62 protein-coding genes (2 of these 62 running past the window's edge) are annotated in these 56,377 nt (G+C 68.1%); 45 read left to right on the forward strand and 17 right to left on the reverse strand.

Going from position 1 to position 56,377, the window contains the following annotated elements; translation table 11 throughout:
• From rplE to rplQ, 17 genes are all read left to right on the forward strand, one after another.
• Positions 1-350, forward strand: the 3' portion of a protein-coding gene (gene rplE / locus ACWIBS_RS13075; RefSeq protein WP_376129487.1) for a 50S ribosomal protein L5. It extends 241 nt beyond the left edge of the window; 350 of the gene's 591 nt are visible here — the last part of the coding sequence; its start codon lies beyond the left edge, outside the window; it ends in the stop codon at positions 348-350.
• Positions 351-491: 141 nt separating this feature from the next.
• Positions 492-890 carry a 30S ribosomal protein S8 gene (gene rpsH, locus ACWIBS_RS13080; RefSeq protein WP_376129485.1) on the forward strand — a complete coding sequence of 133 codons (399 nt, stop codon included), beginning with the start codon at positions 492-494 and terminating at the stop codon, positions 888-890.
• Positions 891-896: 6 nt separating this feature from the next.
• Positions 897-1,433: a 50S ribosomal protein L6 gene (gene rplF, locus ACWIBS_RS13085; protein ID WP_376129482.1), complete on the forward strand. Its 537-nt coding sequence runs from the start codon at positions 897-899 to the stop codon at positions 1,431-1,433.
• Between the two features lie 2 nt (positions 1,434-1,435).
• Positions 1,436-1,795: a 50S ribosomal protein L18 gene (rplR, locus tag ACWIBS_RS13090; protein ID WP_376129479.1), complete on the forward strand. Its 360-nt coding sequence runs from the start codon at positions 1,436-1,438 to the stop codon at positions 1,793-1,795.
• On the forward strand, positions 1,792-2,484 hold the full coding sequence (gene rpsE, locus ACWIBS_RS13095; RefSeq protein WP_376129476.1) for a 30S ribosomal protein S5: 693 nt from the start codon (positions 1,792-1,794) through the stop codon (positions 2,482-2,484). The genes rplR and rpsE overlap by 4 nt, the downstream gene beginning before the upstream one ends.
• Positions 2,484-2,669 (forward strand): 50S ribosomal protein L30, encoded by a 186-nt coding sequence (gene rpmD, locus ACWIBS_RS13100; protein ID WP_045275468.1) that lies wholly within the window; start codon positions 2,484-2,486, stop codon positions 2,667-2,669. Before rpsE ends, rpmD begins: the two co-directional genes overlap by 1 nt.
• The gene (rplO, locus tag ACWIBS_RS13105; protein WP_376129474.1) at positions 2,669-3,223 is read left to right on the forward strand and encodes a 50S ribosomal protein L15; all 555 of its coding nucleotides are present in this window, start codon (positions 2,669-2,671) and stop codon (positions 3,221-3,223) included. Before rpmD ends, rplO begins: the two co-directional genes overlap by 1 nt.
• A 102-nt stretch (positions 3,224-3,325) precedes the next feature.
• Entirely contained in the window at positions 3,326-4,648 is a 1,323-nt protein-coding gene (gene secY, locus ACWIBS_RS13110; RefSeq protein ID WP_376129471.1) for a preprotein translocase subunit SecY, read from the forward strand.
• 104 nt (positions 4,649-4,752) lie between these two features.
• Entirely contained in the window at positions 4,753-5,355 is a 603-nt protein-coding gene (locus ACWIBS_RS13115; protein WP_376129567.1) for an adenylate kinase, read from the forward strand.
• Between the two features lies 1 nt (position 5,356).
• Positions 5,357-6,193: a type I methionyl aminopeptidase gene (map, locus tag ACWIBS_RS13120; RefSeq protein ID WP_376129468.1), complete on the forward strand. Its 837-nt coding sequence runs from the start codon at positions 5,357-5,359 to the stop codon at positions 6,191-6,193.
• Positions 6,194-6,209: 16 nt separating this feature from the next.
• Positions 6,210-6,881 (forward strand): DsbA family protein, encoded by a 672-nt coding sequence (locus ACWIBS_RS13125; RefSeq protein WP_376129465.1) that lies wholly within the window; start codon positions 6,210-6,212, stop codon positions 6,879-6,881.
• 148 nt (positions 6,882-7,029) lie between these two features.
• On the forward strand, positions 7,030-7,251 hold the full coding sequence (infA, locus tag ACWIBS_RS13130; protein WP_017201569.1) for a translation initiation factor IF-1: 222 nt from the start codon (positions 7,030-7,032) through the stop codon (positions 7,249-7,251).
• A gap of 79 nt (positions 7,252-7,330) precedes the next feature.
• Entirely contained in the window at positions 7,331-7,447 is a 117-nt protein-coding gene (gene rpmJ / locus ACWIBS_RS13135) for a 50S ribosomal protein L36 (RefSeq protein ID WP_376129462.1), read from the forward strand.
• Positions 7,448-7,661: 214 nt separating this feature from the next.
• Positions 7,662-8,036, forward strand: a complete 375-nt coding sequence (gene rpsM / locus ACWIBS_RS13140) for a 30S ribosomal protein S13 (RefSeq protein WP_376129460.1) — start codon at positions 7,662-7,664, stop codon at positions 8,034-8,036.
• 32 nt (positions 8,037-8,068) lie between these two features.
• Positions 8,069-8,467: a 30S ribosomal protein S11 gene (gene rpsK / locus ACWIBS_RS13145; RefSeq protein ID WP_376129457.1), complete on the forward strand. Its 399-nt coding sequence runs from the start codon at positions 8,069-8,071 to the stop codon at positions 8,465-8,467.
• Positions 8,468-8,640: 173 nt separating this feature from the next.
• Positions 8,641-9,630, forward strand: coding sequence for a DNA-directed RNA polymerase subunit alpha (locus ACWIBS_RS13150; protein WP_376129455.1), 990 nt, complete (start codon positions 8,641-8,643; stop codon positions 9,628-9,630).
• 31 nt (positions 9,631-9,661) lie between these two features.
• Positions 9,662-10,216, forward strand: a complete 555-nt coding sequence (gene rplQ / locus ACWIBS_RS13155) for a 50S ribosomal protein L17 (protein WP_376129453.1) — start codon at positions 9,662-9,664, stop codon at positions 10,214-10,216.
• Between the two features lie 97 nt (positions 10,217-10,313).
• Here the strand turns inward: rplQ and ACWIBS_RS13160 are convergent, their stop codons facing one another.
• Positions 10,314-12,335, reverse strand: coding sequence for an acyltransferase family protein (locus tag ACWIBS_RS13160; protein ID WP_376130391.1), 2,022 nt, complete (start codon positions 12,333-12,335; stop codon positions 10,314-10,316).
• An 85-nt stretch (positions 12,336-12,420) separates the two neighbouring features.
• Here ACWIBS_RS13160 and truA point away from each other — a divergent pair, with 85 nt between their 5' ends.
• Together truA and ACWIBS_RS13170 are read left to right on the forward strand one after the other, a co-directional pair.
• Positions 12,421-13,257: a tRNA pseudouridine(38-40) synthase TruA gene (truA, locus tag ACWIBS_RS13165; RefSeq protein WP_376130388.1), complete on the forward strand. Its 837-nt coding sequence runs from the start codon at positions 12,421-12,423 to the stop codon at positions 13,255-13,257.
• Between the two features lie 58 nt (positions 13,258-13,315).
• Positions 13,316-14,011 carry an endonuclease/exonuclease/phosphatase family protein gene (locus tag ACWIBS_RS13170; RefSeq protein WP_376130385.1) on the forward strand — a complete coding sequence of 232 codons (696 nt, stop codon included), beginning with the start codon at positions 13,316-13,318 and terminating at the stop codon, positions 14,009-14,011.
• A 13-nt stretch (positions 14,012-14,024) separates the two neighbouring features.
• Here the strand turns inward: ACWIBS_RS13170 and ACWIBS_RS13175 are convergent, their stop codons facing one another.
• The 10 genes from ACWIBS_RS13175 to ACWIBS_RS13220 form a co-directional block, all read right to left on the reverse strand.
• Positions 14,025-14,576, reverse strand: a complete 552-nt coding sequence (locus ACWIBS_RS13175; RefSeq protein ID WP_376130382.1) for a cell wall protein — start codon at positions 14,574-14,576, stop codon at positions 14,025-14,027.
• Between the two features lie 54 nt (positions 14,577-14,630).
• Complete coding sequence (locus tag ACWIBS_RS13180; protein ID WP_376130379.1) at positions 14,631-16,085, reverse strand: DUF4012 domain-containing protein; 1,455 nt, start codon at positions 16,083-16,085, stop codon at positions 14,631-14,633.
• 441 nt (positions 16,086-16,526) lie between these two features.
• Entirely contained in the window at positions 16,527-18,035 is a 1,509-nt protein-coding gene (locus ACWIBS_RS13185; protein WP_376130376.1) for an O-antigen polymerase, read from the reverse strand.
• Positions 18,036-18,236: 201 nt separating this feature from the next.
• A complete protein-coding gene (locus tag ACWIBS_RS13190; RefSeq protein ID WP_376130373.1) occupies positions 18,237-19,277 on the reverse strand; it encodes a polysaccharide pyruvyl transferase family protein in 1,041 nt (346 codons plus the stop codon).
• A gap of 9 nt (positions 19,278-19,286) precedes the next feature.
• Positions 19,287-20,405, reverse strand: coding sequence for a polysaccharide biosynthesis protein (locus ACWIBS_RS13195; RefSeq protein ID WP_376130370.1), 1,119 nt, complete (start codon positions 20,403-20,405; stop codon positions 19,287-19,289).
• Positions 20,406-20,446: 41 nt separating this feature from the next.
• Entirely contained in the window at positions 20,447-21,532 is a 1,086-nt protein-coding gene (locus ACWIBS_RS13200; protein ID WP_376130367.1) for a glycosyltransferase, read from the reverse strand.
• The gene (locus ACWIBS_RS13205) at positions 21,517-22,344 is read right to left on the reverse strand and encodes a glycosyltransferase (protein WP_376130364.1); all 828 of its coding nucleotides are present in this window, start codon (positions 22,342-22,344) and stop codon (positions 21,517-21,519) included. The genes ACWIBS_RS13200 and ACWIBS_RS13205 overlap by 16 nt, the downstream gene beginning before the upstream one ends.
• Entirely contained in the window at positions 22,344-23,858 is a 1,515-nt protein-coding gene (locus ACWIBS_RS13210; protein ID WP_376130363.1) for a sugar transferase, read from the reverse strand. The genes ACWIBS_RS13205 and ACWIBS_RS13210 overlap by 1 nt, the downstream gene beginning before the upstream one ends.
• 249 nt (positions 23,859-24,107) lie before the next feature.
• Positions 24,108-25,688: a polysaccharide biosynthesis tyrosine autokinase gene (locus tag ACWIBS_RS13215; RefSeq protein ID WP_376130361.1), complete on the reverse strand. Its 1,581-nt coding sequence runs from the start codon at positions 25,686-25,688 to the stop codon at positions 24,108-24,110.
• A 71-nt stretch (positions 25,689-25,759) separates the two neighbouring features.
• Positions 25,760-26,356, reverse strand: coding sequence for an arsenate reductase/protein-tyrosine-phosphatase family protein (locus tag ACWIBS_RS13220; RefSeq protein WP_376130358.1), 597 nt, complete (start codon positions 26,354-26,356; stop codon positions 25,760-25,762).
• Positions 26,357-26,390: 34 nt separating this feature from the next.
• On the opposite strand from ACWIBS_RS13220, the gene ACWIBS_RS13225 reads away from it, so the two are divergent.
• From ACWIBS_RS13225 to glmM, 6 genes are all read left to right on the forward strand, one after another.
• On the forward strand, positions 26,391-27,176 hold the full coding sequence (locus ACWIBS_RS13225) for a CPBP family intramembrane glutamic endopeptidase (RefSeq protein ID WP_376130355.1): 786 nt from the start codon (positions 26,391-26,393) through the stop codon (positions 27,174-27,176).
• Between the two features lie 348 nt (positions 27,177-27,524).
• Positions 27,525-28,064, forward strand: a complete 540-nt coding sequence (locus ACWIBS_RS13230; protein ID WP_376130353.1) for a hypothetical protein — start codon at positions 27,525-27,527, stop codon at positions 28,062-28,064.
• Between the two features lie 95 nt (positions 28,065-28,159).
• The gene (locus ACWIBS_RS13235) at positions 28,160-28,792 is read left to right on the forward strand and encodes a CPBP family glutamic-type intramembrane protease (protein WP_376130350.1); all 633 of its coding nucleotides are present in this window, start codon (positions 28,160-28,162) and stop codon (positions 28,790-28,792) included.
• 203 nt (positions 28,793-28,995) lie between these two features.
• The gene (gene rplM / locus ACWIBS_RS13240; RefSeq protein ID WP_376130348.1) at positions 28,996-29,442 is read left to right on the forward strand and encodes a 50S ribosomal protein L13; all 447 of its coding nucleotides are present in this window, start codon (positions 28,996-28,998) and stop codon (positions 29,440-29,442) included.
• A gap of 29 nt (positions 29,443-29,471) precedes the next feature.
• Entirely contained in the window at positions 29,472-29,948 is a 477-nt protein-coding gene (gene rpsI / locus ACWIBS_RS13245) for a 30S ribosomal protein S9 (protein ID WP_376130345.1), read from the forward strand.
• 14 nt (positions 29,949-29,962) lie between these two features.
• Complete coding sequence (glmM, locus tag ACWIBS_RS13250; RefSeq protein ID WP_376130343.1) at positions 29,963-31,321, forward strand: phosphoglucosamine mutase; 1,359 nt, start codon at positions 29,963-29,965, stop codon at positions 31,319-31,321.
• A 6-nt stretch (positions 31,322-31,327) separates the two neighbouring features.
• Here the strand turns inward: glmM and ACWIBS_RS13255 are convergent, their stop codons facing one another.
• On the reverse strand, positions 31,328-32,272 hold the full coding sequence (locus tag ACWIBS_RS13255) for a Ppx/GppA phosphatase family protein (RefSeq protein WP_376130340.1): 945 nt from the start codon (positions 32,270-32,272) through the stop codon (positions 31,328-31,330).
• Positions 32,273-32,363: 91 nt separating this feature from the next.
• On the opposite strand from ACWIBS_RS13255, the gene coaA reads away from it, so the two are divergent.
• From coaA to ACWIBS_RS13300, 9 genes are all read left to right on the forward strand, one after another.
• Complete coding sequence (coaA, locus tag ACWIBS_RS13260; RefSeq protein WP_376130337.1) at positions 32,364-33,317, forward strand: type I pantothenate kinase; 954 nt, start codon at positions 32,364-32,366, stop codon at positions 33,315-33,317.
• A 51-nt stretch (positions 33,318-33,368) separates the two neighbouring features.
• Positions 33,369-35,219 carry a glutamine--fructose-6-phosphate transaminase (isomerizing) gene (gene glmS / locus ACWIBS_RS13265; RefSeq protein WP_376130335.1) on the forward strand — a complete coding sequence of 617 codons (1,851 nt, stop codon included), beginning with the start codon at positions 33,369-33,371 and terminating at the stop codon, positions 35,217-35,219.
• Between the two features lie 11 nt (positions 35,220-35,230).
• Positions 35,231-35,605, forward strand: a complete 375-nt coding sequence (locus ACWIBS_RS13270) for a holo-ACP synthase (protein ID WP_376130333.1) — start codon at positions 35,231-35,233, stop codon at positions 35,603-35,605.
• Positions 35,602-36,726, forward strand: coding sequence for an alanine racemase (alr, locus tag ACWIBS_RS13275; RefSeq protein ID WP_376130331.1), 1,125 nt, complete (start codon positions 35,602-35,604; stop codon positions 36,724-36,726). The genes ACWIBS_RS13270 and alr overlap by 4 nt, the downstream gene beginning before the upstream one ends.
• The gene (gene tsaE / locus ACWIBS_RS13280; RefSeq protein WP_376130328.1) at positions 36,723-37,193 is read left to right on the forward strand and encodes a tRNA (adenosine(37)-N6)-threonylcarbamoyltransferase complex ATPase subunit type 1 TsaE; all 471 of its coding nucleotides are present in this window, start codon (positions 36,723-36,725) and stop codon (positions 37,191-37,193) included. Before alr ends, tsaE begins: the two co-directional genes overlap by 4 nt.
• A 141-nt stretch (positions 37,194-37,334) precedes the next feature.
• The gene (gene tsaB, locus ACWIBS_RS13285; RefSeq protein WP_376130325.1) at positions 37,335-38,003 is read left to right on the forward strand and encodes a tRNA (adenosine(37)-N6)-threonylcarbamoyltransferase complex dimerization subunit type 1 TsaB; all 669 of its coding nucleotides are present in this window, start codon (positions 37,335-37,337) and stop codon (positions 38,001-38,003) included.
• A complete protein-coding gene (rimI, locus tag ACWIBS_RS13290; protein ID WP_376130322.1) occupies positions 38,000-38,497 on the forward strand; it encodes a ribosomal protein S18-alanine N-acetyltransferase in 498 nt (165 codons plus the stop codon). Before tsaB ends, rimI begins: the two co-directional genes overlap by 4 nt.
• On the forward strand, positions 38,494-39,558 hold the full coding sequence (gene tsaD, locus ACWIBS_RS13295) for a tRNA (adenosine(37)-N6)-threonylcarbamoyltransferase complex transferase subunit TsaD (RefSeq protein ID WP_376130319.1): 1,065 nt from the start codon (positions 38,494-38,496) through the stop codon (positions 39,556-39,558). Before rimI ends, tsaD begins: the two co-directional genes overlap by 4 nt.
• Positions 39,555-40,010, forward strand: coding sequence for a hypothetical protein (locus tag ACWIBS_RS13300; RefSeq protein ID WP_376130316.1), 456 nt, complete (start codon positions 39,555-39,557; stop codon positions 40,008-40,010). Before tsaD ends, ACWIBS_RS13300 begins: the two co-directional genes overlap by 4 nt.
• A 151-nt stretch (positions 40,011-40,161) precedes the next feature.
• Here the strand turns inward: ACWIBS_RS13300 and ACWIBS_RS13305 are convergent, their stop codons facing one another.
• Positions 40,162-41,349: a class I SAM-dependent methyltransferase gene (locus tag ACWIBS_RS13305; protein ID WP_376129282.1), complete on the reverse strand. Its 1,188-nt coding sequence runs from the start codon at positions 41,347-41,349 to the stop codon at positions 40,162-40,164.
• A 135-nt stretch (positions 41,350-41,484) separates the two neighbouring features.
• Here ACWIBS_RS13305 and groES point away from each other — a divergent pair, with 135 nt between their 5' ends.
• From groES to ACWIBS_RS13320, 3 genes are all read left to right on the forward strand, one after another.
• On the forward strand, positions 41,485-41,781 hold the full coding sequence (groES, locus tag ACWIBS_RS13310; protein ID WP_376129280.1) for a co-chaperone GroES: 297 nt from the start codon (positions 41,485-41,487) through the stop codon (positions 41,779-41,781).
• A gap of 215 nt (positions 41,782-41,996) precedes the next feature.
• Positions 41,997-42,941 (forward strand): EamA family transporter RarD, encoded by a 945-nt coding sequence (gene rarD, locus ACWIBS_RS13315; protein ID WP_376129289.1) that lies wholly within the window; start codon positions 41,997-41,999, stop codon positions 42,939-42,941.
• Between the two features lie 183 nt (positions 42,942-43,124).
• Positions 43,125-44,390: an ABC transporter substrate-binding protein gene (locus ACWIBS_RS13320; protein ID WP_376129278.1), complete on the forward strand. Its 1,266-nt coding sequence runs from the start codon at positions 43,125-43,127 to the stop codon at positions 44,388-44,390.
• Between the two features lie 482 nt (positions 44,391-44,872).
• Here the strand turns inward: ACWIBS_RS13320 and ACWIBS_RS13325 are convergent, their stop codons facing one another.
• From ACWIBS_RS13325 to ACWIBS_RS13340, 4 genes are read right to left on the reverse strand one after another with little or no spacing between them, the layout of a single operon-like run.
• The gene (locus ACWIBS_RS13325; RefSeq protein WP_376129287.1) at positions 44,873-45,637 is read right to left on the reverse strand and encodes an ABC transporter ATP-binding protein; all 765 of its coding nucleotides are present in this window, start codon (positions 45,635-45,637) and stop codon (positions 44,873-44,875) included.
• A gap of 5 nt (positions 45,638-45,642) precedes the next feature.
• Positions 45,643-46,641 (reverse strand): ABC transporter ATP-binding protein, encoded by a 999-nt coding sequence (locus ACWIBS_RS13330; RefSeq protein WP_376129276.1) that lies wholly within the window; start codon positions 46,639-46,641, stop codon positions 45,643-45,645.
• The gene (locus ACWIBS_RS13335) at positions 46,631-47,608 is read right to left on the reverse strand and encodes a branched-chain amino acid ABC transporter permease (RefSeq protein ID WP_376129274.1); all 978 of its coding nucleotides are present in this window, start codon (positions 47,606-47,608) and stop codon (positions 46,631-46,633) included. Before ACWIBS_RS13335 ends, ACWIBS_RS13330 begins: the two co-directional genes overlap by 11 nt.
• A gap of 9 nt (positions 47,609-47,617) precedes the next feature.
• Positions 47,618-48,901: a branched-chain amino acid ABC transporter permease gene (locus tag ACWIBS_RS13340; protein WP_376129272.1), complete on the reverse strand. Its 1,284-nt coding sequence runs from the start codon at positions 48,899-48,901 to the stop codon at positions 47,618-47,620.
• Between the two features lie 359 nt (positions 48,902-49,260).
• Here ACWIBS_RS13340 and guaB point away from each other — a divergent pair, with 359 nt between their 5' ends.
• From guaB to guaA, 8 genes are all read left to right on the forward strand, one after another.
• Complete coding sequence (gene guaB / locus ACWIBS_RS13345; RefSeq protein ID WP_376129270.1) at positions 49,261-50,763, forward strand: IMP dehydrogenase; 1,503 nt, start codon at positions 49,261-49,263, stop codon at positions 50,761-50,763.
• A gap of 398 nt (positions 50,764-51,161) precedes the next feature.
• Positions 51,162-52,010: an endonuclease domain-containing protein gene (locus ACWIBS_RS13350; protein ID WP_376129269.1), complete on the forward strand. Its 849-nt coding sequence runs from the start codon at positions 51,162-51,164 to the stop codon at positions 52,008-52,010.
• A gap of 515 nt (positions 52,011-52,525) precedes the next feature.
• Positions 52,526-53,143, forward strand: coding sequence for a TMEM175 family protein (locus ACWIBS_RS13355; protein WP_376129268.1), 618 nt, complete (start codon positions 52,526-52,528; stop codon positions 53,141-53,143).
• Between the two features lie 40 nt (positions 53,144-53,183).
• Positions 53,184-53,462: a DUF2277 domain-containing protein gene (locus ACWIBS_RS13360; RefSeq protein WP_376129266.1), complete on the forward strand. Its 279-nt coding sequence runs from the start codon at positions 53,184-53,186 to the stop codon at positions 53,460-53,462.
• 47 nt (positions 53,463-53,509) lie between these two features.
• The gene (locus ACWIBS_RS13365; protein WP_376129285.1) at positions 53,510-54,628 is read left to right on the forward strand and encodes a GuaB3 family IMP dehydrogenase-related protein; all 1,119 of its coding nucleotides are present in this window, start codon (positions 53,510-53,512) and stop codon (positions 54,626-54,628) included.
• Positions 54,625-55,623 (forward strand): SURF1 family protein, encoded by a 999-nt coding sequence (locus ACWIBS_RS13370; RefSeq protein WP_376129264.1) that lies wholly within the window; start codon positions 54,625-54,627, stop codon positions 55,621-55,623. Before ACWIBS_RS13365 ends, ACWIBS_RS13370 begins: the two co-directional genes overlap by 4 nt.
• Before the next feature lie 10 nt (positions 55,624-55,633).
• Positions 55,634-56,158 (forward strand): DUF3817 domain-containing protein, encoded by a 525-nt coding sequence (locus ACWIBS_RS13375; protein WP_376129262.1) that lies wholly within the window; start codon positions 55,634-55,636, stop codon positions 56,156-56,158.
• Positions 56,155-56,377 carry the beginning of a glutamine-hydrolyzing GMP synthase gene (gene guaA, locus ACWIBS_RS13380; RefSeq protein ID WP_376129260.1) on the forward strand. The gene runs 1,361 nt beyond the window's last position, so only the first 223 of its 1,584 coding nucleotides appear in the window; the start codon lies at positions 56,155-56,157; its stop codon lies beyond the right edge, outside the window. The genes ACWIBS_RS13375 and guaA overlap by 4 nt, the downstream gene beginning before the upstream one ends.

Genomic DNA, 56,377 nt, shown 5'->3' on the forward strand with positions numbered 1-56,377 from the left:
AGGCACGCAAGTCGATCGCTCAGTTCAAGCTGCGCGAGGGCCAGCCCATCGGCGCACACGTCACCCTCCGCGGTGACCGTGCGTGGGAGTTCCTCGACCGCCTCGTGAACCTCGCGCTGCCGCGTATCCGCGACTTCCGCGGGCTTTCGCCCCAGCAGTTCGACGGTCACGGCAACTACACGTTCGGTCTCCAGGAGCAGTCCGTGTTCCACGAGATCGACCAGGACCGGATCGATCGCGTGCGCGGCTTCGACATCACGATCGTCACCGATGCGAAGACGGACGACGAGGGCCGCGCACTCCTGCGCCACCTCGGCTTCCCGTTCCGCACCGAGAACGCACAGGCCTGATCTTCGGATGCCGCGGGTTCGGCGCACGGCGCACGGCGCCTGCCCGCGGCATCCGTTCCCACAACTGAATACTGCTGAATCATCGAAGGTCGGCCGGCGTGTAACGGTGTGTCGAAACCTCATGAACAAAGGAAAACAACCATGACGATGACAGACCCGGTCGCAGACATGCTGACCCGTCTGCGCAACGCGAACTCGGCACACCACGACTCCGTGGCCATGCCCAACTCGAAGCTCAAGACGAACATCGCCGAGATCCTCACGAAAGAGGGCTACATCGCGGGGTGGGAGATCAGCGACGCACGCGTCGGCCAGACCCTCACCATCTCGCTGAAGTACGGCCCCAACCGCGAGCGGTCGATCGCCGGCATCAAGCGCGTCTCCAAGCCCGGTCTGCGCGTGTACGCACGCTCGACCGAGCTGCCCACCGTGCTCGGTGGTCTCGGCGTCGCGATCCTGTCCACCTCCTCCGGTCTTCTCACGGACCGTCAGGCCGAGCAGAAGGGCGTGGGCGGGGAAGTTCTCGCCTACGTGTGGTGATCTGACATGTCGCGTATCGGACGCCTTCCCATCGACATCCCCGCCGGCGTGACCGTCTCGGTCTCCGGTCAGGACGTCACCGTCAAGGGCCCCAAGGGCGAGCTGACGCTCGCCGTGGCTCGCCCCCTCGAGGTCAAGGTCGAGGAGAACCAGGTCATCGTGACCCGGCCCGACGACGAGCGCGAATCGCGCTCGCTGCACGGCCTGACCCGCACCCTGATCAACAACAACATCATCGGTGTCACGCAGGGCTACTCGAAGGGCCTCGAAGTCGTCGGCACGGGCTACCGCGTCGCGCAGAAGGGCAGCTCGCTCGAGTTCGCACTCGGCTTCTCGCACCCCGTGCTCGTCGACCCGCCCACCGGGATCACGTTCTCGGTCGAGGGCAACAACAAGGTCACCGTGACCGGCATCGACAAGCAGGCCGTCGGTGAGGCGGCTGCGAACATCCGCAAGATCCGCAAGCCCGAGCCCTACAAGGGCAAGGGTGTGCGTTACGCGGGCGAGGTCGTCCGCCGCAAGGCCGGAAAGGCTGGTAAGTAAGCATGGCTGTGAAGTCGAAGTCCGACGCCCGCGCGCGTCGTCACGCCCGCCTTCGCAAGAAGGTCGTCGGCACTGCCGAGCGTCCCCGCCTCGTGGTCACGCGTTCCTCGCGTCACGTGTTCGTCCAGCTCGTCGACGACAGCCAGGGTCACACCGTGGCCTCGGCGTCGACGCTGGAGACCGATCTGCGTTCGTTCGACGGTGACAAGACCGCCAAGGCGCGCAAGGTCGGCGAGCTCGTCGCCGAGCGTGCGAAGGCCGCCGGCGTCGAAGACGTCGTGTTCGACCGCGGTGGCAACCGCTACGCGGGCCGGGTCGCGGCGATCGCCGACGGCGCCCGCGAGGGAGGTCTGAACCTGTGAGTGAGAACAAGGAGAACGAAGTGACCACGACCGCTGAGCCGGCTGCGGCCACCGAGGCACCCGCCACGGAGGCGCCCGCCGAGCGCGAGCGCGAGCCGCGCCGCGGCGGACGTGAGCGCAACCAGAACCAGCGCGACCGTGGTCGCGACCGCAACGAGAGCCAGTTCCTCGAGCGCGTCGTCACCATCAACCGCGTGTCGAAGGTCGTCAAGGGCGGCCGTCGCTTCAGCTTCACGGCGCTCGTCGTCGTGGGTGACGGCAACGGTCTCGTGGGCGTCGGCTACGGCAAGGCCCGCGAAGTGCCCCTGGCCATCTCGAAGGGTGTCGAAGAGGCCAAGCGCAACTTCTTCCGCGTGCCCCGCGTCGGCAAGACCATCCCGCACCCCGTGCAGGGTGAGACCGCCGCAGGCGTCGTGCTGCTTCGCCCCGCCGCCGCGGGTACCGGTGTCATCGCCGGTGGTCCCGTCCGCGCCGTGCTCGAGTGCGCCGGCATCCACGATGTCCTCTCGAAGTCGCTCGGCTCGTCGAACACGATCAACATCGTGCACGCGACGGTCACGGCGCTGAAGATGCTCGAGGAGCCCCGTGCGGTCGCCGCGCGCCGTGGCCTGGACTACGACCAGGTTGCACCGGCGATCCTGCTCCGCAACGAGGCCAAGGCCGCTGAGGCAGCGAAGGCAGGTTCATGATGGCCGAACGTCTGAAGGTCACACAGGTCAAGTCCAAGGTGAGCGAGAAGCAGAACCAGCGCGACACGCTGCGTTCGCTCGGTCTCAAGCGGATCGGCGACTCGGTCGTCCGTCCGGACGACGCGCAGACGCGCGGTTACGTCAAGACCGTCGCCCACCTCGTGAAGGTTGAGGAGATCGACTAATGGCTGAGAAGGCCGAGAAGAAGGACGAGGCCGTCACGGCCGCGCCCAAGAAGGCTGCCGCCAAGAAGCCGGCCGCCACCAAGGCCGCGCCGAAGAAGGATGCCCCGGCATCCCGGCCCGGCGTCCTCAAGGTGCACCACCTGCGTCCCGTCCCGGGCGCCCACACCGCCAAGACCCGTGTCGGTCGCGGTGAGGGCTCGAAGGGCAAGACGGCCGGTCGCGGCACCAAGGGCACGAAGGCCCGCAACACCGTGCGGGTCGGCTTCGAGGGCGGCCAGATGCCGCTGCACATGCGTACGCCGAAGCTGCGCGGGTTCAAGAACCCGTTCCGCGTCGAGTACCAGGTCGTGAACCTCGAGAAGCTCGCCGAACTCTACCCGTCCGGTGGAGACGTCACCGTGAGCGACCTCGTCGCAAAGGGAGCCGTCCGCAAGAACGAGAAGGTCAAGGTGCTCGGCACCGGCGACATCTCGGTCAAGCTCACCGTGTCCGTCGACAAGGTCTCGGGTTCCGCCGAGCAGAAGATCGTCGCGGCAGGCGGCACCGTCAAGTAACACGCACGGAGAGGGCCGGAGGACATCCTCCGGCCCTCTCTGGGCTAACCTGGGTTTCGTGTGCGCTGCGAGCGCACCGGCATCCCCCCTGGAGGCATCGTCTTGTTCAGCGCCATTGCGCGGATCTTCCGTACACCCGACCTGCGGCGGAAGATCGCCTTCACGCTCGCGATCATCGCCATCTATCGGCTCGGCGCGCACGTGCCGACTCCGTTCGTGGACTTCCCGAACGTGCAGTCCTGCCTGAGAGATTCGGCGGGGACCGAGGGCCTCCTCTCGCTCGTGAACCTGTTCTCGGGCGGCGCCCTGCTGCAGCTGTCGATCTTCGCGCTGGGCGTCATGCCCTACATCACCGCGACGATCATCACGCAGCTCCTGCGCGTCGTCATCCCGCACTTCGAGGCGCTCCACAAGGAGGGCCAGGCGGGCCAGGCGAAGCTCACGCAGTACACCCGCTACCTCACGATCGCCCTCGCGCTGCTGCAGTCGACGACTCTCGTCACCGTGGCTCGCAGCGGTCAGCTGTTCGGGTTCACCGGCATCCCCGAGTGCGAGCAGCTGCTGACGAACGACGTGTGGTGGGCCCAGCTGCTCATGATCATCACGATGACCGCCGGCACCGGCCTCATCATGTGGTTCGCCGAGCTCGTCACCGAGCGCGGCATCGGCAACGGCATGTCGCTGCTCATCTTCGTCTCGATCGCGGCGACCTTCCCCGGTTCGCTGTGGGCCATCGCACAGGCGCGTGGCTTCGAGGTCTTCCTGCTCGTGCTGGCCGTCGGCATCCTCGTCATGGCGCTCGTCGTCTACGTCGAGCAGTCGCAGCGCCGCATCCCCGTCCAGTACGCCAAGCGCATGGTCGGGCGCCGCACGTACGGCGGCACGAACACGTACATCCCGATCAAGGTCAACCAGGCCGGCGTCGTGCCGGTCATCTTCGCCTCGTCGCTGCTGTACATCCCCGCGCTCATCGCGCAGTTCAACCAGCCGCAGCCGGGCGAAGAGGTTCCGGCATGGGTGACCTGGATCCAGCAGTACCTCGTCACGGGCGACCACCCGCTCTACATGGCGCTGTACTTCCTGCTCATCGTCGGCTTCACGTACTTCTACGTCGCGATCACGTTCAACCCCGTCGAGGTCGCCGACAACATGAAGAAGTACGGCGGGTTCATCCCCGGCATCCGTGCCGGGCGTCCGACCGCCGAATACCTGGACTACGTGCTCACGCGCATCACCGCGCCCGGCTCGATGTACCTCGGTCTCATCGCCCTCATTCCGCTTGTCGCCCTGTCGACGGTCGGCGCGAACCAGAACTTCCCGTTCGGCGGCGCATCGATCCTCATCATCGTCGGCGTCGGACTGGCGACGGTGAAGGACATCGATGCTCAGCTCCAGCAGCGTCACTACGAAGGGCTCCTCCGTTGACGAACACGCCTCAGCACCCCCACCACGACCGCCACGAGGGACACCTCGCGTTCGGCGAGCACGAGCAGCACCGCGAAGGCGCGGCGCACCGCCGCGGCGAAGAGGTGCCGCTTCAGCCGGCGCGACTCGTGCTGGTGGGTCCGCAGGGCTCGGGAAAGGGCACGCAGGCCGCGCGCATCGCTGAGCTGTTCGGCATCGCCGCGATCTCGACCGGTGACGTCTTCCGTCAGAACATCAAGGACGAGACCGACCTCGGTCGCCAGGTGAAGGCCGTCATCGAGGCGGGGGATCTGGTGTCCGACGCGCTGACCTTCGAGGTCGTGCGCGATCGTCTGGGTGAGCCCGACGCGGCGACCGGCTTCCTGCTCGACGGATTTCCGCGCAACCTCGGCCAGCTCGGCATGCTCGACGAGTACCTCGTCACGCGTGACGAGCCGCTGACCGCCGTGCTCGAACTGGGCGTGGCGCGCGCCGTGAGCGTCGATCGCCTGCGCCGTCGCGCGCTCGAACAGGGCCGCACGGATGACACGGAAGAGGTCATCGAGAACCGCCTGGCGATCTATGAGCGCGAGACGGCACCGATCCTCGAGGTCTACCGCGACCGGGGCATCGTCGACTCGATCGACGGCGTCGGCTCGCTCGACGAGGTGACGGCACGCGTCATCGGCGCGCTCCGCGCCCGCGGGATCGTCCCGACCGCTTCCTGACGTGCTGCGCCGCTCCATCTACAAGACGCCCGCCCAGCTGCGGGCGATGATCGAGCCCGGTCGCATCACGGCGGCTGCGCTCGACGCCGTTCGCGCGCTCGTGGCACCCGGTGTCACGACCGCCGAGCTGGATGCCGCGGCATCCGCTGCGATCACCGAGCGCGGCGCGGAATCGAACTTCCAGCTCGTGCGGGGCTATCGCCACACGATCTGCGCCTCGGTCAACGAAGAGGTCGTGCACGGCATCCCGGGCGAGCGCGTTCTGCAGCCCGGTGACATCCTGTCCGTCGACGCGGGCGCGCAGTTCCGCGGTTGGAACGGCGACTCCGCATTCAGCGTCGTGCTGCCCGACCCCTCGCGACCCGACGTCGTCGCCGCGCGGCAGCGGCTGTCCGACGTCACGCAGGGGTCGCTGTGGGCCGGCATCGCCGCGCTCGCGGGAGCGAAGCACCTCGGTGAGATCGGCGCCGCGATCGAGGACCACATCGAGGCGAACGCTCCCGAGGGCGGGTACGGCATCCTGCGCGATTACGTCGGGCACGGCATCGGCCGGAAGATGCACGAGTCGCCGTCGGTGTTCAACTACCGGGTCTCCGACCCCGGGCCCGAAGTCCGCCCCGGACTCGTGCTCGCGATCGAGCCCATGGTCGTCATCGGCGACCAGGAGACCTTCATCGAAGATGACGGCTGGACGGTGTCGACCCTCGACGGAACCGCCGGTTCGCACTGGGAGCACAGCGTCGCGGTGCACGACGACGGCATCTGGGTGCTGACGGCACCCGACGGCGGCGCGGAGGGACTCGCGCCATTCGGCATCACCCCCCGACCCATCGGCTGAGGCCGGAGAGGAAGTCATGGCACAGGCACGCAAGGTCAACCCGTTCGCGATCTGGATCAGCATCGGCGTCGTCGTGGCGCTCATCCTCGTGACGGTGCTGGTCGTCTGGATGAACAACACCGCGAACGCCCCGGGTCCCCGGCCGGAGAGCTCGGGCATCAACTCCGAGACCGGCGCCATCCAGGTCGGCACCGGATCCGACGAGCTCGATGTGTGGTTCGACTTCTACTGCTCGCACTGCCAGAACTTCGAGAAGACGTACGGCCCGACGGTCGACGATCTGCTCGACGAGGGCACGATCACCGCGAACCTCTTCCCGGTCGCGCTCGCGAACCTCAACGCCGCATCGGGAACGGACTTCTCGGAGCGTTCGGCGAACGCCATGTACTGCGTCGCCGAGGCCGCACCGGACGCGTCCTACCCCTTCATGCAGGCCGTCTTCGGCGCAGGCCCCACGGGTGGAGGGCTCACCGACGAGCAGCTGATCTCCGAAGCCGAGAAGGCCGGAGCGACGGGCATCGACACGTGCGTCGAAGAGCGCGAGTACGTCGACTTCGTGCGGAAGCAGACCAACTCGATCCCCGAGGGCCCCGGCGGAGGCGCCGGCACCCCGACGATCGTCCTCAACGGCGATTTCGTCACCCTGACGGGCGACCCCGCGGCCGACCTCCTCGCGCCGCTGCGCTGATCGCGGGGGCCGCGGCACCGCGGTTTGCCGCCGGCCCCACTATCACGTATGCTTGAGTGTTGGTGCCTTGCGCCTTTATTGGCGTGTCGGGAACCGCAATCCCATCCATCCGCAGACCGACCGGTCTGCCGCGAGTGTTAGCGAGCGTATGGCGAAGAAAGACGGTGTCATCGAGATCGAGGGCGTGATCTCCGAGGCTCTGCCCAACGCGATGTTCCGCGTCGAGCTCAGCAACGGACACAAGGTCCTCGCCACGATCTCGGGCAAGATGCGACAGAACTACATCCGCATCATCCCCGAGGACCGCGTCGTCGTAGAGCTTTCGCCCTACGACCTCACGCGCGGCCGCATCGTCTACCGCTACCGCTAGACCGGTCGAGAAGTAACGCCCGCTCGTCCCTGAGCTCGTCGAAGGGTCGCGCGCGGCGAAGACAGCGAAACAGGAAATCATGAAGGTCAATCCCTCCGTCAAGCCCATCTGCGACCACTGCAAGGTCATCCGTCGCCACGGTCGCGTCATGGTGATCTGCAAGTCGAACGCACGTCACAAGCAGCGCCAGGGCTGAGTCGAGTCGGGTGACTTTCGCGAAGCGGAACTCACGCGATTCGACTCAAGATCGAGTAGCGCCGCCGCAGGCGACGCGTATCGAGATCTGACACACAACTGAACACATCACACAGGCAGGTTCGGAACCGGCGCTTCGGCGCAGGGGACACCTCGGGCGGAGGCCCGAGCACAGATCCTGCTCCATACCTCCACCTACTCCTTAGGAGAGCCGCATGGCACGTCTTGCCGGCGTCGACATCCCGCGCGATAAGCGCGTGGTGATCGCCCTTACCTACATCTACGGCGTTGGCCGTACCCGCTCGAGCGAGATCCTCACCGCGACGGGCATCGACGAGAACGTCCGCGTCAAGGACCTCAGCGACGACCAGCTCATCGCCCTCCGCGACCACATCGAGGGCACCTACAAGGTCGAGGGTGACCTCCGCCGCGAGGTGGCCGCCGACATCCGCCGCAAGGTCGAGATCGGCTCCTACGAGGGTCTGCGTCACCGCCGCGGCCTCCCGGTGCGCGGGCAGCGCACGAAGACGAACGCGCGTACCCGCAAGGGTCCGAAGCGCACGGTCGCCGGCAAGAAGAAGGCGCGCTAAGCGCGGCCCCGAAGGTTCAGGAGAACACGCACATGGCACAGGCCAAGTCCGCCGCGCGCAAGCCGCGCCGCAAGGAGAAGAAGAACATCGCGCTGGGCCACGCCCACATCAAGTCGACGTTCAACAACACGATCGTCTCGATCACCGACCCGTCGGGCGCCGTCATCAGCTGGGCGTCGTCGGGTGGCGTGGGCTTCAAGGGCTCGCGCAAGTCGACGCCGTACGCCGCCGGCATGGCGGCCGAGGCTGCTGCCCGTCAGGCGCAGGAGCACGGCGTCAAGAAGGTCGACGTCTTCGTGAAGGGCCCGGGCTCGGGTCGCGAGACGGCGATCCGTTCGCTCACCGCCGCTGGTCTCGAGGTCGGTTCGATCCAGGACGTCACTCCGCAGGCGCACAACGGGTGCCGCCCGCCCAAGCGCCGCCGCGTCTGATCCCACTCACGCGCCGCGCGTGGCCTGCTCGCACCGTGCCGGTTGTCGAGTAGGCCGCGCGTCGGCCGCTTCGAGACATCGGATGCCTGGGCCCAGGCATCCCCCGAGTAGAACTCAACACCTCACACACCGCACGTGTCATATAGCGGGCACGTGATCGAAAGGAACACATAGTGCTCATTGCACAGCGTCCCACCCTGACCGAGGAGAAGATCGGGGAGTTCCGCAGCCGCTTCATCATCGAGCCGCTGGAGCCCGGCTTCGGCTACACGATCGGCAACGCGCTGCGTCGCAGCCTTCTCTCGTCGATCCCCGGCGCCGCCGTCACGTCGATCCGCATCGACGGAGTGCTGCACGAGTTCAGCACCATCCCCGGGGTCAAGGAGGATGTCACCGAGATCATCCTCAACATCAAGCAGCTCGTCGTCTCGAGCGAGCGCGACGAGCCCATCACCGCCTACCTGCGCAAGACCGGCGCCGGTGAGGTCACGGCCGCCGACATCTCCGCGCCCGCCGGTGTCGAGGTGCACAACCCCGAGCTGGTCATCGCGACGCTGAACGACACCGCGAAGTTCGAGCTCGAGCTGACGATCGAGCGCGGTCGCGGCTACGTCTCGGCGACCCAGAACCGCAACGAGTACGCCGAGGCCGGCCAGATCCCGGTCGACTCGATCTACTCGCCCGTGCTGAAGGTCTCGTACCGCGTCGACGCGACGCGTGCCGGGGAGCGCACCGACTTCGACAAGCTCGTCCTGGACGTCGAGGCGAAGCCGTCGATCGCTCCGCGTGACGCGGTGGCATCGGCCGGTCGCACGCTGACCGAGCTGTTCGGGCTCGCCCGCGAGCTGAACGTCGAGGCCGAGGGCATCGAGATCGGCCCCGCGCCGGTCGAGACGGTCCTCTCGAACGAGCTGTCCATGCCGATCGAGGACCTGGATCTGTCGGTCCGCTCGTACAACTGCCTCAAGCGCGAGGGAATCAACACGGTGTCCGAGCTGGTCGCCCTGTCGGAGACCCAGCTCATGAACATCCGCAACTTCGGCCAGAAGTCGGTCGACGAGGTGCGCGACAAGCTCGTCTCGCTCGGACTGTCGCTCAAGGACTCGGTTCCCGGGTTCGACGGCGCGCACTTCTACGGCGGCTACGAAGACGAAACCGTCTGATCGATCGACACTCACCCTGGAGTAACTGAGAATGCCTAAGCCCACGAAGGGTCCCCGCCTCGGAGGCGGCCCCGCACACGAGCGTCTGCTGCTTGCGAACCTCGCCGCCGCGCTCTTCACGCACAAGTCGATCAAGACGACCGAGACCAAGGCCAAGCGCCTGCGTCCGCTCGCGGAGCGCCTCATCACGTTCGCCAAGCGCGGCGACCTGCACGCGCGCCGTCGTGTGCTGTCGGTCATCGGCGACAAAGAGGTCGTGCACGTCCTCTTCGCCGAGATCGCACCGCTCGTCGCCGATCGTGAGGGTGGCTACACCCGCATCACGAAGGTCGGCAACCGCAAGGGCGACAACGCACCCATGGCCGTGATCGAGCTCGTCCTCGAGCCCGTGACCAAGAAGCCGAAGTCGGCGAAGAAGTCCGCTGCCGCCGAGGCCCCCGCCGCTGAGGCGCCCGCCGCCGAGGCCGAGGTCGCCGAGGAGGCTCCCGCCGAGGACGCCGCGGCCGACGCCGGAGCGGAGTCGCCCGAAGAGGGCGCCGCCGCCGAAGCTGCTGCCGAAGACGCCGTCGAGGCCGACAAGGCCTGACGCGACCGAGTCGCATCACGAGACCCGCACACCCCCTGGGGTGTGCGGGTCTCGGCGTTTCTACAGCGGATGCCGGTGGTCGCGGCATCCGCTGTCGTCAGTCCGTGCGGACGCGGGGCGACGGCGGAGGGGTGAGGTCGTCATACAGGCGCTGCTTCATCGAGTAGCGGCGCTCGGCGCGCTCCTGCAGCACCCGCTCGATCGTGCCGGCGGCGACGTCGGCGAAGATCCGGCTGCCCTCGGTTCCGGGGTGCACGTGGTCGCCCGCGAGCAGGTCCGTGCGGTCGGCGATCGCGGCCGACCAGTCGGCGACGACGACGTTGGGCCGCCCCTGGGCGAACGCGGCGAGGTCGGCGTTCACGCCGGGGATCCAGTCGCGTGGAGCATAGGCGTTCACGAGCACGACGAGCCTGTCGTCGCCGGCGGCAGCGGCCATCCCCTCGAGCGAGGACGGATCGACGGGGCCGTTGGTGCCGAGCGCGATGACGACGTACGGCCGCAGCGTGCCGCTCGCCGCGAGGGTCTCGAGGATGCCGGGCCCCGCCCACGCCGAGCGCGATACGGCCGCGTCGATGTGGATGCCCGGCAGCCGCTCGAGCAGCGCGGGTGCGGAGGCGAGCATGACGGAGTCGCCGACGGCGGTCACCTGGTCGCCGGTCACCACGACCGGTGCGACGGTGGGCTGCGGCTCCGCGGTGAGCGGGGCGACGGGTCGGGGAGTGGCGGGGGGCGTGGGGGTCGGCGCGTCTGTGGCCGCAGGAGCGGGCGTCTCCTTGGCTCGCTCGAGGGCCGCGGCTCCGGCCGCGACGACGTCTTCGCCGGTGGCGGTCAGAGGCGACATGGCGATCGCCGCCGACGTGCCGCCCACCACGAGCGTCCCCGCGACGATCGTCGCGAGTGCCCCGAGCCGGGCAGCGGGCGTGCCGCGCAGTCTGGTGAGCAGCATCCGGAATGATCCGAGGAATCCGTGGCGACGTACCGGCGTCTCGACGAAGCGGTACGACAATTCGGCTGAGGCCAGGGTGAGGGCGAGCACGCCCACGCCGATCCAGGGCGAGAAGCCGGCGTCGGGGGCCGTGCCCTGCACGCCGGCGACGACGAGGACGAGCAGCGGCCAGTGCCAGAGGTAGATGCCGTACGACCGGTCGCCGATCCAGCGCAGCACCGGCTGGTCGAGCGCGGGACCGAAGACCGAGCCCGGCCAGATCCCCGCCGCGATGGCGATGACGCTCAGCAGGCTCGCCGCCAGCACGGCGCCGGGGAAGGTTGCCGCGGTCATGGTCGGAGGCACGAGCGCGAGCGCTGCGATTGCGATGAGTGACGCACCGCCCAGGACGGCGGTGACGACGGCGGCGCGGCTCGGCATCCGACGGCCGGCGATCCGGGGCTGCACGACGGTCCAGCCGTCCGCGAGCGTCACGTCGGCCGGCGTGGGCCTCGCTCGGTGCACGACGCCGAACAGCGCGAAGGCGAGGGCGACGCCGAGCAGGATGCCGAACGCGTGCGTGTCGGTCCCGAAGTAGCCGCGGGTGATGCCGCCGGTCGATGCGACGACGCCCATCCACACGGCCGAGGCCGCGGCGAGGGCGAGGACGGCGGCGATCCGCCCCCACGCCCGCGGGATCAGCAGGAACAGGGGCAGCAGGATCGGCCACAGGACGTAGAACTGCTCTTCGACGGCGAGCGACCAGAAGTTGCGGAAGAGTTCGGGCGCCGCGGCGCTGAAGTAGCCGTCGCCTCCCGCGATCGACAGCCAGTTGTAGCTGAAGGTGAACGCTCCGAGGACCTGGGCGCCCAGACGCACGAGCACATCGCCGCCGATGACCCAGGCGGCGGTCGCGCAGACCGTCACGACGAGGGCGAGGGCGGGGAGCAGGCGTCTGGCGCGACGCCGCCAGAAGGCCCGCAGGCGGATGCGACCGGCGGCCGCGTGCTCGCGCAGCAGCAGCGTCGTGATGAGAAAGCCGCTGATGACGAAGAACACGTCGACGCCGATGAATCCACCGGGCAGCTGTGGCGGGAAGAGGTGGTACACCACGACGAGCCCCACCGCGATCGCACGGAGTCCATCCAGTCCCGCATAGCGGGTGGTGGCGGTTGCGGGCGCAGTGAACGTCATGACTTCTTCCGGGCGAGACGGACAGTCTACGTCCGGCCTCCGACAGCAGGCCGGGAGAACGCCGGGCGTCAGTAGGCTGATTCCCGTGCGGATACGTCTCGACATCGCCTACGACGGCACCCACTTCCGCGGGTGGGCGCGGCAGCCGGGTCTGCGTACCGTTCAGGGCACGCTCGAAGACGCCCTCGCCCGAATCCTGGGCGGCGAGCCGCGGCTCGTCGTCGCCGGTCGCACCGACGCCGGCGTCCACGCCGCGGGCCAGGTCGCGCACCTCGATCTCGACGACGCACAGCGCGCGCGACTCGAGGCGAGACGCGCGTCGACGACACCCGTCGACGCCCTCGCGGCGAGGATCACCGGTGTCACGGGGGCCTACTCCGACGTCGCCGTGCACCGCTCGACGCTCGCTCCCGTGGGCTTCGACGCCCGCTTCTCGGCCGTGTGGCGACGCTACGAGTACCGCATCGCCGATCGGACGGCCGGCTACGACCCCCTCGACCGATTGCGCACGACGACCGTGCGGTCCGCGCTCGACGAGCAGCAGATGGATGCCGCGGCCCGGTCTCTCGTGGGGCTGCACGACTTCGCCGCCTACTGCAAGCCCCGTGACGAGGCCACCACGATCCGCACGCTGCTCGAGTTCGGATGGCATCGAGATGACCGCGGCGTGCTCATCGCGCACGTTCGCGCGGACGCCTTCTGCCACAGCATGGTGCGCGCCCTCGTGGGGGCGTGCGTCGCGGTCGGCGAGGGCAGGCTCGATGTCGAGGACGTGGCGGACATCCGCGACGCCCGAGAGCGCGTGCCCGAGGTGAAGGTGCTCGCCGCGCGCGGGCTGACCCTGACCGAGGTCGGATACCCCGCCGATGACCTGCTCGCGACGCGTGCCGCGCAGACCCGGGCCCGCCGTGACCGCGAATGACGCGGAAGTCCTCGTCGCTCACGTGCTGTTCAGGTGCCGGGCCTAGGGTGGAGCAGTCATGAAGGTGATCTCGTACAACCTGCGCAAGCATCGCGCCGCGAGTGAGCTCGTGCAGCTCGTCGAGCACCACGGCGCCGACGTCCTCTGCCTGCAGGAAGCCGACACGACCGACATCCCCGACGCGATCGGCGGCCTGCGTCTGGCCGACGCGACGGCGCGCAACCGCCTGGGGCTCGCCGTCTACTACCGCGAGAACACCTATCGCGCGATCGAGGTGCGCTCGCTGGCGCTGAAGAAGTCGCTGCACGACCGCGTGCTCAAGCCCGCCGAAGAGCGGATGCTGGGGGTCAGGCTGCATGACATCGACGACGGCCGCGAGATCATCGTGGCGTCGTTCCACGCGGCGCCGCTCACGGCGCTCAACTCGCTGCGCCGGCATCAGATCCGCACGGCCCTGACCGAGCTGGGGCAGTTGGGTGCGGGACTTCCCGCACTCATGGTGGGCGACTACAACTACCCGGTGTTCAAGGAGAACCTCGGCCAGCAGGTGCGCGAGCAGGGGTACGAACTGAGCCTGAGCGACTCACGCACCTACACGCGCTATCGCTTCTTCCGCGGCCACTACGATTTCGCGACGTCGATCGGATTCGAGATCGAGCACGTGCGCACACTGCCGCAGGGTCTCAGCGACCATCTGCCCATCCTCGTGACGGCGCGCGTCGCCGAGCAGCAGCGCCGCGTCGACGTCGCGTGATGCAGCGATCGCGTCAGTCGGCGAGCTGACGCCGGCGCACGACGGCGGCGGTCGCGAGCGTCGCACCGGCCGCGACGAGCGCGCCACCCCCGACCCAGAGGCCCACCACAGCGCCGCTGTTCGGTCCGGTGCCGGCCAGTTCTCCTCCGGCCGTCGACGCGATCGAGACGGCCGCGGTGCCGCCCGCCGAGGATTCAGAGATCGCCGCGACGCTGTAGATGCCCGACGCGTTCGTCGGCAGGGTGATGGTGACGGGCTTCAGCGACCCGTCAGCGTCGGACTGAGCGGATCCGCTCGCCGTCGACACACCGAGACGGACCATACCGACTCGCGCTGCGCCTCCGTTCGCGCCGCTCACGGTCACCGTGACTCGCTCGTCGCTCGAGAACGTCGCCGCCGCGCAACTGATCTCGACCTCGGATCCCGCTGGGGCTGTCGCCGGCGATGCCGTGCAGGAATCGGAAGGTGGGTAGATCGTTCCGGCGTACGCGCTCACGGGGAAGCCGACGACGAGCGCTCCCGCCGCAGCGGCGATCAAGCTCGTCCGCAGGCCGCGGTGCTTCATCGTGCTCCCTCCGTGGCAGAGGGCAGCACTGTGGTGGCCCCTGCACGCTGCAGTCTATGGTGCCAGGCACGCAGCGACCACCTTCGATGGCGGGCTCAGGGTCGGCGTCGACTGCACCATGAGGTTCGGGGCAGACGGCGTCGCGGACCGCGCACGCACCGTGAGGGTCGCTGATTGGCCAGGGGCGAGGTCGACGGTGAAGCTGACGACGCGTCGCCCTTCGTGGGTTCCGCCGCCGAACCCGCCACCGGTCGAGGACTGCGCGTCGATGAGCTCGAAACCCTCGGGCAGGTATGCATAGCCGAGTGTGCGCGCCGTCCCCGGCGGCACACCGTAAATGCCGCGTCCGGTGATGTAGCCGGGAAGTGAGGCCGCGTCGGCGGGTGCCTCGCTATACAACTGGATGGTCAACGCCGCTTCACCGCTTGCACCGTCGGCGCTCATCGCGCAGGATTCCCACACGACATCGGTGCTCGACGTCAGGTAGTAGTCCATTTTCGATCCGGTGCCGTCGTTGAGGTAGACGCCGAAGCGAGCGGTGTGTTCGTCATTGACCGGCAGGCCTCCCGCGAGCGTGGTGCCCTCGAGCAGCGTTTGGTCTTCTTCGTGCGCGCTCCACAGCATGAGCCGGCGTTCGTCCGCTGCGCGCGTGAGCGCGGCCATGAGCGCTGGCGGGTCGGCGGTATCGCTCAAAAGAGCAGTGAAGACCGCAGCCGCGGCTTCGGCGAAAAACGCATCCTGCGCAGCGGGGTCTTCGAAGCGCACATAGACCTCGTTGAGCAGGATGCTCACGGCGTTCGCGGAGTTAAGTACATCGCCAGAGGCGAGTGTGACGGGCCCGGTGGCTTTGAGCAGATAGGACAGCGCGACCGGATCGACCGACAGGACGCCATCGACCTCAAGCCCGTGCTGTCGCGACCACATCTCCCGAGCGAGTGCGCCGGCGACGCTGAAGTCTGGCACCTGCGTGACGTTCTGCATCCATCGACCGGGGCGCTCGCCGTAGATCGCGATGATCTCATCGTCGAGTGGGAGGACCGGTGCGTCGTAGCGAGGGAATCCGCTCGTCGTCTCTTGTGCAGCCAACGCGATGGCGCCACCCTCGGTCTGGATCACGGCCATCGCTCCGGGGATGCCGCCGAGCGAACGCCACTCCGCGTTGTTCTGAAAGAGCACGAGGTAGTTGCGCGGTCCGTCGGTGCCCAGCATCGCAGGCAGGAGAGTGGCGGCGCGCGTGATCGCATCAGCTGAGCCTCGGGCCTCGCGGAGCATCTCGCCGACCTGGTCGACCGCCTGCTGCAGTGGTCCGACGAGCACCGAGCGATCGAGGTCATCGATGGCTATCGCGGAGCGATCGAGCACTGCTGCTGCGTCGGACGCCGCACCGCTAATCTCGCTGATCGCCGAGAAGTCGAACTGCCCGTCGCTCGGCCGGAAAGCGGTGAGCGTGAGTCCGTCGGCGGCATCCGCAATGGGGACGAGCGTCGAGTTAACGACGTCCTCCGCCACGGCGGAGATCGTGGAGAACGCCGTCAGCTGTGGTCCAACCCACGGTAGTCCTTCAGCAAGTCGCCAAATCGGGTCGCCGGTAAGCGACCGGGCGGCTGATGCATCGACAGAGAGGCCCTCGATGGCAGCAGCCGCGGCTTCGGGATCTCCTATCTGCCCGACTGCCGTGCTTGCCGATTCTTGCGCCGCGCGAAGGTGTTGGTACGCGAGCGTCCCGCGAGCAACGATCCACAAGGCGGCAGCGCAAAGGGCGATGAGAAACGCGGCGAGCGTCCAGCGAAATGCGACCCCTGCGATGCGCGTGGGTCGGGTCGTCGTGGGCTCCGTCACCCGTCCACCCTAGATCTTCGCGCTCGGGAGCCAGGCGGCATGAGGACGGTTTAAGCTCCAGTCGCCCCGCGACGTAGCGATCCGCCAGGACCGATTACTCACGGTGGTGGTCTAGCGATACGTCGTCGACAGCGACCACGGTTGGTGGTGGCCGGACGGCTTTGTCGAGCTCGGTCGTCCCGCACCCGTCAGCCCAGAGAACAGAGCGACGCACAAGAGCATGAGAATCACGGTCGAAAGATTCTGAAATGCATCTCCCCGGATAAATGAGAAGAACAGCGGCGTGAGAATCGTGGCGAGCAGAGTCTTCGTGTACCCGTTGCCTTCTCTGCGCAGAGCCAGTCTCGCTGCGGCTATGGCCACGAGCACACCGACGACGACGATCCCCGCCCACCGGAAGTTGGCGAAGGCCTCTCCGATAGCCGAGACGCTCGTCTCGATCTGGTCTGGGTAATAGAACCGTGGGACGTACGTGCGAGTGAACCACGTGTTGGCCCCCCCATCTTTCCAAGGGGCGATGTCTCCCGGGATGAACCATGACGGGACGGCCGCGTAGGTCGAACCGAGTAGCCACGGGACGTGGCCTGCGGCATCTTGTTCGTTGAGAAGGATGAGGCTGTCGAAAGGTCTCGTTTCTGCTCCCGAAGTGAGGCGTTGCAGGAGGGTGCCGACCGGGTCGTCTTGAAGAGCGCGGATTGACGCGCCCTCGTCATAGTTGCCTTCTCGCAAAAATAGCGACATCACCATGGCGCCGACCAGTAGCGCCAGGCCGGTCAGTGCGAGTGCACGGGGGGAGAACCGTGAAGGCCCAGTCTGTTTCAAGATCAGGATCGGAATGATGACACCGAGGAGCAAGGGGCCGCGTCCCCCAGTGGCGAATCCGACAGCGCAGAGAAGCAAGGCCGCTGAGATGCCGCTCCCGGTCCACTCTTTGAGACCTGCGTGACGTCGGGCAAGGATGTAGAGCGCGAGGGCAACCGTGAAGGGGATATAGCTCAACGTGAGGTAGTACCGGCCAGCGAGGAAGCTGGATCGAACAGAAACCCCGCTGAAATGGGCTTCGAACCCCCCTGACGTCTGAATAAGGAGTAGCGCGCACGCGACCGCGAAGAGAGCAACGAATACAAGGAGCACCCCCGACCTGCGTACGACATCAACGCCTATCAGGCGGGAGGGTACGGGTGCGGTTGGCCTGCCGAGCATGGCAAAGTACATCGCTCCGAAGCACCCGTAGAACACGGTCACTTGCCAAAGCGAGGTCGATCCCGCGGCAATAGCTGCTCCAGCAAACTCGCGGGTGTCGAGCAACGCGCCAGGGGTTGTCGTCCCGCTCGAGGCGATGGTGAGGGGGCGGAACGCGAAGATTAGGATTCCGCCCAGTGCAGCTATGCCCGCCGCCGTCAGAGGATGGCCAACTCGACGCATCTCGAAGACGACCAAGGCCGCTAGCGCGACTCCGAGGTTTACTGCGAGTGGAGAGTACGCTCGGCTGCCCAGGACGACGATGAGCAGTGGTGCGACGATCCACAGGAGAATCAGGTACAGCGCGACAAGAGGGGCGCCTCCTTGTCGCACTTCGCTCAGGCGTGCACCTCTGGCTAGACGCGTCATCGCGGCCATGGTATCGCCGTCGTTCTCTCACAACGTGCGTTGGTGACGCTCACTGGCGCGTCACCGAACCGAAACCGCGAAGCGTCGTACGGTGCACGTGGTCCTCGCCGTGCGCGATCGTCGCGCCGCATGCCAACTCTTGCCTCTGGCGACGCGTGCAGAAGGAAGCTAGGCGCAACGTTAGTGCTGCTTGGGCGCTCCAAGCTCGCCTCACGTAGTGACAAGAGACTCCAGAGCAAACGACAACCCAAGATTCACGCGCTCGCGTGCCCGCTGGATACGTTCTTCGTCGGCGCGGGCTGCGCGGGCAGACACGGAGACGTCCAGGTCTGAGCTCCGGGGGACTCCGAACTCGTGAGCGAAGGCCGTGACCTTTTCGCTGTCGCCGATCGCGACCATCGGCACCGATGTGAGGAGCGCAAGGTACAACGCGTGCATACGAGAGGCGTGCACTGCGCGGGCATGGGCGATCGTCTCCAGGGCGGCTGGCCACCCAATGGGGTGGGGCGTGAAATCCGCTCGCCCGCCGACTCGTTCGCGCAATTTCGGCGTCGCGTCCGCGAAGCTCTCTGATTGCGACATCGCCAGGAACAGCGGTGACGGTGCGGTGCCTGGGTTCGGCCTGGCGAAGTAGCTTTCTTTCAGGCGGTCGGTGTGTTTGTAGCTCAGCGCGACGACGTCGCGTGGGGTCTTTGCGTCACTCGAAGGGACGCCACTGATGAGGCTGTCAGCGGCAGCGAGCAAAACGGCATCCGCGGCGAGTTCGGCGTTGCCTCGCAGCTGCTCTCGAACGCGCTCGAGTGAGGCAGTGTCTCTCACCCAAACGGTCCTGCCACGAACCGCAAGTCGGAGGAGGAGCCGTGGGATTTTGCGGGTGACTGTGTCGCTTCCAACTGCAAAGAACACAAGTGGCCGACGCGCGGCCCAGGCGAGGGCCGAGACGGCCGCGCACAGCCGTGGCAGACCGCCCCAAGATCGACCGCCGTCATCCTGCAGGAGTGTTCCTCCTCCGACGATGACAGCGTCTGATTGGCGAATGGCGCGGAACAGTTCCTTGACACCGCTGAGGTGTCGGCGCGGTCCGGAGCCGAAAAGTCTAGGTCCTCCGAAGTCCACAGCCTCGGCACGATGTCCGCGCTCCACTAATTCGGCCAGGAGAACGTCGGTGAGGAACGCGTCGCCCAAGTTGATCGGAGCGCCGCCCGCATCGGAACGATCCGCTGAAACGACGAGGATTCTGAGAGCGGTCATTATTCTCCTCTAATGCTGCTGCCGATGACGGATGAGGGTGGCAAGGATGATGCCCAGGATCACTTCGGCCCCGACCATGGTGAGGACGGCCGCTGTCGTTCCCCAGAGGGGAACGGAGAGTAGGGAACCGACGACAGCGAGGACACCGACGATCAGCGACGCGAGTGTCTTGTGATTCACCTGGCCGCGCGCTAGGAGGAACGCGGTGAGCATGTAGTTCCCGAACTTCAAAGGAACGGTCAAGCAGAGCAGACCGACTATGAAGCTGGGTTCGAACTGCGTATCGAAGACGAACTGAAGCAACGGTGTTGCCGCCCACACGATGGGTGCCAGTAGCCCACCGGTGGCAACGGCCGCGATCCAAATCGGACGAGCGCGCAGCGGCCTGGCCCGAATCCGGGGCATCAGTTGTTGGCTAGCAGTGGCAGGCAAAATCTCGAGCGGCTGGATAACTCGCAACGCGATCGCCAGCGATGCAACCGCAGCCACTGGTGCGACCGCCGTGGCGATCAGGAATGGGACCTGTGTATAGATGCCGCTCACGGCGCCGGAGATCCCGAACTGGATCAGCGCTCCCACGGATACCCCCGGCCCTTCACTCGAAGTCGAGCGCCAGGCGAGAAAGAACATCGTGGTCAACACCACGAGGGACGCGGCGGGCAGCGCCAACACGAATGCCATCGACCCCAGCAGAAGACCGACTAGCGCGAGGATCAACTTGGTCGCGCCCAGCGCGCCATCGCCGAACGCATATGCGAGGTCGCGGCCAGCTTGAAGTTGAACGGCTCGTACGGCACGGGTGGCGGAGTCGAGCGCCTGCGACAGTGCGTAGCATCCCACATACAACAGTGCGAACGCCGCGTCTTCCCACGGCAGGGTGATCATCGAAAAAGCTGTGGCCAGCACTGCACCCGCAAACGCGATGGTGCCCTGGACGGTAGCCGCGCCGATCATCATCCTTCGACTGACTTGGTCTCGGGTCAGAAGATACGATGAACCCCCGGCATCAGAGAAGACCGCAAAGGCCGCCACGACGCCGAAGGACGCCAGCACCGCGGCTCGATCGTTGACCGGGGCTGTCTGGGCGACAGCGGCCAGCACGAGTAGCTGCGCGAGTCGCACGCCCACAGACGCGACTAAAGGCGCCCCCAGGTGGAACAGCCTCACGTTCACCGTGGTTTGCGGCTGGTTTCGCGTGCCTGCAGCTCGGAACGCACCTGGGAAACGACATGAGCCCATGTCTGCGACTCCTTGACACCTGCCGATAAGCGCACACGGCTGGCGAGCGCCTCCTGAATGGCAGCGCCGAGTGACGACGGCTCCGGTGACGCGACCACCGAATGATCAGGGAACAGCTCCGTGATTCCGCTGTCCGCGGTGATGACGGCAGGAACTCCGAGGAACTGGGCTTCAGCGACGGGGAGGCCGAAGCCTTCGTCGCTGGAAGCGAGGATGATCGCGCTGGCTGAGGCCACGGTCGACTGGTATTCCTCCTCGGTGACGAATCCCGGCAGTTGCAGACGGTGTTCGAGGCCCAACCTTGCTGCGCGAGCCGCGAGTTCATCCGCGTATGCTCCACGTGCACCCAAGATCACGAGGTCGTAGTCCCGCAATGCGTTTCCCGCGGATGCCAAAGCATCGAGGACGAGCTCCGGTCGCTTGTTGTTGTGGTGGCCGAACGTCACGAGGTGGTTGCTCCCCTCTCGCCCGACCGGCGAGGTCACCCAGCGGCGGGCGTGGTCTCTTCCGTTCTCGACAAGCGTCGTGCGAGGCCGATGGGAGTAGGCGTGTGTCTCCGCGACCGCTTTGGCTGAGATGCAGAAGTTCATCCCGGCGTAACTCGCGGATGCCTGCCAGAGGACTCGGTAGATCCGCTGCGCGAGGGGAAACTCGCTCGGGTTCTTTTTGTGACGCCAATCGTGCTGAAAGCACGAAGACCTAGCTCGAGGTACAAATGGGGACACGATCGGGCTCAGCGAGATCACGTGGTCTGCGCGTCGTCTTCTAGCGACCCACGGGGTGATCAGCATCTGACCGGCGGCCCGGCGGAGTGAGCGTTCGTTGTTCACGACGGTGACTTCGAGCCCGAGCGGCTCGAAGTCAGTGCGTGCCCATTCTCCGCCGACTACAACAAGCTCATCTGCGGGGAAGATCTCGGTCCAGGTCGTGATGATCTCCGTGCCGTGAAGGCGCATGCCGCCGGACCGTTCGGGGGCGCCGAGGATGTCGAAGACGATTCTCATCGGCGCGGCCACCCCTTCTCCGACAGGTTTCGTGCCGAGCGAGTCGGCCAAGGCGAGAGAAGTCGTGGATATCGCGAGTAGAACTTCATCATCGACGGCAGCTCTCGTCTCCACGCAGCGAGATCGAGGGTCGTTGTTTCGCGCGCCCAACCGTGCACCCACCGCGCATGGCCCGAAACGATACGGCGGATGCCTCTCCGCGCTGCACGCAGCCCGAGATCTGAATCTTCGTAATAGACGAAGAACCGCTCGTCCCATGGGCCCAGCGCGTCGAACGTGGTCCTGCTGCCCAGCACCGCAGCGCCCATGAACCATACGACGTCGATGTCGGCACCCGGTGGGGCAAAGCGGCGATAGTCAGAGGGGCGGTCCTCGGCTTCAACGCGGTTCAGCACCTTGTTCGCGAGGAACGGGTATCCACGGCCGTTCGGCTGCGGTCGTCCGTCAGGATAGAGGAGCTGCGGGCTCACGATCGCACCTGTGCGCTCGATCAGTTCTCTAAGTCGATCGAGCGACCCCAAGTTCACGGTGATGTCCGGGTTCACGAACGCGACGAAGGGCGCCGCGCTCGCTTCGAAACCGACGTTGTTGGCTCCACCGAACCCACGATTCCGGTCAAGCGGTACGACGCGTGCGCCTAGAGACCGTGCGACCTCGACCGAGTCATCCTGAGACGCGTTGTCGACGACGATCCACTCGACGTTGTCGTTGAGAGGCAGGTCGCCCCAGAATTCTGCGAGCTTGGAAGCACTGTTGTAGGTGACCGTGATCAACGCCCATTCGGGCGCCCTGCTCTCCGGCTGTTCGTCAGGTTCGTTGATCATCAGTGTGCGCTCTCTCCGGGGCTTACGACGGCACGGACCGTCTTGACGAGGATTGCGATGTCGCCCAGCAATGACCAGTTCTCGACGTAGTACAAGTCGAGGCGGACGGTCTGATCCCAATCGAGAGTGCTGCGGCCGCTCACCTGCCACAGCCCTGTGATTCCAGGTCTGGCGAGGAGACGCCGCCGCGCGGCTTCCGAGTACAGAGCCACTTCGGCTGCAACCTGGGGGCGCGGGCCAACCAGGCTCATGGATCCGCCGAGGACATCGAAAAGCTGTGGCAGTTCGTCGAGGGAGTACTTGCGGATGAACCGGCCCACGCGGGTGATGCGCGGGTCGTCCTGAATTTTGAACAGCGGGCGCGTCGACGTGCCCTGCGCCTTGAGTAGGGCGGCGAGTTCGTCGTCGGCGCCCACACGCATCGAACGGAATTTGTGCATGCGGAACGGCTCGCCGTTGATCCCGATCCGTTCGTGGCTGAAGAGCAGGGGGCCCCGGCTGGTGCCCTTCACTGCAATCATCACCGTGAGTAGGACGGGCGAAAGCAGGACGACGAGCACGGCAGATGTCACGACGTCGAACGTTCTCTTCACGAAGCGTTGTCCCCGAGAGAATCGTGGCGTCTCCACATGGATCAGGGGCAGACCGGCGACCGGTCGCGTGTGGATCCGTGGGCCGGCGATGTCGACGATGTTCGGGGCAAGCACGAGATGCTGACGCCCCGCCTCAAGTGCCCAGGAGATCTCCTTGACCTTGTGGGGTGGTAAATCGTCGGTGCTGGTCACGGCGACGGTATCCGCCTCCGTCGATGCGATTGCTCTCTCGACGGCGTCGACGGTACCCATGATCGGAATGTCACTGCCCGGGACCGTCTCGGCGATCCGCCCCGAGGGAACGCATGCACCGATCACCCGGTATCCGGCCGCGGGTGTGCGAGCGAGTTCATGCGCGACTTGCGCAACCGACTCCATCGAACCGACGAGGAGAACGCGAGCGGAGTACTTGCCTACCCGGCGCTGAGCGTCAAGCCAGCCACGCCACAGCCACCGCGACACGATGAGAACCGCGACGCCGAGCGGGAGGCTGATGAGCAGGTAGCCTCGCGCGACATCCACTCGGAACAGGAAGGCGAGGATGGCGATGACGCCGAAGAGCCGGAAACTTGCGTCGGCCACCCTTACGTACTCGGTCGTGCCGACGCCGATCACGCGATCGCTTCGTGTGTCGGAGAGAGCAAGCGCCAACATCCAGGCAGCCACGAGCACCGCCGAGAACACCCAGTAGGTAACGACGGGGAGGCCCTCCACCCCGTTCGACTCGGTTCCGAACCACAAAACGTGAACGCCGAAGACGACCCAGACGAGGACAAGGAAATCGCTGAGAAGTAGACGCCGTGCGTAACTTCGACGCCAGCCGCCATGGTGTCGAGCCGGCACGGAGGAAGCGGCCGCGACGATGGGCCCCGAGCGCGTCGATTCTGCCGCGGAATGCGCGCCCGTCTCCGTGATTTCCACTGTTACAACTGCGCCCTTCGTCGTCGGGAGTCATCGCCGACTCGAAATTGTGCGGAGCGATGCGCGATAGGGACATCTCGGGCGCATTTCACAATCGCGATCGCGAAACCAACGTTAGCAGGCGAATTGTGCCGCTCGGCTACATTCGGGAAGCGATCATTCGAGACTTCGTAAAACACCGACGTACCGTTATCGGTTAGCGCTCTATCGCTCGATCAAGAATCCCCGATGGAGCGCGCGCTCGTGTCGTTAGCGGCGTGTTCCGCGGCCACGCCCGTCTTGCGGGGGGCTCGGCTGCGGGGGACCGAAAGTTTCGTCCAGCCATTCCGAATCGGATTGCCCTCGGACACGGGTCGTTGAGTCTGGGCTCGTCGAAGGGGCGCCGGAGTGCTGCCCCGAGGATCGCGAGGACACCTGCGGGACGGGGCTCGAACTGGCGCGGCGGCGAGAGCGCTTCGTGGACGGGCTCGCCTCGCCCTCTGGCTCATACCCGTAGCCGTAACCGTACGTGTAGTAAGAATCAGGGCCGCGCATCGGCACCATCGTCAGGACGATGCCCGCGATCTTCGCCCCGATCGTGGTCAGCGCATCGAGGGCCTGGGAGAACTGATGACGGTTCGTCTTGCCGGTAGCGACGATGACGATCGCTCCACTGGTCGCCTTGGCGAGGATGGCGGCGTCGGTGACGGGGAGCAGCGGCGGGGCATCGCACAGGACGACATCGAACTCTCGTTCCAGTGTGTGCAGAAGCTTGTGCATCTGTGCGGACCCGAGCAGCTCGCTGGGGTTCGGCGGAACCTTCCCTGCGGCCAGGACATACAGGCTCCGCCGGCCCCACTTCTGGATGACATCCGTCACATCCGCGCGCCCGATCAAGACGTCGGTGAGTCCCGCACCCCCCTCGATGCCGAGGTATTCGGCGACCTTGGGTTTGCGCAGGTCGGCATCGAGTAGCGCTACGCGCTTGCCTGCATCCGCGAGCGCGATCGCGAGGTTGATGGTGCTGGTCGTCTTGCCTTCGTTGGGCAGGCTCGACGTGACCACGAAGGACGACCTGCCGCCCATGTCGAGGAACTGCAGGTTGGTGCGAAGGGCGCGAAAGGACTCGGCCCGCGGACTGAGCGGATCGGCATGCACGATCAGCGGGCGGTCCTTCGCCTTCGGGTCGAAGACGATGGTGCCGATGAGGGGACGGTCGGTGATCTGCTCCAGGTCGCGCGGAGTGCGGATCCGCGTGTCCAGCAGCGTGCGCAGGACAGCGATCGCGATCCCTGCGGCGAGGCCGAGGAGGGCCCCCAGCGCGAGGTTCAGCGAGACGTTCGGGCTGGAGGGGGCGAGCGGAGGAAGGGCGTCACGAACTCTGGTCAGGCGTACGGGGCTCTCCGCCTCGCCCACCGCTTCGATCGACTCCACGGCAGAGGTCAGGCTCGCGCCGAGGGCGTTGGCGATGTCTGCGGCGGCGATCGGATCCGAGTCTGTCACGGTGATCGTGATGAGGGTCGTGTTGATGGCGCTCGTTGCCGCGATCTTTGACGCGAGCTCGTTGGCTGTCATTCCCAGTTCGAGCTCGGCGATCACCGGGTTCGTCACGATCGGCGTCGTGACGAGCGTGGCGTAGGTAGCCACACGAGACTGGGTGAAGTTCGACCCTTGCTGGAGTTCGACGATCGTGCCGCCGGTCTGAGTCGACACGAAGACCGTGCTTTGCGCCTCGTACTGTGGCGTTCGGGTGAACGAGTAGCCGGCTGCAACGGCGACGCCGAGGAGGGCGGCGACGACGATGACGATCCAGTTCTTGCGCAGGATCCGGATGTAATCGGTGAGCTCCATGACGCCTTTCGAGGTCGCGCGGTCCGCGGCCAATACTGACACAGCCTTGCGCAGATGGATCCGAGCGGCGGTCAGGCGGAGAGGGCAGACCGGATCAGGCTGACGACGCTTCGGACGGCGGGTTGCAACTCGGCGGCCGACTGCTCATAGATCTCCCACGCTCGTCGGTACGGATCGATCACGTCGTCGTCTGCGGGATCATCCGGGGGCGGCGCGACGCCGCGCATGGTCGAGACGAGGTGGGAGAGCGCGCGGACCCGGGCAGAGGGTGCACCGCCGACGGATGCCACGGTCTCACGGACGTCGTCAGGCGAGATTTCCCTCGTCAGCCGCGCGAACTCGCGGATCGTGAAGGTCGAGCGCACTCGGGAAGGCGCGGTCTCGGCGACCGCTTTGCGATGAGCGCGCGTCATGGTGAGGATCAGGTCGGGGGAGTGCAGCAGGTCCTCGGTGAGGATGCGGCCGCGGTGGTCGGCGGCATCTGTTTCGGTCACACCCAGCTGAACGGCGATCCGCTGCGCCTCGGGCGTCATGGGGGACGCCGTCAGACCGTGCGTTCCTGCACTCGAGACGGTTGCGCCGAGGTCTCTCAGATGGTCACGCAGCAACTGTTCAGCGACAGGGGATCGGCAGACGTTGCCCGTGCAGACGGTGAGGATCTCGAACATCGGGTCCTCCGGGGCGCGGGGCTAACGTGGACGGGTGGCTGACCACTCTAGCGATCGTGTCGGGCCCAGCTCTGCCGTGACGGCGAGCGAAGCGCTTGCTCGACTGCCGCGGACCGCGCGCACGGACTGGCGGCTCGGCGGGCGCACGGTGCGGCGGTGGAGAGAGCCGCTCCTCGCTCTCGCGCTCGGAGTCCTCGCGCTCACGCTGCTCGCCGGGGCGATCCTCGAGTGGGTGTGGCCTGCGATGGCCTTCCTCCCGACCGTCCTGCCCTGGGCGGGGATGGTGGCCGTGTGCGTCTACGCGCTGACGCGGTCGCGTCCGGTGGGTCTGTTCCGGTTCCATCCTCTCGACGTGCTCTACGGTGTCGTCCTCGGTGTCATGCTGCGAATGGCTCAGGGGTGGGCCGAGGTCGGGCTCTCCGGTCGAGCATCCTTCCCGTCGTTCCCTCTCGTGGACGGGCGAGTGGGCGTGGAGTCCTGGCTCCTCGACGTGGCGGGTGCCATCCTGATCGGGCCCACGGTCGAGGAGTTCTTCTTCCGCGTCGTCATCCTGGTGACGATCTACAACCTGCTCCGCCGCCCTTTCGGCCGTGGAACCGCGGGCGCCATCTCGGTGCTTGCGAGCTCGGGTGTGTTCGTGATCGCTCACGTCGTGGTGGCCGGCAGTGACGCCAGCAGCATGATCGCCGTCGCCGGTCTCGGCCTGGTCTGTGGCCTGCTCGTCGTGCTCACCGGACGTGTGTGGGCAGCCGTGATCACCCATAGCTGCTTCAACGCGTCGTATGTCTTGCTCGCCGCCGTCGGCACTGTCTGGGGATAGCGGGTCAGACACTATCCGCACGGACTTCGGTCGTTTTCGGTCGTCGCGTGTGGCGCATTCTGTTCGTGCCGTGTCCTCCGAACGGTGGACACTATGCGGAATTATGTCCCCCATGCGGTGGACATAATGCTTCCCCCTGTCGGCCATTCGGGGGACATTAGCACCTTCTAATGTGGCGAAATCCGCCCGCTTTATCTCTGCTCGGACAGAAAGCGCACAGATACCCTGCGCGCAATCGGGTGGAGCGAATACCCGCCCCTTACGTAACGTCGGGCGAAACGAGAAATACACACCGGCGTTGGCGCGCTACCTCAGAATCGACCGCTTGCATCTCGAGGGACTGAACTCATGCTGAAGAAGACACTCGCCGTTGTCGGCCTCGCCGGCGCGCTCATGATCGGCTCCGCTTCGGCGGCATTCGCGGACAACTACCCGCCCGCAGCGAACGTGACCGTCGCCGCCCCCACCATCACCCCCGGCGGCTCGACCGTCATCACCGCGACGGGCCTGGGTGACCGCACATCGGTCACGTTCAGCGTCTCGGGCAGCCCGGGAGCCACCCTCACCTCGCTCGTCGTCGCCGCGGGATCGTCCTACGCGAGTGTCAACAAGCCCGTCGTCGACGGCACGGCGTCGGCGACCTTCTCGGCCTCGACGCCGGGCAACTTCACCGTCACGATCAGCGACGGAGCCACGATCCTCGGCACGAGCTCGATCTCGGTCGCCGATCCCGCCGGGGCCGGCGGCAGCGGTGGCAGCGGATCAGAACTTCCTCCGACCGGTGGCGCGGTTCCCGCGACGGTCATCTGGGCCGGCGTCGGGGCGATCGGCCTCGGCGGCATCGCCGTTGCCGCGGTGGCTGCACGCCGCCGCACGCAGAGCCGCTGAGCGAACAGCTCGCAGCGCTGACCCCGAGGGCACCCTCGGGGTCAGCGTCGTTCTATCGCACGCCGGTCACGGCGCTCGTCATCGCCGCGGTCGGCGTGGCGGCCACGGCCATCGTCATGCTGTTGCCCTACGCGGCTTCGCTGCCCGGATGGTGGGGTCAGCTCGTGCAGCTGGCCGTCGTCTCGGCTCCAGCGCTCGCGGCGGTGGCGCTGGCGATCGGATGCTGCGCATCGGGCGGCTTCGTCCGGCGCGTCTTCGCCTGGCGCTGGAGCGACCTCGGTCTCGGTGTCGCCGTGGCGCTCCTGCTGCGAGGGGTGCAGGAAGTCCTCGCGCCCACGACCGGGTCTCTCCTCGTCGGTTTCGAGGCGCCCTCGCCCCTCACTCTCGGCGTGGTCATCGCCGGCGCCGTCGTGGTCACCCCTGTCGTGGAGGAGCTGTTCTTCCGGGGGCTGCTCCTGGCGGCGCTGGTCGACGCGTTCGGGGGAGTACGTCGGCTGCTGAGCGCCGGCGGCGCCGTCGCCGTCTCGGCCGCCGTCTTCGCCTGGCTCCACATCGTTCCTCTCGGGACTCTCGGGTCGCCCGGCGGTGCGCTGTGGCCGGCGATGCTCGCCCCGCTCCTGCTCGGCATCGCGTGCGGGGTGGTCTTCGTCCTCACCCGCCGCCTCGCCGCGGGCATCGTCACGCACGTGGTGTTCAATGCATCCGGGATGCTGCTCCTTCTTCTATAGGGCTTCTATAGGGGCCGCAGCTTCAGCTGCTGGTTTGGGCGTGGCATCCGCATGCCGTAGACTGATCCCTTGGTGTCGGCTCAGCTGACCCGGCACCGCGAACGTGAGCCCTCCACTGGCGTGTTCAGCGGCCATCGGCCGAGGAACCACCCCGGAGCGGGATTCACGAACATCTCCGTTCGAATCCAGAAAGCAGCACTATTGTGACGCGCACATACTCCCCCAAGGCTGGCGATGCCCAGCGCGAGTGGCTTGTCATCGACGCCACCGACGTCGTTCTCGGCCGCCTCGCCTCCCACGCCGCTGCGCTCCTGCGCGGCAAGCACAAGGCCACCTTCGCCAACCACATGGACATGGGCGACTTCGTGATCATCATCAACGCCGACAAGGTGGCGCTGACGGGTCAGAAGCTCCAGAAGAAGAAGGCCTACCGCCACTCGGGCTACCCGGGCGGTCTCCGGTCGGTCACCTACGAAGAGCTGCTCTCGAAGAACCCCGAGCGCGCCGTCGAGAAGGCTGTCCGGGGCATGCTGCCGAAGAACAGCCTCGGCGCGCAGCAGCTCTCCAAGCTCAAGGTCTACCGCGGCGCTGAGCACCCCCACGGTGCCCAGCAGCCCAAGACCTTCACCCTCGACCAGGTCGCCCAGTAAGCGCCGCTTCCAGATTTAAGGACATACTCGTGGCGAACATCGAAGAGACCACCAGCAACTACTCCACCGAGACCCCTGTCGACGAGACCGTCGTCGCCGCCGAGCGCCCCGTGCTCTCGGTGTCGGGTGCAGCCGTCGGCCGCCGCAAGCAGGCCATCGCCCGCGTGCGCGTCGTCCCCGGCTCGGGCACGATCACCGTCAACGGCCGCGCGCTCGAGGAGTACTTCCCGAACAAGCTGCACCAGCAGCTGATCACCGACCCGTTCACGGTCCTCAACCTCACCGGCGCATACGACGTCATCGCCCGCATCTCGGGCGGCGGCGACTCGGGACAGGCCGGCGCACTGCGCCTGGGCATCGCCCGTGCGCTCAACGAGATCGACGTCGAGAACAACCGCCCGGTGCTCAAGAAGGCCGGCTTCCTCTCGCGCGACGCCCGCGTCATCGAGCGCAAGAAGGCCGGTCTCAAGAAGGCCCGCAAGGCGCCTCAGTACTCGAAGCGCTGATCGGCACCGCTCCGATGCCGCTGTTCGGCACGGACGGTGTGCGGGGACTGGCCAACGGCCCGATCCTCACCGCCGACCTCGCTCTCACCCTGGCCCAGGCGACCGCCGTCGTCCTGGGCCAGGGCCGCACCGCAGAAGCGCGTCGTGCCGCCGGCAAGCGGCTCACGGCCGTCGTCGCGCGTGACCCCCGCGTCTCGGGGCACTTCCTCTCGGCCGCCGTCGAAGCGGGTCTCGCCTCGTCCGGCGTCGACGTGCTCGACGCCGGCGTCCTGCCGACTCCCGCCGCGGCGTTCCTCGTCGCCGATCGCGACGCCGACTTCGGCGTCATGATCTCGGCGTCGCACAATGACGCCCCCGACAACGGCATCAAGATCTTCGCGCGCGGCGGCGTCAAGCTGCCCGACGTCGTCGAAGCGCGCATCGAAGCGGCCATGCAGGGCACGAAGCTGCAGCCCACGGGCGCCCAGGTCGGACGCATCAGCCGGTTCTCGGACGCCGAGGACCGCTACGTCATGCACCTGCTCGGCTCGCTCCCGCACCGCTTGGACGGGCTCCATGTCGTGCTGGACTGCGCGCATGGCGCGGCATCCGGTGTGTCCCCGGAGACGTTCCGCGACTCGGGCGCGCGCGTCACGGTCATCGGCGCCGATCCCGACGGGCTCAACATCAACGACGGCGTGGGCTCGACCCACCTCGATCAGCTGGCCGAGGCCGTCCTCGCGCACGGCGCCGACGTCGGCATCGCGCACGACGGCGACGCCGACCGCTGCCTCGCCGTGGATGCCGACGGGCGCGTCGTCGACGGCGACCAGATCATGGCGATCCTCGCCGTCGCGATGAAGCAGCGCGGTCGACTCAAAGACGACACGCTCGTGGCGACCGTCATGAGCAACCTCGGGCTGCATCGCGCGATGGCCGATCACGACATCACCGTCGAGCAGACGGCGGTCGGCGACCGCTACGTGCTCGAGCGCATGAACGAACGGGGCTACTCGCTCGGCGGCGAGCAGTCCGGACACGTCATCATGAGCGACTTCGCCACGACGGGCGACGGTCTGCTCACGGGCCTGCACCTCGTGGCCGAGATGGCGCGTCAGGGCAAGCCGCTGTCGGAGCTGGCATCGATCATGACGGTCTATCCGCAGGTGCTCGTCAACGTCAAGGGCGTCGACCGCACGCGCGTGGGCGACCCGGGGGTGGCCGACGCCGTCGCCGCCGCCGAGGCCGAGCTGGGCGACTCAGGACGCGTGCTGCTGCGCGCGTCGGGAACCGAGCCTCTCGTGCGCGTCATGGTCGAGGCATCCGAAGCCGCCGTCGCACAGCAGATCGCCGACCGCCTCGCGGAGGTCGTGCGGGAGCGTCTCGCGCTCTGAGCCGGGTCAGAGCCCGGGCGGGGTCCACGACAGCGACTCGATGTAGCGCAGCAGCACGCCTTCGCGCAGCGCCCACGGCGAGACCTCGAGCGCGTCGACGTCGAGCATCTTCATCGCCGTGTGCAGCACGACGGCGGCCGCGACGATCTGGAACGTGCGGTCCGGTGTGATGCCGGGCAGCTCGTGACGCACGGAGGCCGGGATCTTCGCGAGCCGCGGGATCCACGATCCGAGGGCGTCGCGGGGGAGCAGCAGCCGCTCGTTCCCCGGCCAGGCGGGCATCGGCGTGCCGACGAGCTTGGCGAGGGAGCGGATCGCCTTGGACGAGCCGACGATGTGATCCGGTGTGGGCATCGTGCTGAGCGCCGTCGTGGCCGGTCGGAGCACCTCCCGCGCGTGTGCGCGCAGCCGCTCGACGGCCTCGTCGCCCGGCGGATCGTCGGGGAAGAACTCGACCGTCATGCGTCCGGCACCCAGGGGGACGGATGCTGCTGCCTCGGGCAGCTCGTCGGCTCCCGCCGCCAGTTCGAGCGAACCGCCGCCGATGTCGAACAGCAGGATCTGCCCCGCCGACCATCCGAACCAGCGCCGCACGGCGAGGAACGTGAACCGCGCCTCGGTCTCGCCGCCGAGCACCTGCAGATCCTGCCCGAGCGCGTCCTCGATGCGCGCGATGACGGCCTTTCCGTTCGTGGCATCCCGCACGGCGCTCGTGGCGGTGGCGAGCAGTTCGACGACGTTCTCGCCGGCGGCGATCTCACGCGCCTGCGCGACGGCGGCGACGAGCGCCTCGACGCCTTCGTCGCTGATCGATCCGTCCGGCTCGAGGTAGCGCATGAGCCGCAGGATGGTTCGCTGGCTCGTCGTCGCGAGCGGCCGACCACCGGGGATGACATCGGCGACGAGCAGATGGACGGTGTTCGAGCCGATGTCGAGGACTCCGAGGCGCACCCGTTCAGGGTAGTGCGGCTGCCGGTCGAGCGCAGGCCAGCGGCGCGTCGCGTGGTGACGCGAGCGCGACGGCAGGCGCTAGCATGGCGCGATGCAAGCCGAGGATGCCGTGGCGACGACGCTCGCCGACTCGCTCTACCGCGAAATCGGGCGCGCCGAATGGTCGCGTCTGGCCGCGGGCGTCGAGCAGCCGCTGTCTGAGACCGAAGTCGTGCAGATCCGCGGTCTCGGAGACCGGCTCGATCTGACCGAGGTGCGCGAGGTGTACCTGCCGCTCAGCCGGCTGCTCTCGCTCTACGCCTCGGCGACGAAACGCCTCGGGGCGGACACGAGCGACTTCCTCGGTGAACCCGACGTCACGACGCCGTTCGTCGTCGCGGTCGCCGGCTCGGTCGCGGTCGGGAAGTCGACGATCGCCCGGCTGCTGCGCGAGCTCATGAGCCGGTGGCCGGGAACCCCGCGCGTCGAGCTCGTCACGACCGACGGTTTCCTCTATCCGAACGAGGAGCTCGAGCGCCGCGGGCTGATGCAGCGCAAGGGGTTTCCCGAGTCGTACGACCGGCGCGCGCTCGTCGAGTTCCTCACCGACGTCAAGAGCGGAGCCCCCGAAGCGCGCGCGCCGTTCTATTCGCACCTGCGCTACGACATCGTGCCCGATGCGCACGTCACCGTGCGCCGGCCCGATGTGGTCATCGTCGAGGGGCTCAACGTGCTGCAGCCGCCGCCGGCGCCCAACGATGTCGCCGTGAGCGATCTGTTCGACTTCTCGATCTACGTCGACGCCGCCTCAGAGCACATCACGGAGTGGTTCCTCAACCGCTTCCTCGCCCTCAAGCGCGGCGCGTTCGCCAACCCGAGCTCGTACTTCAACAACTTCGCGCACCTCAGCGACGTCGAGGCCGTCGATTTCGCGCGGGGCGTGTGGGGGTCGATCAACCTGCCGAACCTCGAGGAGAACGTCCTGCCGACCAAGCACCGGGCGACCCTCGTGCTGCAGAAGGCCGCCGACCACGCCGTCGAGCGCGTGCTGCTGCGCAAACTGTGACGCGGCCTCTCTCAGCAGGTTCGCACCCGCGCACGCCGTACGATTGACCCCATGTGTGGAATCGTCGGATACGTGGGCCCGCGGCAGAGCCAGGCCATCCTCATCGCCGGTCTGTCGCGCCTGGAGTACCGCGGGTACGACTCGGCGGGGATCGCCGTCATCGACGGTGCCGGCGACCTCGACATGCGCAAGCGCGCCGGCAAGCTGAAGGTGCTGCGCGACGACCTCGCGGCGCATCCGCTTCCTGACGGCACGACCGGCATCGGACACACCCGCTGGGCGACCCATGGTGCCCCGACCGACGAGAACGCGCACCCGCACCTCGCCGACGATGACAAGCTCGCGGTCATCCACAACGGCATCATCGAGAACTTCTCCGAGCTGAAGGACGAGCTGCTCGCCGACGGCTTCACGTTCCGCAGCGAGACCGACACCGAAGTGGCCGCCGCGATGCTGGGCCGCGAGTACCAGCGCACGGGTGATCTGACGGCGGCGTTCCGCCACGTCGTGTCGCGCCTGGAGGGCGCCTTCACGCTGCTGGCGATGCACGAGGACCAGCCGGGGCTCGTCGTCGGCGCTCGCCGCAACTCGCCCCTGGTCATCGGGCTCGGCGAGGGCGAGAACTTCCTCGGCTCGGATGTCGCCGCCTTCGTCGAGTACACCCGGAACGCCCTCGCGATCGGTCAGGACCAGATCGTCGCGATCACGCCCGAGGGCGTCGAGGTGACCGACTTCGACGGCCAGCCGGTCGAGGTCGAGCCGTTCGAGGTGACGTGGGATGCCGCGGCCGCCGAGAAGGGCGGCTGGTCGTCGTTCATGGCCAAGGAGGTCTCGGAAGAGCCCGACGCCGTCGCCAACACGCTGCGCGGCCGCATCCACGACGGCCAGGTCGCGATTCCCGAGCTCGACGGGCTCGACGACCTGTTCGCGGGCATCTCGCGCATCATCATCGTCGCGTGCGGCACGGCCGCCTACGCCGGCCAGACCGGCAAGTACGCGATCGAGCAGTGGACCCGCATCCCGGTCGACGTCGAACTCGCGCACGAGTTCCGCTACCGCAATCCGGTGATCGGACCCGACACGCTCGTCGTCTCGATCAGCCAGTCCGGCGAGACGATGGACACGCTCATGGCGGTCAAGTACGCGCGCGAGCACGGCGCGAAGACGCTGTCGATCTGCAACACTCAGGGAGCGACGATCCCCCGCGAGTCGGATGCGATCGTCTACACGCACGCCGGCCCCGAGGTCGCTGTCGCCTCGACGAAGGCCTTCGTCGCGCAGATCACGGCGCTCTACCTCATGGGGTTGCACATCGGTCGCATCCGCGGTGTGCTGACGCCCGAGGACGCGGCCGACCACGTGCGCGAGCTCGAGGCCGTTCCCGGCAAGATCGCGCAGATCCTCGAGCGCGAGCAGCCGCGCATCGAGCAGTTCGCGCACTGGATGGCCGACACCCGCTCGGTGCTGTTCCTCGGCCGCCACGTCGGCTACCCCATCGCGCTCGAGGGCGCGCTCAAGCTCAAGGAGCTCGCCTACATCCATGCCGAGGGCTTCGCCGCCGGCGAGCTCAAGCACGGCCCGATCGCGCTCATTGAGCCCGGCCAGCCCGTCTTCGTCATCGTCCCATCCCCGCGCGATTCGGCCGAGATGCACAAGAAGGTCGTCTCGAGCATCGAGGAGATCCGGGCGCGCGGCGCCCGCGTCATCGCGATCGCCGAGGAGGGTGACGTCGCCGTGCTGCCCAAGGCCGACGAGGTGCTGCGCATTCCGCTGGCCGGAGCCCTGTTCGAGCCGTTGCTCTCCGTCGTGCCGCTGCACATCTTCGCGATGGGCCTGGCGACGGCGAAGGGCCTCGATGTCGACCAGCCGCGCAACCTCGCCAAGTCCGTCACGGTCGAATAGACGGCGCGCACATGATCGTGGGGATCGGCGTCGACCTCGTCGACATCGAACGGTTCGAACGCACGATCTCGCGCACGCCGCGCCTGCTCACGCGTCTGTTCGCCCCGGCCGAGCGGCCGCTCGCGACCCGTTCGCTGGCCGCGCGCTACGCCGCGAAGGAAGCGCTCATCAAGGCGCTCGGCGGCTCTGACGGCGTCTACTGGACCGAGATCGAGATCGCGCCCGAACCCTCGGGTCGCCCGTGGTTCGCGCTGAGCGGGTCGACCGCCGAGACGGTCGCGGAGCGCGGCATCACGACGCTGCACCTTTCGATGTCGCACGACGCCGGGCTCGCCACCGCCTACGTCATCGCCGAGGCGACGCCCGGCGCAGGGGGCCTCGCATGACGGCTCTGCCGGCAGGGGTCGCTCGCGAAGCGACGATCGACGTCAGCGCGATCGCCGCGAATGTGCGCCACCTGCGTCGGCTCACGGGCACCGAGGTGATCGCCGTCGTGAAGGCCGACGGCTACGGGCACGGCGCCGTGCGCTCGGCGCAGGCGGCGCTCGACGGCGGTGCGGCCAGACTCGGCGTCGCCGAGATCGGCGAAGCGCTCGCCCTGCGTCGGGGCGGGATCATGGCCCCCCTCATCGCGTGGCTGCACGCTCCGGGCACCGACTTCCGAGAGGCGGCGGGCGCGGGGATCGAGCTCGGGATCTCGTCGTACGACCAGCTCGTGCAGGCCGCGGCCGCCGCGACGGGGGAGCACCCCGTCCGCGTGCACCTCAAGCTCGACACGGGCCTGTCGCGCAATGGCATCGCCCCCGCCGACTACGGTGTCGTCTTCGCCGAGGCGGCCCGCCTCGAGCGGATCGGCCGGCTGCGCGTCGAGGGCGTGTTCAGCCACCTCTCGAACGCGTCGGAAGACGACGACCGTGCCGCTCTGCAGGTCTTCCTCGACGGAGTCGGGGCGGCGGCGGGGCTCGGCCTGCGCCCGGCCGTCCGCCACCTCGCGGCGACGCACGCCGCCATCGCCCTGCCCGCCGCGCGCCTGGACTGCGTGCGGGTCGGGATCGGCATCTACGGCCTCTCGCCGTTCGCCGACCGCACATCGGCCGATCTCGGTCTGCAGCCCGCCATGACGCTGCGCGGCGCCGTCAGCGCCGTCCGGCGCGTGCCCGCGGGCACGGGGGTGTCGTACGACTACGCCTATCGCGCCGAGCGCGAGACGACGCTCGCCCTCGTGCCGCTGGGCTATGCGGACGGCGTCGCCCGCCAGGCATCCGATCGCGGGCCGGTATCGATCGGCGGGCGGGAGTTCCGCGTGTCGGGGCGCATCGCGATGGACCAGTTCGTCGTCGACGTCGGCGACCACCCCGTCTCGCTCGGCGATGAGGTCGTGCTCTTCGGCGACCCCACGCTCGGTCATCCCTCGGCGGCCGATTGGGGAGAGGCGGCGGGCACGATCAACTACGAGATCGTGACGCGCATCGGCGCGCGCGTGCCGCGACGGCAGATCCCCTCGTGAGCGGTCTCGACCCGCTCGTCGGCACGCACGAGATCCTGTCGCCGGCGGACATGGAGGATCTCGGCGAGCGGATGGGGCGGATGCTGCGCCCCGGCCAGCTCGTCGTGCTGACCGGTCCGCTGGGAGCCGGCAAGACGACACTGACCCGCGGCATCGCGACGGGCCTGGGCGTGCGAGGTCCGATCCAGAGCCCGACGTTCGTGATCGCGCGCACGCACCCGTCGCTCGTCGGCGGCGCGCCGCTCGTGCACGTCGATGCGTACCGCCTGGGCTCGGCGCCCGAGCTCGACGACCTCGACATCGACTACGACGGGTCGGTCGTCGTGGCCGAGTGGGCCGCCCCGTTCGCGGCGTCGATCGCCGACGAATGGTGGGAGGTCGAGCTCGACCGCGATGGGCTGACCCTCCCCGAGGCCGAACTCGACGCGGACGCCCCCCGCCGCGTGACGATCTCCCTGCGCCGCTGACGCCGGCGCCCCTGACGCCGTGGTCGCCCCCGCCCCCGCGGCATCCCCCATTGACGCCGAGACTGCAACGGGAGGCCGAGACCGTGGGGTTCACCCGCTGTCTCGGCGCGCGGTTGCAGTCTCGCGGTCTACCCTGGATGCGTGATCCTCGGCATCGACACCTCCCTCGGCACGGCCGTCGCTGTCGTCGAGCACGACGGTGTCGTTCGCGCCGACGTGGCCAGTGAGAATCCGCTCGGCCACGCCGAAGTGATCGGCGACCTGCTCGTCGCGGCGCTCGCCGACGCGGCACGAGGACCGATCGGCCAGACCAGCGCGTCCGAGCCCGTCGAGATCAGCCACGTCGCGGTCGGGATGGGCCCGGGCCCGTTCACGGGACTTCGCGTGGGGGTCGCGGCGGCACGGACCTTCGCTCAGGGCCGCGGGGTGCCGGTCATCCCCGTCGTGAGTCACGACGCCGCCGCGCTCGCGATCCTGCTCGCCGACCCGTTCGCCGAGCTTCCGCGCTTCGCCGTCGTGACCGACGCGCGACGGCGCGAGTTCGCCTACACCGTGTACGACGGTCTCGACGACGACGGTCTGCCGATCCGCGCGACCCAGCCGGCCCTCACTCCGCGCGATGCGATCGACGCCGTGCTGGCCGACGTGGGCGCCGAGCGCCGCGACATCGCCCTCATCTCGGGCGCCATGGTCGGCCTGGCGGCGGCGCGCGCGCTCGCCGCCGGACGCACGATCGGCCCCGACGACGCGCTGTACCTGCGTGCACCCGACGTGACGCCGCCCGCCGCGCGAAAGCGAGTGGGCACATGAGCCTGCGACGCGCGACGAGCGACGACCTCGCAGCGATCATGGCGCTCGAGCGGGCGTCTTTCCCTTCGGATGCGTGGAGCGAAGGCATGATGCGCGAAGAGCTCGCGTCGCCGCACGGCTATTACGTCGTGGACGAGACCGCCGGCCGCATCTCGGGGTACGCGGGGCTGCGAGCCGCCGCCGGAGCGAAGGACGCCGACGTGCAGACGATCACGATCGCCGGGGATGCCAGGGGTCGAGGCCGCGGTCGCGTGCTGCTGCGCGCCCTCTTGGACGAGGCCGCGCGACGGCGGGTCCGCGAGGTCTTCCTCGAGGTGCGCGCCGACAACCCCGTCGCGCAGTCCCTGTACGTCTCGGAGGGCTTCCTCGAGATGGGGCGCCGCCCGCGCTACTACCAGCCCGACGACGTCGACGCCGTCGTGATGCGTCTCGACCTCGCCGGCTGGCACGCCGCGAACGGGCCCGCGCCCATCGATGCGGGAGCACGCGCGTGAACCGCCGCGAGCCACTCGTGCTCGGCATCGAGACGAGCTGCGACGAGACCGGGATCGGGATCGTGCGCGGACGCACCCTGCTGAGCAACACGATCGCGAGCTCGATGGACGAGCACGCCCGCTTCGGCGGCGTCGTGCCCGAGGTCGCCGCCCGCGCGCACCTCGAGGCCCTGCAGCCCTCGATCGAAGCGGCGCTCGCCGAGGCGCAGGTTTCGCTCGATGAGCTCGACGCGGTCGCCGTCACGAGCGGGCCCGGCCTCGCGGGGGCGCTCATGGTCGGCGTCGGCGCCGCGAAGGCCCTCGCCGTCGCGCTTGGCACACCCCTCTATGCCGTCAACCACCTCGTCGGGCACATCGCCGCCGACCTGCTGACGGGCGACGAGGTCGAGTATCCGACGGTCGCGCTGCTCGTCAGCGGCGGCCACACGTCGCTGCTGCTCGTGCGCGACCTCACGAGCGACGTCGAGCTGCTCGGCGAGACGGTGGACGACGCGGCCGGCGAGGCCTTCGACAAGATCGCGCGGATCCTCGGGCTGCCCTATCCGGGCGGGCCCGAGATCGACCGGGCGGCCGCCGACGGCGACCCCACCGCGATCCGATTTCCACGCGGTCTTTCGCGCGCCTCGGACATGGCGCGCCACCGCTACGACTTCTCGTTCTCGGGGCTGAAGACCGCCGTCGCCCGCTGGATCGAACAGCGCGAAGCGGCCGGTGAACCGGTGCCGGTCGCCGATGTGGCGGCATCCTTCCGCGAAGCGGTCGTCGACGTGCTCGTCACGAAAGCGCTCGCGGCGTGCGCCGACCACGGCGTGCCCCGGCTGCTGCTCGGTGGGGGAGTCATCGCGAACCGCCGACTGCGCGACGTCGCGATCGAGAGAGCGGATGCCGCGGGCGTGCACGTGCGCATCCCGCCGCTGTCGCTGTGCACCGACAACGGCGCCATGATCGCCGCACTCGCGTCCGAGCTCATCATGTCCGGTCGCCCGCCGTCGACGCTCGCGTTCGGCGCGGACTCGACCCTGCCCGTCACCGAGATCCAGGTCGCCGAGGAGGTCGCGTGACCGACGCCGATGCCCGCCCGCCCCGTCCCCTCACTCCCGCCGTCGAGCCGCCGTCGCCCGACGTCGAACTCGCGGAGGACGCCGTGCCCCTGCCCGGGGCGCACCGCGGCGGATTCTCGCGGCTGCCCACCGCTCCCGTCGAGACGACGACCGAGTGGCATCCTGCCGAGCCGGGCGCGAGCGCGGAGTGGCTCCTTCCGCCCCCGCCCGCCTCGCGCGGGGTCGCGGCCTGGGCGCTCGGCTTCGCGATCGCCGGGCTCATCGGCTCGCTGCTGGTCGGCTGGGCGTTCCCGGTCGGGCTCGTCGGGGTCATCGTGGGCATCGTGGCGCTGCGCAACCCGGTCGAGAACCGTACCGCGGCGGTCTGGGCGGTCGTGCTGGGCGCCGTCTCGATCCTCTACAGTGCGGGCTGGCTGCTGTGGGCGGCCGGTGAGCTGAACCTCTTCGGCTGACCGCGCGGTCGCCGTCGTCGTCGCCGCTCGTCGCCGTCGCCTCGCGTCGCCGACGAAGACGCCGAGACTGCAACGGCGGGCCGAGACTGCGGGTGAACCCCGCAGTCTCGGCCGCCCGTTGCAGTCTCGCGGTAAGGGAGCGCGGTCGGCGTCAGACCCGGTCGGCGAGGACGGCGACGCGCTTGGAGCCGATGCGCGTGAGGAACAGCGTCGCCTCGGCGTCGCCGCGCAGCTTGAGCGACCGGCGCAGCGCGGCGGGATCGACGTCGACGCCGCGCTTCTTGATCTCCAGACGCCCGATGCCGCGTTCGCGCAGCGCAGCGCCGAGCTTCTTCGGATCGGCGGGAAGGACTTCGCGCACGCGGAAGGTCGCGACGAACGGCGAGGTGAGCGCAGAGTCCGACGTGAGATAGGCGATGTGCTCATCGACCATGCCCGCCTCGAGCGACCGGGCGACGTCGCCGATCAGCCGCGCCCGGATGACGGCGCCGTCGGGCTCGTGCAGCCAGGCGCCGAGCGGCCGTGCGGGCTCGTCGGCCGCATCGGCGTCGGCGGTGAGCTCGTGCACGGATTCCCCGCGCATCACCAGCGCCGCGCGCCGGATGCCAGGACGCGCGAGCGCGCCCGACCACAGCACGAGCTCGATCGTCGAGCCGTCGGCGCTGACCCACTGCGCCTCGACCGCCTCCGGGATCAGGTCGCGGTCGAGCCCCGGTCCGAGCTTGACCCCGACGGGCATGCGCTCGGCCAGATCGAACACCCAGTCCAGGGACGGCGACCAGTCGGCGGGGCGCGTGCGGGTCGTCTCGGTGCGGCCCGCCGTGCGGCGCGCGGGGTCGAGCCACGCGGCATCCGTCGCCCTGAGATCGAACGCCTCGGCCGTGCCGTGCGCGACCGTGACGTCGTCGCCGAACGGTGCGAGGTTGTATGCCGCGATCGCGGCGGTGATCTCGTCGGCGTCGACGGCCGAGACCCGCAGCCCCAGGCCCGCGAGACCGAGCGCGTCGCCGCCGATTCCGCAGCCGAGGTCGGCGACGCTCGTCAGGCCCGCATCGCGAAAGCGCGCGGCGTGGCGCACCGCGACGGGCAGGCGCGTCGCCTGCTCGAGCCCCGCTCGCGTGAACAGCATGCGCTCGGCGAGATCGCCGAACTTGGCGCGCGCCCGGTCGCGCAGACGCGCCTGCGACACGACCGCCGAGACGAGGTCGGGGGAGTGCCCGGCACGGCGCAGACGCGTGACGGTGCGGGCGACGTCCTCGGTCGAATGCGTGGCGGGAAGCTCGTCGAGCAGGCGCATCCCCTCCGGGGTGAGCAGCGCGGTGAGCTCGGCCGTGTCCACTCCGCCAGCCTAGGCTGAGACACCGAGCTGGCACTCACGTTGCGCGAGTGCCAGCGCTTTGCCTAGACTTGCGTTAGCACTCTCACTGTGCGGGTGCTAACGAGTCTTCAGTCTCAAGGAAAGAAGAGGTAGACCGTGTCGGTTTCCATCAAGCCGCTCGAGGACCGCATCGTCATCAAGCAGGTCGAGGCCGAGCAGACCACGTCCAGCGGTCTGGTCATCCCTGACACCGCCAAGGAGAAGCCCCAGGAGGGCGAGGTCGTGGCGGTCGGCCCCGGTCGTATCGACGACAACGGCAACCGTATTCCGCTCGACGTCGCTGTCGGCGACCGTGTGATCTACAGCAAGTACGGCGGCACCGAGGTCAAGTTCGGCGCGGACGAGCTGCTCGTCCTGTCGGCACGCGACGTCCTCGCGGTCGTCGTTCGCTGAGAACCCCGCCTCACACAGGCGATACGAAGGACTCGGATGCTGCGGCATCCGAGTCCTTCGTCATGTTCGAGGTGCCGCGGGGCACAGCTGCACACGTCGCTCACACCCCGACCGTCGCGGTGTTCGTCCGGCCCTAGGGTGGACTGGTGACCCGAGACGTGCCCGCCGCCGAGCCCGCTGACACGACGGGTGGCGACCTCGGCGAAGCCGCCGTCGTGACGGGCGGCGTGCCGATTCCCGTCGGACGCAGCGCGGCCGAGCGGGAACGCCTGCTCGGCGGGATCTACGGCTTCGCGGCGTACCTGTGGTGGGGCTTCCTGCCGCTGTACTTCGTCTTGCTCGTTCCGACCGGGCCCTGGGAGATCGTCGCCTGGCGCATCGTGCTGTCGCTGGTCTTCTGCGTGCTGCTGCTGTCGGTGACCCGCACGTGGGGGCGGCTCGCGCGGCTCTTCCGGCAGCCCAAGGTGCTCGGGCTCACGGCGCTGGCTGCCGTGTTCATCTACGTCAACTGGCAGGTCTTCATCATCGGCGCCCTGTCGGGCCACGTCATCGAGACGAGCCTCGGCTACTTCATCAACCCGATCGCCACCGTCCTGCTCGGCGTGCTCGTGCTGCGAGAGAAGCTGCGCGTCACGCAGTGGGTCGCGATCGGCATCGCGGCGGCAGCGGTCATCGTCATCGTCGTGGCGTACGGCTCCGTGCCGTGGATCGCGCTGACGCTCGCGGCATCCTTCAGCCTCTACGGCCTCGTGAAGAAGAAGGTCGGCCCGTCGGTCGACGCCGTCAGCGGACTGACGCTCGAAACCCTCTGGCTCATGCCGATCGCCACGGTCATCCTGATCGTGGTCGCGATGACGACGGGCCTCACCTACGGCGCGAACGGCGCCTGGCACACCGTGCTGCTGAGCCTCGCGGGGATCGTCACCGCTGTGCCGCTGCTGCTCTTCGCCGCCGGCACGCGCCGCACCTCTCTCACGGTGATCGGCCTGCTGCAGTTCGTCACCCCCTTCCTGCAGTTCATCTCGGGGGCGTGGATCCTCGGCGAGCCCATGCCCGTCGAGCGCTGGATCGGGTTCGGACTCGTGTGGGTCGCGCTGGCCGTGCTCATGGCGGATTCGGTCCTGCACGTGCGTCGTTCGCGGCGACAGCGCGTGCGCTGACCCGCGCAGCGCCCCCGCCACGCGGGGCGAAACCCGCGGAATTCCGGGGGTTGCGGCATCCGAAATCGTCTCCGTTATAGATCGTTAACGAATGGCAACATTGCGAAGCCGCTCGCGCCGTTAGGTTATGAGCACTGGGACGGCACCCGAGCCGAGCCCGTGTCACCCACAACAAGGAGAAACATGAGCGTCTTCACCCGCTCGCGCAAGTCCGCCATTCTCGGCGGGATCGCGCTCGCCGGTGCCAGTGCACTCGTTCTCGCCGGCTGTGCCGGCGGAGGAACGGGTGGCGAAGGCACCGAAGCACCCCCCACGTCGGAAGAGCGTGACCTCACGCTCAGCATCGGAACCGTGCTGCCCCAGACCGGTGCACTCGCGTTCCTCGGCCCGCCGGAAGAGGCCGGCGTCGGCCTCGCCGTCAAGGAGATCAACGACGCAGCCAAGGGCATCACTGTCGATGTCGAGTACGGCGACTCGGGCGACCCCGACAACAAGGCTTACGAGACCACCGTCCCGCGCCTCCTGGGCAATGGCGTCCAGGCGCTCATCGGTGCTGCGGCATCGGGCGTCACGAAGCTCTTCCTCGACCAGGCAGTCGGCGCCGGCGTCATCACGTTCTCGCCCGCCAACACGTCGCCGGACTTCACGACGTGGGACGACAACGGCCTGTACTTCCGCACCGCCCCCAGCGACCTGCTGCAGGGTGAGGTGCTGGGCAACCTGATCGCCGAAGATGGCGCATCGACGCTCGGCATCATCTACCTCAACGACGCGTACGGCACGGGCCTAGAGGCCGCGCTGACCGAGACGTTCGAGGCGACGGGTGGCCAGGTCGTGGCATCCGAGTCCTACAACGCCGGCGACACGAACTTCTCGGCACAGGTCTCGTCGATCCTCGCGCAGAACCCGGAGGCCATCTCGGTCATCGGCTTCGAGGAGACCGCGACGATCGCTCCGTCGTTCGTCAACAGCGGCTTCGACGGCTCGAAGTTCTACTTCGTCGACGGCAACACCTCGCAGTGGGGTGCGGACATGCCCGTGGACATCACCGGCTCCAAGGGCACGCAGCCCGGCCCGGTGCTGTCGGACGACTTCCAGGACCGCCTCATCGCGCAGTGGCAGGAGCAGTCGGGCGAAGAGCTCGTCGACTTCAACTACGCCGGTGAGTCCTACGACGCCGTCGTGCTCCTCGCGCTCGCTGCTCTCGCCGCGAACTCGACGGATGCCGGTGAGATCGCTGCGAAGCTGCAGGAAGTCTCGGGCGGCTCTGGCGACGGCGAGAAGTGCGACACCTTCGCCGCTTGCGCCGACATCATCCTCGCGGGTGGCGTCGCCGACTACGACGGCTACTCCGGTGGCGTCGCGTTCGACGAGGCCGGCGACCCGACCGAGGCGTCGATCGGTGTCTTCGAGTACCAGGAGGGCAACGAGCACACCCGCATCAACTGATTGATGCGCTGAGCTCTTCAGCCACTCAGGGCCCCGGTTCCTCACGGAACCGGGGCCCTTCTGGTGTTGTGCGCGGCCTCGGGCGCGCGGTGTCCCGTGCTCACCGGGCGCCCTCGGCGGGTGCGCAGCGCGGGGGACAGGCCGGGTAGCCAGAGCGGCGTCGGTGCCTCGGGTGCGGGACGCCGGGGCTGCGGGCTTGCGGCGGGGCTGCGGGCTTGCGGGGGAGCGGGACGCCGGGGCTGCGGGACGCCGGGGCCAGCGGACTCGCGGGCACGCGGGACTTGCGGCGGAGAGCGCGGCCAGCGGGGCGTGCGGCGGGCTGCGGGGCTACGCCGGCCGCGGGCCACCCTCTGCGCTCACCGGGGGCCGTTCGGGGGAGGCCCCGCACCGAACGACGGGACGCGGACCGGACGATGTGGGCGCACACAGAAACAGAGAAGGGCGGATGCCGCAGCATCCACCCTTCTCTGTTTACCGAGGAATCAGTCCTGCCCGAGCGAACCCAGGTACAGGCCGATGACCTTCGGGTCGTTCAGCAGCTCGCGGCCCGTGCCGTGATACGCGTCGCGGCCCTGGTCCAGGACGTAGCCGCGGTCGCAGATCTGCAGGCACCGACGGGCGTTCTGCTCGACCATGATCGTCGTGACACCCGCCTTGTTGATGTCCGAGACGCGGATGAACGCGTCATCCTGGCGCACGGGCGACAGACCGGCCGACGGCTCGTCGAGCAGCAGCACGGCGGGGTCCATCATGAGTGCGCGCGACATCGCCACCATCTGGCGCTCACCGCCCGAGAGCGAGCCCGCGCGCTGCTTGAGGCGCTTGCCCAGCTCCGCGAAGATCCCGGTCACGAACTCGAGCCGCTCGGCATACGCCTTGGGGTTCTGGTAGAGCCCCATCTGCAGGTTCTCCTCGATGGACAGCGAGGGGAACACGTTGTTCGTCTGCGGCACGAAGCCCACACCGCGCGACACGAGCTTGTCGGAGTTGAGCCCGACGATGCTCTCGCCGTTGACCATGATCTCGCCGGCCCGAACCTTGACCATGCCGAAGATCGACTTCAGCAGCGTCGACTTTCCGGCGCCGTTGGGTCCGATGATGCCGATCAGCTCACCCTTGCGGGCGATCAGGTTGGCACCGTTGATGATGTTGATGCCGGGGAGGTAGCCCGCGTCGAGATCCTTGACCTCCACGACGATGCGGTCGCTCTTGGCGGCCTCGCCCGCGGGGGCTCCGGCCGTCGTCACCTTGGTCACTTGTTCTCCTCCTCGGCTTCGGCGATCGACTCGGCCTCGGCCTGCTCGATGTCCTCGAGCATCTCGATCGCGGAGGTGTTCAGCTCACCTTCGATGCGTCCGGTCACGATGCCGAGGTCGACATCCTGGTGGGCGCCGAGGTACGCGTCGATGACCGCCTGATCCTGCATCACGGTGTCCGGCGGCCCCTCGGCCACGACACGGCCTTCGGCCATGACGACGACCCAGTCGGCGATGTGCCGCACCATGTGCATGTCGTGCTCGACGAAGAGCACGGTCATTCCGAGCTCCTTCAGGTCGAGGATGTGCTCGAGCAGCGACTCGGTCAGCGCGGGGTTCACACCGGCCATCGGCTCGTCGAGCATGACGAGCGTCGGGTCGTTCATGAGCGCCCGTGCCATTTCGAGCAGCTTGCGCTGACCGCCTGACAGCGACGCCGCGTAGTCCGAGGACTTCGCGTCGAGCTTGAAGCGCTTGAGCAGACCGCGCGCCTTCTCTTCGATCTCGGTCTCCTGCTTGCGCCAGATCGCCGGGATCATGCTCGTCCAGAAGCGCTCGCCCTTCTGCTTCGAGGCGCCGAGCTTCATGTTCTCGAGCACCGTCAGCAGCGAGAGCGCCTTGGTGAGCTGGAAGGTTCGCACCTGACCCATGCGCGCGACCTTGAAGGACGGCACACCGGCCAGCTGAGTCCCGTCGAAGCTCCACGAGCCCGAGTTGGGCTTGTCGAACCCGCACAGCAGGTTGAACAGCGTCGTCTTGCCGGCACCGTTGGGGCCGATGAGCGCCGTGATGGCGTTGCGCGGAACCTCCAGGTGCTGCACGTCGACGGCCGTGAGACCGCCGAAGCGGCGGGTCACGTTGTCGATGACGAGGATCGGGTCGGTTTTGGCGACGCCGGGAACGGCCTCGCCCTTCGCGAGCCCGGTCGCCTTGGGGCGACGGATGTTGCCCGTTGTGGGGGCGACACCGCCCTCGGGAGTGATGTTATTTGACAAAGGTCAGCTCCCTCTTGTTGCCGAGGATGCCCTGCGGGCGGAATATAACGAGCAGCATCAGCGCGATGCCCACGAGGACGAAGCGCAGTGTGCCGGCCTGGATCGGCGAGATCGGCAGGATCCCGATCGACGCGAGCGCCGGAAGGACCCCATCGAGGAACGCCATGATCACCCAGAAGATGACGGCGCCCAGAGCCGGTCCGAAGACCGTCGCTGCGCCGCCGAGCAGCAGGATCGTCCAGATGAAGAACGTCAGGCTCGTCGTGTAGGTGGCAGGAACGACCGCCGACGGAAGCGCGAAGACCACGCCGCCGAGAGCACCGAAGATGCCACCGAGCACGAGTGCCTGCATCTTGTAGGCGAAGACGTTCTTGCCGAGCGAGCGCACGGCGTCTTCGTCTTCACGGATGCCCTTGAGGACGCGTCCCCACGGGCTGCGCATGACGGCCCACACGATGAAGACCGCGATCGCCAGCAGGATGACGCCGAACACGCGCACCCACAAGGCGTCAGCCGTGTAGGTCCACGGTCCGAAGCCGTACGTCCCGGGCGGGAACGGGTTCGCCGCGCGGAAGCCCGCGTGGTATCCGCCGAGGCCGTCGGCCGAGTTGGTGACCGCGTCGAACGCCGTCGTCGTGAACAGCAGTCGTACGATCTCGGCTGCCGCGATCGTCACGATGGCGAGATAGTCGGCTCGCAGTCGCAGCGTCGGGATACCCAGGATGAAGGCGAACACGGTCGCCGCCACCATTCCGATCAGGATGCCGACCCACCACGGGAGTCCGAACGTCAGGATCGAGATCGCGTAGCTGTACGCGCCGATCGCCATGAAGCCCGCCATACCGAAGTTCAGCAGGCCGGCATAGCCGAAGTGAACAGCGAGGCCCGTCGCAGCGAGTGCGTAGGCGATCGTCGTCGGGCTGAACAGCCAACCCGCGGTGTTATTGAGAATTCCTCCCCAGTCCATGGTCGCCTCCTATCCGAGTCTCTCTTTACGGCCCAGGATGCCCTGTGGCCTGACCAGCAGAATCAAGATGAGCACGACGAGCGCACCCACATACTTCAGGTCGGACGGCAGCCAGAGGGTCGAGACCTCCACGAGCAGACCGACGATGATCGCACCGATGAGCGCGCCGAACGCCGTTCCCAGCCCGCCGAGTGTCACGGCGGCGAAGATGAGCAGCAGGATGTGCACGCCCATGTCCCACCGCACGCCGGGGCGGAAGTAGCCCCAGAGGATTCCGCCGAGGGCCGCGAGGGCCGCCGACAGGATCCAGACGATCCGGATGACGCGGTCGACGTTGATTCCGGATGCCGCGGCCAGGCCGGGGTTGTCCGAAATGGCGCGCGTGGCCTTGCCGACGCGGGTGCGCAGCAGCCAGAAGGCCACCAGCACGAGCACGACGATGCTGATCCCCATCGACATCATGGCGACGGGCGACAGCGCGATCGGGCCGAGGATCTGGATCTTCGCCGATCCTGCGCCCGGCAGCTGCGACGTCGACCCGCCCATGAAGAACTGGTAGACGTAGCGCACCGCGAGCGACAGGCCGATGCTGACGATCATCAGCGGTACGAGCCCGATCCCTTTTCGGCGCAGCGGTTTCCACAGCCCCGCATCCAAGGCGTAGCCGAACAACCCGCCCACGATGATCGTGATGGGGATCGTCAGCCACATCGGGATCTGGAATCCGACGCCCAGCGCGACCGCGATGACGGCACCGAAGGTGACCAGTTCGGCGTGCGCGAAGTTCGTCAGCCCTGTCGTTCCGAAGATGAGCGACACACCGATCGCCGCGAGTGCGAGCAGCAGACCGAAGTTCAGTCCGTTGATGACGCGCTCGACGAACTGATCCAGGAAGGATGTCGTGACCCGCTCACCCTCACCGAGGAAGAGGTTGATGATCTTCGACCCCGTGAGTCCGAATTCCACGTCGAACGAACCCGAAGATCCGTCCTTCAGAGCGATGCCCTCGCCCAGCTGCGCCGGGTCGACGATGACACCGTCGGGCAGCGAGGACTCGTCGACCGTGAGAACGTACGATTCCTTCTCTGGAACGTAGAGACGCCACTTGCCTTCGGCGTCGGTCACGGTTTCGGCGTCGAACCCGTTTCCTTCGATCGTCATGGTCACATCGGGAACCGGTTCGCCTTCGAACGTGATGATTCCACCGAAGTAGTAGTCGGTTACCTCTTGCTCCTCGGGTGGATCACCCGTATCAGCCCAGGCGCCTTGCGGCGTGTTGAAAACGAGCAGCATGGCGGCGAACGTCGCCGCGATAACTGCCAATAGCCATCGCCGCGATCTTGTCGCGGCCACAGTCGTAGAACCCACAGAACCTCCCGTACGGCACCACGGACACCGAAGGCTCGGGTCGCAATCGGCCGTGATGAACGACGGTTCGACCTTATTGCGTCGTCGGCGATTCGTACACAACGCATTTTTGGACGTGATCGAATCGGAACACGGGAGGGTTGCTCAAGTGCCGCACTGCGCGGAACAAACCCGCGAGCCCGAGACTTAGACTCGGTACGGCAGGTTCCGCGTGTGCACCGGCCGTCGCCGTTCACCCCCGAGCAACACGCGCCGTGCAGGACCTGCACCGCGCAGGAGACCCCATGGAGCACAACGACCCCTTCGGCTTCGTCGGACTGACCTACGACGACGTCCTGCTGCTGCCCGGTCACACCGACGTCATCCCCAGCGAAGCCGACACGTCTTCGCGGGTGACCCGCCGCATCACCGTCGCGACACCGCTGCTCTCCAGTGCCATGGACACCGTGACCGAGTCACGGATGGCGATCGCGATCGCGCGCGAGGGCGGGCTCGGCATCATCCATCGCAACATGTCCATCGACGAGCAGGCCTCGATGGTCGACCGGGTCAAGCGCAGCGAATCGGGCATGATCACCGACCCGATCACGACGACCGCCGACGCGACCATCGAAGAGGTCGACGCGCTGTGCGCGCAGTACCGCATCTCGGGGCTGCCCGTCATCGATGACGAAGGACGCCTGCTCGGCATCATCACCAACCGCGACATGCGGTTCGTCTCGGGCTTCGAACGTCAGACGACGCTCGTGAAGGACGTCATGACCCGTGAAGGGCTCGTGACGGGCAAAGTCGGCATCGGTGCGAACGACGTCATCGCCCTCTTCGCGCATCACCGCGTCGAGAAGCTGCCGCTCATCGACGACGACGGCAAGCTCGCGGGCCTCATCACGATCAAGGACTTCGACAAGAGCGAGAAGTACCCGCTCGCCACGAAGGACGAGCACGGGCGACTGCGCGTCGGAGCGGCGATCGGCTTCTTCGGCGACGCGTGGCAGCGCGCCGAGGCGCTGCGTGACGCGGGTGTCGACGTGCTCGTCGTCGACACCGCCAACGGCCAGTCGGCCGGCGTCATCGACATCGTCAAGCGGCTCAAGGCGGACGCATCCTTCGATCACGTCGACGTCATCGGCGGCAACGTCGCGACGCGCGAGGGCGCGCAGGCGCTCATCGACGCGGGCGTGGACGCGGTGAAGGTGGGCGTCGGGCCGGGGTCGATCTGCACGACACGCGTCGTCGCGGGCGTCGGCGTGCCGCAGGTGACCGCCATCTACGAGGCGTTCCTCGCGGCGCGCGAGGCGGGCGTGCCGGTCATCGCCGACGGTGGGTTGCAGTACTCCGGCGACATCGCGAAGGCCCTCGTCGCCGGCGCCGACACGGTCATGCTCGGCTCGCTCCTCGCGGGCACCGACGAGTCGCCCGGCGAGATCGTCTTCCAGGGCGGCAAGCAGTTCAAGCTCTATCGCGGCATGGGTTCGCTCGGAGCGCTGCAGACGCGCGGCAAGAAGACCTCGTACTCGAAGGACCGGTACTTCCAGGCCGACGTCCCCAGCGACGACAAGCTCATCCCCGAGGGCATCGAGGGACAGGTCGCCTACCGCGGACCGGTGTCGGCCGTCGCGTACCAGCTCATCGGAGGCCTGCGTCAGTCGATGTTCTACGTCGGCGCACGCACGATCGATGAGCTCAAGTCCAAGGGCAAGTTCGTCCGGATCACGGCGGCGGGACTCAAGGAGTCCCACCCGCACGACGTGCAGATCGTCGTAGAGGCGCCCAACTACAAGAAGTGACTCGGCGGCGTTCGTCTCGCGACGGACGCCGCTGCGCGAGGTTCGGAGGGCGGCGCGTACTTCGGAGCCTTTCGCCACAGGGGTCCGAGGTTCGTGCGCATCTCCTAGGTTGGCGCGCATCTCCGAGGTTGGCGTGCCGCCTGACCCTCCCCAGACGGCGTTGGGTACCGCGAAGCGCGGAGGGCGGCGCGTACTTCGGAGCTTTTACCCACAGGGGTCCGAGGTTCGTGCGCATCTCCTAGGTTGGCGCGCATCTCCGAGGTTCGCGCGCATCTCCGAGATTCGCGCGCATGCCGAGGTTGGCGTGCGGACCCTCCCCAAGTTGCGAGCCGCACCGGTTGCACACAGATGGGCGCGCGCCTCTGCGCGCATGATCGGGATGCTGCGACGCTGACGCGATGCAGCTCACTGACTGGATCGCTCAGCAGGGCGGGATCGTCCACCGCGAAGACATACTGCGCGCCGGGTATTCGGTCGCGGCGTTGCGTGCCGAGATGCGGAGCGACGGCGTCACCGTGATCCGCCGGGCGTGGCTGGCTCTGAGTTCCGCGCCGCCCGACCTTCTCACGGCGGCACGCGCCGGCGGCCGCCTCGCGTGCGTATCCTTCGCGCGCAGGCAGAAGTGGTGGCTCCCAGTAGGCATCGACGAGCGGGTGCACCTGCGATTGGCTCCGAAAGCCGGACCGGTGCGCCTCGGCAAGAAGTGGAACGGGGTCCTCCACTGGACGAAGTCCATTGCCCCCGTGGCATCCCGAAGTCTGTGCGAGTCACCCGAAGACGCACTCGCGCACATCGCGACCTGCTTGCCCCGCGACCAGGCGCTCGTGCTGTGGGAATCGGCGATCCGAGTCGAAGGGTTGTCGGCCGAAGGGCTTCGACAGATTCGATGGCCGTCGCGCGCGGCATCCGAATGCGCCCAGAGCGTGACCGGGCTGTCCGATTCCGGTCTCGAGACCCTCCTCGCCATGTCCTTGCGCAGTTGGGGCCTTGAGGTGCGTCAGCAGATCTTGATCGCTGGGCATCGGGTCGACCTGCTTGTCGGTGATCGCCTGGTGGTGCAGGTCGACGGCTACGCTCACCACTCATCGTCGGCCCAACGCACCAGCGACATCGCCCACGATGCGGAACTGCGCCTGCGCGGGTACACCGTGCTTCGATTCAGCTACGCACAGGTGGTCCACGATCGGCGGCTCGTCGAGCGAACGATCCGGCGCGCTGTCGCGGCTGGTCTTCACCTCGCGGCGTGACACTCCGCCTTGCGGACTTCGGAGATCAGCGCCGGATTCGGAGATGAGCGCCGACCTCGGATGCCGGGTGCGCAGCGGTCCGAAGTCGGCGCGAGACTCCGAACCTCGGGCCGGGGTCTCGGGGCAAGAGCGCTCGCGCCAGGGTCTCGGGGCAGGGCGCCCCCGCGCCGGGGGCAGACGGAGGACGGCGCTCGCGCCGGGTCTCGGGGCAACGGCGGTCGCGCCGGGGTCTCGGGATAGACGCGCAGGACGGCGTTCGCGCCGGGGGCAGACGCAGGACGGCGCTCGCGCCCGGTCTCGGGGCAAGTGCGCTCGCGCGGTCCCGGGGGCAGACGGGCAACGGCGGTCGCGCCGGGGTCTCCGGGTAGACACAGGACGGCGCCCGGGTCCCGGGGCAGACGCAGGACGGCGCTCGCGCCGGGCACGCAGACGCAGGACGCCCCCGCCGTGGTCTCACACGCAGACGCATGACGTGAGCGCTGACGCGCGCGGGTGCGTGGCGCTACCCTGAGCGCATGATCCGGCAGCGGCGGCACCCGGCGGCCACGCAGTCCACGACGCGTCTCGAGGCGTTCACCGACGGCGTCTTCGCGATCGCGGCAACCCTGCTCGTGCTGGATCTCACGACGCACTCCCTGGGGACCGTCGGCTCCGACGCCGAGATGTGGGCGGCGCTGGGCGGCATGGGCGAGCTGTTCCTCAACTTCGCCCTCAGCTTCGTGCTGCTCTGCCTGCTGTGGATGACGCACGTGCGGCAGTTCGAGCACATCGCGCGTGTCGACGGGATGCTCGTCTGGCTCAACAACGCGCGACTGCTGTTCATCGTGCTCGTGCCGTTCGCGACCAACCTCACGACCGAGTACTCGGGCTACCTCCCGGCGCGCATCGCGATGCCGGTGACGTTCTTCCTCGCGATCCTGTTCGGCTGGCTCCAGTGGGTCTGGGCGGTGCGTCACCGCGATGTCATGCTGCCCGACCTGACCGACGGCGAGGCCCGCGCCTACGGCCGCGGTGCGCTGAGCGCCCTCGTGCTCGGCGCAGCGGTCGCCGTCGCCTCTCCCCTCATCGGCTCGATCGCCTTCCTGCTGTTCCTGCTGGATGCTCCCCTGACCAGGGTGCTGCGCGGCAGATGAGGGGGTGACGGATGCCGCGCCCCGGCGTATCGTCGGCGGCATGTGCCGCAGCATCCACACTCTCCACAATTTCGAGCCGGCCGCGAGCGAAGACGAAGTGCACGCAGCGGCGCTCCAGTACGTGCGCAAGATCGCCGGGACGACGAAGCCGTCGCGGGCCAATCAGGACGCCTTCGATCGGGCCGTGCACGCGATCGAGCATGCGACGCAGCACCTGCTCGACGAGCTCGTGACGTCGGCGCCGCCGAAGAACCGCGAAGAAGAGGCCGCGAAGGCGCGCGCGCGGGCCGAGAGCTCGGGCCGCTACTCGGCAGCCTGAACGCCCGCGGCAGTGTCGATCCCGGCGGGTAGGCTGGGGGCGTGAGCATGGACATCGAACTCGGTCGGGCCAAGCGCGCGCGCCGCGCGTATTCGTTCGACGACATCGCGGTCGTCCCTTCGCGTCGCACGCGCAACCCCGAAGACGTCTCGACGGCGTGGACGATCGACGCCTTCAGCTTCGACATCCCCGTGCTGGGGGCGCCGATGGATTCGGTCGTCAGTCCGCAGACGGCGATCATGCTCGGTCAGCTCGGCGGACTCGGCGTGCTCGACCTCGAGGGCCTGTGGACGCGCTACGACGACCCGGAGCCGCTGCTCGCCGAGATCGCGGGGCTCGAGAAGGCCGCCGCGACGCGGCGCATGCAAGAGCTCTACGACGAGCCCATCAAGCCCGAGCTGGTGCGCGATCGCCTCGCCGAGATCCGCGAGGCCGGCGTCACCGTGGCCGGCTCCCTCACGCCGCAGCGCACGCAGGATCTCTATGAGACCGTCGTCGCGGCCGGCGTCGACCTCTTCGTCATCCGCGGCACGACCGTCTCTGCCGAACACGTCTCGAGCGTCGACGAACCGCTCAACCTGAAGAAGTTCATCTACGACCTCGACGTGCCCGTCATCGTCGGCGGTGCGGCCACCTACACCGCTGCCCTGCACCTCATGCGCACGGGCGCCGCGGGTGTGCTCGTCGGCTTCGGCGGCGGAGCGGCCTCGACGACGCGCGCGACGCTCGGACTGCACGCGCCCATGGCGACGGCCGTGGCTGATGTGGCCGGCGCTCGCCGCGACTACCTCGACGAGTCGGGCGGGCGCTACGTGCACGTCATCGCCGACGGTGGGGTCGGCACGTCCGGCGACATCGTCAAGGCGCTCGCGATGGGCGCCGACGCCGTCATGCTCGGTGTCGCGCTCGCGCGCGCGACGGATGCACCGGGGCGCGGCTACCACTGGGGCCCCGAGGCGCACCACTCGAAGCTCCCGCGCGGTCGCCGCGTGCGGGTCGACCAGGTCGCGAGCCTCGAAGAGGTCCTCTACGGGCCCGCTCCCGTCGCCGACGGCACCGCCAACCTCATCGGCGCGCTGCGCAAGTCGATGGCGACGACGGGGTACTCCGACTTGAAGGAGTTCCAGCGCGTCGAGGTCGTCGTCGCGCCCTACACGGGCGGATGATGAGTCCGGCGGGGAGCGACCCTTCGGCGAGCTCAGGGACCGACCCTTCGGCGAGCTCAGGGACCGGGGTCGGGTCAGGGGCCGAGGGTACGAGCGCGGGGAGCGACCCTTCGGCGAGCTCAGGGACCGGTGTGGGCTCAGGGGCCGGGGCGGGGCTGGAGTCGGACATTCCGGAGGTCTTTCCTCCGACGCTGCGTGAGGTCATGCTGCGGCCGCAGTGGATCGGCATGCTGCTGCTGTGCCTCGTCGTGGCCGGCGTCTTCGCCTGGCTCGGTCAGTGGCAGCTCTCCAACGCGATCGACACCGATCCGCCGCCGCCGGGTGCGACCGAAGTGCAGCGACCGCTCGCCGACGTCGCCGGACCGGGGGAGTACGTTCCCGAGCCGCTCGTCGGACAGCGCGTCGAGGTCGAGGGCACGTGGGTCCCCGGGGACTTCCTGATCGTCGCATCGCGCTTCAACGGCGGCGAAGAAGGCTTCTGGGTGACCGGCCAGCTGCGCATCGCCGGCATCCTCGAGCCGACCTCGATCGCTGTCGCCGTGGGCTGGGCGCCCACACTCGAGCAGGCGCAGACGGTGGCCGCACAACTCGACGCCGATGCCGCCGTCGGCGCGACGGTGAGCGTCCAGGGGCGTCTCATCTCCGACGAGGGGCCCGCCTCTTCGCGCAGCCAAGCCGACCCGTTCACGATGACCCGCATGGCCACGCCGGCGCTGCTGAGTCGCTGGCACGACACCGAGGGGCTCGACGTCTACCGCGCGTACATCGCCTCACCCGATGCCCCCGCGGGTCTGGTCGACATCGATTCGCCGCCGCCGACCGAGCGCTCGCCGGTCAACTGGCTGAACATCTTCTACGCCGCCGAGTGGGCCATCTTCGCCGGCTTCGCGTTCTACCTCTGGTATCGCCTCGCGAAGGACGCGTGGCAGAAGGAGCTCGAAGACCTCGAGGATGCGGCATCCGAGGGGGAAAGAAGCCCTGCGCAGCCCGGGTAAACTGGACGCCATGCCCCGCCCCCCCAAACTCGCCAGTTTCCCGGCGATCCGCGGAGCCCTGAAGTTCTACGAGATCTGCTCGGTCATCACCGGCATCGGCCTGTTGCTGCTGCTGGCCGAGATGATCCTCAAGTACACGCCGCTGCACCTCGAGCTGTTCGTGGGCGGATCCGGTGGCTTCCTGTGGCTCGCGCCCGTCATCGTCGGCCCCGGCTGCGAGTGGTGGTCGCTGTTCCTGCCGATGACGAACGACTGCGAGATGACCTCGGTCGGCGACGGCTTCAACGTCTCGCTCGCGATCCTCGTCGTGCACGGCTGGTTCTACGTCGTGTACCTCTTCTCGTGCTTCCGCATCTGGAGCCTCATGCGCTGGCCCTTCCTGCGCTTCATCGTCCTCGCGCTCGGCGGCGTCGTGCCCCTGCTGTCGTTCTTCATGGAGGCACGCGTGTCCCGCGAAGTGCGCCAGTACCTCGCGGCGCGTGAAGCCGCCGAGTCATCCCCCCTCACCACCCCCGCAACGGAAGGCTCACGTTGACCGAGCAGACCGAGACCTCGCAGCGACCCGTTCTGGTCGTCGACTTCGGGGCGCAGTACGCGCAGCTGATCGCCCGCCGCGTGCGCGAAGCGGGCGTCTACAGCGAGATCGTGCCGCACACCGCGACCGCCGCCGAGATCGCGGCGAAGAACCCCGTGGGCATCATCCTCTCGGGTGGACCGTCGTCGGTGTACGCCGACGGCGCCCCCGCGCTGGACA

This window comes from Microbacterium sp. NPDC055442 (assembly GCF_053644215.1).

Bases quoted from the DNA above. Each gene is read 5' to 3' on its own strand.
- ACWIBS_RS13320 (WP_376129278.1), top strand. From the start codon at position 43,125: ATGAGCGTCTTCACCCGCTCGCGCAAGTCCGCCATTCTCGGCGGGATC.
- ACWIBS_RS13375 (WP_376129262.1), top strand. From the start codon at position 55,634: ATGCCCCGCCCCCCCAAACTCGCCAGTTTCCCGGCGATCCGCGGAGCC.
- ACWIBS_RS13270 (WP_376130333.1), top strand. From the start codon at position 35,231: ATGATCGTGGGGATCGGCGTCGACCTCGTCGACATCGAACGGTTCGAA.
- ACWIBS_RS13190 (WP_376130373.1), bottom strand. From the start codon at position 19,277: ATGACCGCTCTCAGAATCCTCGTCGTTTCAGCGGATCGTTCCGATGCG.
- rplO (WP_376129474.1), top strand. From the start codon at position 2,669: ATGGCTGAGAAGGCCGAGAAGAAGGACGAGGCCGTCACGGCCGCGCCC.
- ACWIBS_RS13160 (WP_376130391.1), bottom strand. From the start codon at position 12,335: ATGACGTTCACTGCGCCCGCAACCGCCACCACCCGCTATGCGGGACTG.
- ACWIBS_RS13360 (WP_376129266.1), top strand. From the start codon at position 53,184: ATGTGCCGCAGCATCCACACTCTCCACAATTTCGAGCCGGCCGCGAGC.
- rplR (WP_376129479.1), top strand. From the start codon at position 1,436: ATGGCTGTGAAGTCGAAGTCCGACGCCCGCGCGCGTCGTCACGCCCGC.
- ACWIBS_RS13340 (WP_376129272.1), bottom strand. From the start codon at position 48,901: ATGCTGCTCGTTTTCAACACGCCGCAAGGCGCCTGGGCTGATACGGGT.
- ACWIBS_RS13365 (WP_376129285.1), top strand. From the start codon at position 53,510: ATGGACATCGAACTCGGTCGGGCCAAGCGCGCGCGCCGCGCGTATTCG.
- guaB (WP_376129270.1), top strand. From the start codon at position 49,261: ATGGAGCACAACGACCCCTTCGGCTTCGTCGGACTGACCTACGACGAC.
- ACWIBS_RS13230 (WP_376130353.1), top strand. From the start codon at position 27,525: ATGCTGAAGAAGACACTCGCCGTTGTCGGCCTCGCCGGCGCGCTCATG.
- ACWIBS_RS13350 (WP_376129269.1), top strand. From the start codon at position 51,162: ATGCAGCTCACTGACTGGATCGCTCAGCAGGGCGGGATCGTCCACCGC.
- ACWIBS_RS13125 (WP_376129465.1), top strand. From the start codon at position 6,210: ATGGCACAGGCACGCAAGGTCAACCCGTTCGCGATCTGGATCAGCATC.
- coaA (WP_376130337.1), top strand. From the start codon at position 32,364: ATGCAAGCCGAGGATGCCGTGGCGACGACGCTCGCCGACTCGCTCTAC.
- glmS (WP_376130335.1), top strand. From the start codon at position 33,369: ATGTGTGGAATCGTCGGATACGTGGGCCCGCGGCAGAGCCAGGCCATC.
- glmM (WP_376130343.1), top strand. From the start codon at position 29,963: ATGCCGCTGTTCGGCACGGACGGTGTGCGGGGACTGGCCAACGGCCCG.
- rplQ (WP_376129453.1), top strand. From the start codon at position 9,662: ATGCCTAAGCCCACGAAGGGTCCCCGCCTCGGAGGCGGCCCCGCACAC.
- alr (WP_376130331.1), top strand. From the start codon at position 35,602: ATGACGGCTCTGCCGGCAGGGGTCGCTCGCGAAGCGACGATCGACGTC.
- rplF (WP_376129482.1), top strand. From the start codon at position 897: ATGTCGCGTATCGGACGCCTTCCCATCGACATCCCCGCCGGCGTGACC.
- ACWIBS_RS13335 (WP_376129274.1), bottom strand. From the start codon at position 47,608: ATGGACTGGGGAGGAATTCTCAATAACACCGCGGGTTGGCTGTTCAGC.
- ACWIBS_RS13220 (WP_376130358.1), bottom strand. From the start codon at position 26,356: ATGTTCGAGATCCTCACCGTCTGCACGGGCAACGTCTGCCGATCCCCT.
- rpsM (WP_376129460.1), top strand. From the start codon at position 7,662: ATGGCACGTCTTGCCGGCGTCGACATCCCGCGCGATAAGCGCGTGGTG.
- ACWIBS_RS13170 (WP_376130385.1), top strand. From the start codon at position 13,316: ATGAAGGTGATCTCGTACAACCTGCGCAAGCATCGCGCCGCGAGTGAG.
- infA (WP_017201569.1), top strand. From the start codon at position 7,030: ATGGCGAAGAAAGACGGTGTCATCGAGATCGAGGGCGTGATCTCCGAG.
- ACWIBS_RS13185 (WP_376130376.1), bottom strand. From the start codon at position 18,035: ATGGCCGCGATGACGCGTCTAGCCAGAGGTGCACGCCTGAGCGAAGTG.
- rpsK (WP_376129457.1), top strand. From the start codon at position 8,069: ATGGCACAGGCCAAGTCCGCCGCGCGCAAGCCGCGCCGCAAGGAGAAG.
- rimI (WP_376130322.1), top strand. From the start codon at position 38,000: ATGAGCCTGCGACGCGCGACGAGCGACGACCTCGCAGCGATCATGGCG.
- ACWIBS_RS13355 (WP_376129268.1), top strand. From the start codon at position 52,526: ATGATCCGGCAGCGGCGGCACCCGGCGGCCACGCAGTCCACGACGCGT.
- rpsH (WP_376129485.1), top strand. From the start codon at position 492: ATGACGATGACAGACCCGGTCGCAGACATGCTGACCCGTCTGCGCAAC.
- ACWIBS_RS13215 (WP_376130361.1), bottom strand. From the start codon at position 25,688: ATGGAGCTCACCGATTACATCCGGATCCTGCGCAAGAACTGGATCGTC.
- ACWIBS_RS13205 (WP_376130364.1), bottom strand. From the start codon at position 22,344: ATGATCAACGAACCTGACGAACAGCCGGAGAGCAGGGCGCCCGAATGG.
- rpmJ (WP_376129462.1), top strand. From the start codon at position 7,331: ATGAAGGTCAATCCCTCCGTCAAGCCCATCTGCGACCACTGCAAGGTC.
- ACWIBS_RS13370 (WP_376129264.1), top strand. From the start codon at position 54,625: ATGATGAGTCCGGCGGGGAGCGACCCTTCGGCGAGCTCAGGGACCGAC.
- rpmD (WP_045275468.1), top strand. From the start codon at position 2,484: ATGGCCGAACGTCTGAAGGTCACACAGGTCAAGTCCAAGGTGAGCGAG.
- ACWIBS_RS13175 (WP_376130382.1), bottom strand. From the start codon at position 14,576: ATGAAGCACCGCGGCCTGCGGACGAGCTTGATCGCCGCTGCGGCGGGA.